The sequence below is a fragment of the Streptomyces sp. iso_384 genome (assembly GCF_056172905.1).
In genome coordinates this window covers 5498524-5555306 of sequence record NZ_JBWBTT010000001.1, presented here as the reverse complement: position 1 = coordinate 5555306, position 56783 = coordinate 5498524, and the positions used below count along the sequence as shown (strand labels likewise).

The following is a 56783-nucleotide window of genomic DNA, read 5'->3' as shown; positions in this document are numbered from 1 at the left end:
CGTAATGCTAGGTGGGGGTGTCCGGTGTGTGTTGTGTCAGGGCCGTACGGGCGCCAGTGCCCGAGAAAGGGCCTGGGGTCGTCGGCTTGTGGTGCGGGGACGCCGGGCAGCCGGGGCGATGTGTTCAGCGGGGCGGGGCGCTCCGCGCGTACTGACCCCCAGCGATCCACGCTTCGGCTTCGGTCCGGGCCGGGGAGGATCTCGCCCCGGATGCGTAAGGGGCTCACGACTCCGTCAGCCGGATGGCGTGGAGACGGATGGCGCGTTGTCGCCGAGTGCGCCGAGGGTCCCCCCGGATCAGGGCGTGCGTGGAAGTGCTGTTCCGGGGTTCCTGGGCTCGCGCGGAACGTGGTCCTGGCCATGTGATCCTGGTGCCATGACTGATCACCGCGAGGTTGCCATCGTCCGCTGGCCAGGCCGGACCCCTCCGATCGAGGACGGCCTGGCCGGCTTGCTGGCGGCCTACCATCTGCGGACTGAGGCCGAGAAGGGGAAATCGGTTGCCTCGGTGGACGGGTTGCCGGATCGCTACCGGGCAGAGATCACAGACCCTCGGACCGCGTTCGCTGGTGATGTGGTGCTGGTGGCTCTCCTGGGGGACGCCGCCGCAGGTTGTCTGGTGCTGACCTCCCCGGCCAACGAGCCGTCGGAGATCAAGAGGCTCTGGACCAACCCTGAATTCCGTGGCCGGGGCATTGCGTCCGCATTGCTCGGAACTGCGCTCGTCCACGCCAAGGAGAACGGCGTGGACACCGTCCGGCTCTCGGTGTGGGAATGGCGGGCCGGGGCCATCGCGCTGTACGAACGACTCGGCTTCACCGTGGCCGAGTCATGGGACGAGCGGGATCAACTGGTCTGCATGCAGCGCGCTGCATGAGTGGTCACAGCCACTCGTTGATGGCCGCGAGAAGGACGGTCGCCTCGTATCGGACCGCAACGTAGCTGAGGTCCTACGTGATCGCACCCTTTGCATCGGCCAGGGACTGGAGCTGGGCGAGGACCCTGTTGCAGGTGCCGTTCCGCTGCCATGGGCGGAAAAGGTCGTAGATCCGGCCCCGCGGCCCGTACTCCACGGGCACATCTCGCCACGGCACACCGGTACGGACCCGGAATCCGATGCCGTCGATCAACTGCCGCCGAGGCCAGACGGGCGGCCGCCCCGTCCTGGTGCCCTTCGGCAACAACGGCTCCAGCATCGCGCACTGCTCGTCCGTGCGATCTCCCCGCCCCATGAACCGAGATCATGCTCGCTCAAGATCCGCTTTCGATACACGGCCTGGCGCCGGACGGCCCGCCGGTCATCCGCACCGCTCAGACGATCACGTCGGCGAGCATGAAGACCGCCACCGCCAGCAGGACGTAGGCGAAGATCCGTTGCAGCGTCTCGCCGGTGATCTTGGCCGCGAGGCGTTTGCCGTCCCAGGCGCCGAGGATCGCCGCACCCGTGAAGGGGGCGATCACCTCCCAGCGCAGGTCTCCGCCCGTCCCCGTCCGTGCGGTGAGCGCGGCCAGCGAGTTCACGGTGATGACCAGCAGGCTGGTGCCCACCGCCTGCTTCATCCGCAGGCCCAGAACGCCCACCAGGGCGGGAACCGCGAGGAACCCTCCGCCGACGCCGAGAAGTCCCGTCACGGCTCCGAGTCCGGCCCCGGCGCCGGCCGCCTTCGCGGGCCGTATCCGCTCCGGCGGCTCGGACCCGGTCGGCCGGAGCATCCGCACCGCGGCCAGCGCGGCGACGACCGCGAAAGCCCCGGTGAGCAGCGCCGCCGGGACGCGCTCTGCAACTGATCCGACGAGGAACGCCGGTACGACGCCCGCGAGCGCGAACAGCGCACCGGTCTTCCAGGCGACGTTGCCGTCCCGGGCGTGGGCGTAGAGGGCGGTGGCCGAGGTGGCGGTGACGATGATCAGGCTGGCGGTGGTCGCTGCCGCCGGGGAGAACCCGAGCAGGTAGATCAGCGCCGGGACCGCGAGCACGCTGCCACCGCCACCGAGAGCACCGAGGGCCAGGCCGATGACGGCCCCGGCGACCAGGGCGAGGATCAGGACACTCACGTTATCGAGCCGCCGTTGCCGCGTTCGTCCACGATCGGGTACCCGGCAGCGGCCCAGGCGTTCATGCCGCCCCTGACGTCCACCGCGTCCGCACCCCGTTCCGCCAGGAGCTTCGCGGCCTGCTGCGAGCGGCGACCGCTGCGGCAGATCACCACGAGCGGACGGCCCTGCGCGGATGCGGGCAGCGCAGCCCCCGCAGCCAGACCGGTCAGTGGGGCGTGGACCGCGTCCGGGGCGTGCCCGGACTTCCATTCGGGCTTTTCCCGTACATCCAGCAGCACGGCTTCGGGCCGCTCCCCGCCGGTGCGTGTGCGTGCCTCGTCCACGGACAGGCGCTGTCGGCTTCTGCGGAAGAGGAACATCGTCGATGTCACCTTTCTCGTCTCTCGTCTCTCGTTCGGAGCTGTCACCTTGCCTGGACGGCCAGGCGTTGCCGGCTCAGCCGGTGATGACGGTCAGTCCGGCCTCGGCGGCGGCGTCGAAACCGTCGTCCACGGCGACGACCCGTCGTCCGGCGGCGTCCAGCAGAGATGCCGCGATGCCCGCGCGCATGCCGCCCGCGCAGTGCACCCACACCGTCGCGTCCGGGACTTCGCCGAGACGGCGGTGCACCTCATGGATCGGGATGTGGAGCGATCCCGCTATCCGGCCCTCGGCACGCTCGGAATCGCGGCGCACGTCCAGAACGACGACTCCGGCCGTGTCCTCGGCCGCCAGTTCCGCGAAGGTGGCGCGCGGGAAGGAAGCGGCGCTCTCGCCGTCGCGGAGCCAGGTCGCGGGACCGCCGGTCGCGGCGGCTGCCGGTCGGTCGATGCCGACCCGGACCAGCTCCCGCTGAGCCGCCGCCAACTGCCCGGACGACTCGGCGAGCAGGGTGACGGGCTTGCCCCACGGGATCATCCAGGCCAGGTAGGTCGCGAGCTTGCCGTCCGCCTCGAAGTTGAACGAACCCGCGACATGTCCGTCGGCGAACGCGATCCGGTTGCGCAGGTCCACGACCCACTCACCGGCCGCGAGCCGCGCGGAGATCTCCTCCGGATCGGCGACGGCGGGCGCGGTGAGGTCCACCGGCGCGGGGCCGGCCGCGTTGGCCGGACCCATGTGCGCGTAGTAGGCGGGTATGTCCTCCAAACCCGTGAGCAGGTCGGCGACGAAGGTGTCCACGTCCACGGTCAGAGCTGTGTTGGCCGCCTTCTCCCTGCCGATCGTCGTCGCGTCGCCGTCGGCCTGCGCGGAGGAGCAGAAGCTGCCGAACCCGTGCGTGGGCAGGACCGCCGTGCTGTCGGGCAGGGCATCGGCCAGACGGTGGGCCGAGGCGTGCTGCGCGCGGGCCAGTTCCTCGGTCAGCCGCGGCTCGACCAGGTCCGGCCGGCCCACCGTGCCGATGAGGAGGGAACCACCGGTGAACGCGGCCACAGGCCGGGCCGCCTCGCCGAGGACGTAGGCGGTGTGGTGCGGAGTGTGCCCGGGGGTCGCCACGGCGGTCAGAGTCAGCTCGGCGTCGACGTCCACGGTGTCGCCGTCGGCGACCGGGGTCCGGGCGAACGAGACGCGCGCAGCGGCCGGCACCAGATGGACGGCGCCCGTGATGCGGGCCAGTTCCAGGCCGCCGGTCACGTAGTCGTTGTGGATGTGCGTCTCGGCGACGTGAGTGATCCGCACGCCTCGTCGTGCGGCGGCCGCGAGTACCTGGTCGATGTCGCGAGGCGGATCGACCGCGACCGCCGCCTGCTCGCCACCGGCGAGGTAGCTGCGGTTGCCCAGACCCTCGAGCTCGATGGTGTCGACGAAGAACACGGTGACACTCCCTTCACGCTAAATTACCCCCGGGGGTATACCGCTCACCCTAACACTTTTACCCCGGGGGGTAATTTCGAAGGGTGGCGCCCGTCATGTGCGCACCGCGCGTCGGCAGGCCCCCTGGCTCACGGTCCACAAGCGCTGGGCGGGGTCGGGGGAGTGGTGCCGGATGAGGCTGCGCCGTCCTGCACCACCTGGCCGGAGGGGCCGACGGTGCCCGGCTTTGGCGAGTGGGCAGGGTCGGCCGCTAGTCTGGTGGGAGCGGTGATCTCGTGGTGTTGCCGCGCGGTGGTGGGGCCCGCCGTACCCGAACCGCGGCATCCGCGCCGCCAACGGTCCCTACTTGCGATGGCGCGCGCCCGAGTACGGGTGCCCTGCAGGTAGGAGACGTGTGTCCATGGGAACCCCGTCGTCTCGGCCGGCCGGCGAGCCCGCCGACCCTGATGTCGATCCTTCCATCCGCGAGCGGCGACGTGACGCCGCCCGGGAGCTGTCGCCGGTCATCGCGGTGGTGGCACTCGGGGGTGCGGTCGGGGCCTCCGCCCGGTACGGGGCGTCGCTGATATGGCCGACTGCTGCGAGTTCGATCCCGTGGACGACTCTGGCCGTGAATGCCGTCGGATGTGCGGTGATCGGCGTATTCATGGTCGTGATCTCGGATGTGTGGGCGCCGCACCGGCTGGTGCGGCCGTTCTTCGGCACCGGAGTGCTGGGCGGGTTCACGACGTTCTCGACGTACGCGGTAGGCATCCAGAAGCTGGTGGCCGGCGGCCAGCCCCGTGCGGGGCTGGCGTATCTGGCGCTGACGGTCGTAGCGGCGCTGGTGGCGGTGTGGACCGCCGTGTGGGTGACCCGCCGTGTACTGGAGAGGAGGCAGCGATGACCAGGCTGACGGGCAGAGCCCTGCGGGTGACGATCTTCATCGGGGAGACCGATCTGTGGCACCACAAACCGGTCTACACGGAGATCGTGCACAGGGCCCGCAAGGCCGGGCTGGCGGGCGCGAGCGTGTTCCGGGGGATCGAGGGGTTCGGCGCATCGTCCCTGATCCACACGCAGCGGCTCCTGTCGCTGAGCGAGGACTTGCCGGTGGCGGTGGTCATCGTGGATGCCGAGGAAAAGATCCGCACGTTCCTGCCGGAGCTCGATGAGCTGGTGGAAGAGGGGCTGGTGATCCTCGACGACTGCGAGATCATCCGGTACGTGGGGCGGGAGAAGGACAAGTGAACTGGCTGCTGGTGGTCCTCGGCGGCGCGGTCGGCGCCCCGCTGCGGTTCCTGACCGACCGGGCGGTACAGAAACGGCACGACACCGTCTTCCCCTGGGGCACCTTCACCGTGAACGTGGTCGGCTGTCTGCTGCTGGGTCTGGTCACCGGGGCGGTCACCGCCGGGGCAGCGTCCTCACAGGTGCAGCTGCTGGTCGGCACCGGGCTGTGCGGGGCGCTGACCACGTACTCGACCTTCTCCTACGAGACACTGCGACTGGCCGAGGACGGCGCGAAGTTCTACGCAGGCGTCAACGTGATCGCCGGCGTGGTCGCGGGCCTCGGCGCGGTCTTCCTGGGAGTGGCCCTCGCCGAGGCCCTCTGGGCGTGACGTCTGGCCGCGCTCACCGCAGGTGCCGGGCCGAGACGGCGAGGGTGGCGGTGGAGGACGTGTCGCGACACTGGTTCCTGGCCCGGGCGAGCCGGGAGAATCGCGATTCTCCCTTCCGCCGGTACGCCGGGACTCCATGCCGCCGGCGCGACAGCTCTGGCCTATCCGCAACTACCTGAGTGAGCGGTCCGAGTCGCCCCGACCACCCGGTCACCCGTGGTGCGCCCGGCGGCGGGTCCTGTCTGGCCGACGGAAAGCCGGAGCCGACCCCTTTGCGGGCGGCCCCTCCGCTCGTATCCTGCTGAGCCGTGGCCGTCGAGGTGAGGCGCCGCACGGGGAGGACCGGCGACTGCGGTGGGTGGCCGGCTGCGCTGTGCGCGTGCCGTCGGCGAGCGTCCGATCAAAGGAATGCGCATGAGTCAGATGCCCGGCACGGCCAGATCCGCTCGTGTCGTGCTCTTCGCCGTGGGCGCGTTGAGCGTCGTCGCCGTCGTGTGGCTGGGGGTGGTCGCCGCGATGTTCGAGACCGGCGCCCTGGGCGGGCTGATCTTGGGCATGCTCCTCCTCGCGGCGACCCTGTTCGCGCTGCTCGCCGTGGCCTCGTTCGTTCTCGCGACAAAGTTCACGGGCGGCGGCAGGAAGGTCCGTCTCGGCGCCGTCGTCGTCGGCTGGGTGACCTTCGTCGGCAGCGCGATCGCCGCACTGGCGAGCCACGCGGCGTGGGGTGCCGCCACCCTGGCGGGTGCTCTCTTGCTCGTCCTCTCGGTCGCGACGGCCACCAAAGACTGGTTCGACGTTCCGCACCACGTCAGGATGCCGGCGAGGTGGCCTGAGTGATCCGAGGATCGGGAGGGGGCCGCAACACCTCAACGGCCGGCCCGTAGCAGCCCGGCCCGCCTTGCCGTCCCAGGGCGGGGTGTCCGGCGAGTTCAGGCACGCACCAGGCGTGGCGTGTCCCGAGAGGGCGGGAGCGCGCACAAGCCCCAGGTCGCTGACCCGGGGCTTCGTTCATGAGCGGATTGACGGAATCGACCCCGGACGGCCATCGGGTGGGCATGGACGATCCGGAAGGCGCCGACGAGTTCCGGCTGCGCCTCGGTGTCGACCTTGCCGAAGACGATGTTCTGGTGACGCTCGGCCGCCCGCTCGTGGACGGGGCCGAACATGCGGCAGGGGCCGCACCGTCCTGCCCGGAAGCCGATCAGCACGGTCCCGGAGTCCGTGACGGTCTCCTCGAAGTTCTCCTTGGTCAGCTCGACGGTCGGCATGGGCTCCGCTCTCCCCCTGTACCCGGTGGGGTATATGGAGATTCAGCGGGCGTAAGGGCGGGATTGTTCCGAGCTCCCGCGATCCATTGGCTGTCAGATACCTAGGGGGGTATTTGACAGCCCTGGCGGGAGGCGTTTACCGTCGAAGGCGTAATACCCAGGGGGGTATCTGGAGGTGCATCTCGCTCATGGCTCGTGAAGTGGACCTGGAGACCTTCGCCGCGGCCTGGGTTGCCGGCGCCGTGGTTCTCGACGTGCGGGAGCCGGAGGAGTACCGGGCGGCGCACGTGCCTGGTGCGCACCTCGCCCCGCTGTCCACGCCGGACGCCGCGCTGCCCCGTGTGCCCAAGGAGCGAACGGTGTATGTGATCTGTGCGAGCGGTAACCGCAGTCGGTGGGCCGCAGACCGCCTTGTCGCCGTTGGGGTGGATGCCGTTTCCGTCGCCGGCGGGACCCGGGGCTGGGCCGGCACGGGCCGCCCGGTCGTGACGGGGTCCGCCCCCGGGGTCGCCTGACCCTGCCCCGTTCACGCGGGCCCGCCCCTTCGGGAGCGGGCCGCCTTTTGACCTCTCGGATACCCCCCAGGGTATCCGAGTCATCGCCTACGGAGGTTTCCGTGTTCTTCGCCCAGTACTACCTCGACTGCCTCTCCCAGGCGTCGTACATGATCGCCGACGAGACCACCGGCAAGGCGGTGGTCGTCGACCCCCGCCGGGACGTCTCGGAGTACCTGGCGGACGCCGAGGCTCGCGGCTTCACCGTGGTCGGCGTCATCAACACGCACTTCCACGCGGACTTCGTCGCCGGACACCTCGAGATGGCGGCCGAGACCGGCGCTTGGATCGGCTACGGACGCCGGGCCGAGACCGAGTACCCGATCCGCAAGCTCGCCGCCGGCGAGCCGATCAGCCTCGGCGACGTCACCCTGGAGATCATGGAGACCCCCGGGCACACCCCGGAATCGATCAGCGTGCTGGTCTACGAGCACGGCCAGGACACCGTCCCGTACGGCGTGCTCACCGGTGACGCGCTCTTCATCGGCGACGTGGGCCGCCCCGACCTGCTCGCCTCCATCGGTGTCACCGCCGACGAACTCGGCGCCATGCTCTACGACAGCGTCCAGAACAAGCTGATGGGCCTGCCGGACGAGGTGCGGGTCTTCCCCGCGCACGGTGCCGGATCCGCCTGCGGCAAGAACCTTTCGACCGAGAAGCAGTCCACCATCGGCGAGCAGCGGGCCACCAACTACGCCTGCGCTCCCATGTCGCAGGAGGACTTCGTGGCGATCGTGACCGCCGGTCAGTCCGCCGCTCCCGGCTACTTCGCGTTCGACGCCGAGCTCAACCGCAAGGAGCGCGACCTGTTCGATCCGGCCGTCGCACCGAGGCCGCTGGGTGTCGAGGACTTCACCGGCCTGCGCGCTTCCGGCGCCGTGGTCGTTGACGCCCGTGACCCGCAGGAGTTCGCTGCCGGACACCTGCGCGGCTCGGTGAACGTGCCGGCCGACGGCCGCTTCGCCGAGCAGGCCGGCACGGTCCTGCCCGCCGACGTCGACCTGCTGGTGCTCGCCCCGCAGAACCGCGAGGAGGAGATCGTCACGCGCCTCGCCCGGATCGGCTTCGACCGCGTGGTCGGCTACCTGCGCTCCCCGGACGACGCCCTGACCGCCTTGGCCGACGAGGTCACCCCGGCCAGCCGCCTCACCGCCGCCCAGGTTCGTGCCGCCCTGGCGGGCGACAACCCGCCGGTCGTCATCGACGTCCGCAACTGCGGCGAGCGCGGAGACAACGGATTCATCGACGGCGCCCTGCACATCGCGCTCGGCGAGCTGCCCCGCCGCCTGGACGAGGTTCCCCGCGACCGGCCCCTGGTCCTGCACTGCGCGGGCGGCCACCGCTCGTCGATCGCCGCGAGCGTGCTGCGCCACCACGGCTTCGCCGACGTCTCGGACATCCTCGGCGGCTACGCCGCCTGGGCCTCACCGAACACCCCCGCGACCGTCTGACCGGCCGGCACGCCCGCAGAACGGCCCTTCCCGGCCGCGACGAACCGCCGGCGCCCGCGCGGGGGAGAGCATCTGCCCCGCGCGGGCCCTCCTCGCGCGGGCCCTCCTCGCGCGGGCGCCGGCCCCGACCCTGACCTCAGATATACCCCGCCCCGTATTCGCGTACAGATTCATCTCACCACGACGGAGTTCTCATGACGACCGACGCCTCCCGAACCGCCGGACTCACCCCCGCCGCCCTCCGGCAGCTGATCAAGGACCCTGGTGGACCGCGTCTGCTCGACGTGCGGACCCCGGGCGAGTTCCGGACCGCGCACATCCCCGGCTCCTACAACGTCCCGCTGGACACCCTGCGCGAGCACCGCGCCGAACTCCTGACCCACCTCGACGAGGACGTCGTCCTCGTCTGCCGTTCCGGTGCCCGCGCCGCCCAGGCCGAGCAGGCCCTCGCCGAGGCCGGCCTGCCGAACCTGCGGGTGCTGGACGGCGGCATGATGGCCTGGGAGGCCGCCGGTGCTCCCGTGAACCGCGGTGAGGTGCGCTGGGACCTGGAGCGCCAGGTCCGCCTGATCGCCGGATCGATCGTGCTCGTCACCGGCGTCGTGGGCGTGTTCGTGCCCGGAGCGCACCTGATCGGCACCGCGATCGGCGCCGGGCTGACGTTCGCCGCGCTCAGCAACACCTGCGCGATGGGCATGATGCTGGCCAAGCTGCCCTACAACCGCGGCCCGCGCACCGACATCCGCACCGTCATCGCCTCGCTGCGGGACCGCTCGTGATCACGCTCGTCCTCGTAGCCTCCGTCCTGATCGGCGTCAGCCTGGGCATCCTCGGTGGCGGCGGTTCCATCCTGACCGTGCCGATCCTGGTCTACCTGGCCGGGATGGACACCAAGGAGGCCATCGCCACCTCGCTGTTCGTCGTCGGCGCCACCAGCCTGGTCGGGGTCGTCCCGCACGCTCGCGCGGGTCGGGTGCGCTGGCGCACGGGTCTGATCTTCGGCGCGGTCGGCATGGCCGGCGCCTATGGCGGCGGACGCCTCGCCGAGTACGTCCCCGGAACCGTCCTGCTCGTCGCGTTCGCGCTGATGATGCTCGCCACCGCCGTCGCCATGCTCCGCAAGTCCCGCAAGCCGAAGCAGGCCAAGCCCGCACATGCGGAACTGCCCGTCAGGCACGTGATCGTGGAGGGCCTCGTCGTCGGCGCGGTCACCGGCCTGGTCGGCTCCGGCGGCGGATTCCTCGTCGTTCCCGCCCTCGCCCTGCTCGGCGGACTGCCCATGAGCGTCGCCGTCGGCACCTCGCTCCTGGTCATCGCGATGAAGTCCTTCTCCGGACTCGCCGGCCATCTCAACGGAGTGCAGATCGACTGGAGCCTGGCGCTGATGGTGACCGCCGCGGCCGTCGTCGGCAGCCTGATCGGCAGCCGCTTCGCGGGACGCATCCCCCAGGACACCCTCCGCAAGGCGTTCGGCTGGTTCGTCGTCGTCATGGGTGTCTTCGTCCTCGGCCAGCAACTGCCCCGCGCGATCTGGGCCGGCCCGCTCACCTGGACCGCCATCGGCCTCGCGGCAGCGACAGCGGTGGCCTGGGGTGCAGTGCGGGTACGCCGCCCACGGCCCGCCATGGACGCGCCCCAGGTAGGCTCCCGGGAATCGGCCGCACACCCCTAGCGTTATACCCGCAGGGGTATTGTTGAGTCGATGGTCGGTGAGAAGGAGGAACTCGGTGAAGGTGGAAGAAGAGGCGGCGACCGCGGTCCTCAACCGGCTGAGGCGCGCTCAAGGGCAGCTCGCGGGCGTCATCGCCATGATTGAGGCCGGCCGCGACTGCAAGGACGTCGTCACACAGCTCGCCGCCGTCTCCCGCGCCCTCGACCGGGCCGGATTCAAGATCGTCGCGAGCGGGATGCGCCAGTGCCTCGCCGAGAGCGAGGAGGGCGCGCCCCCGATGAGCGAGCAGGAACTGGAGAAGCTCTTCCTCGCGCTCGCGTGAGACACGGCGGCGGCCGGCGGACATCCGCCGGCCGCCGCCGCTTCGTGCTGAGGGCGCAGACGCGCGCGCCCGGTCCCCGTGGATGGCCGCGAGCTCACCGGATCGGCCTCCGGCGGCCCGGCGTCAGCCGAGGACCGTGCCCGTGGTTGCGGTCCCCCGGCGTCGGCGTGAGAACGCACCGAGGTCGATGGTCCGGCCGGTGTGTTCGCAGGTGTGCGTGAGCGCACTGCGGTCGTGGTCGTGCCCGCTTTCGACACCGTGGATCAGGGTGGTCATGAGGCGGCCCACCAGCGGTGCGTTCTTGAACTGATTGCCGCTGGTGCCGATGGCCACGTAGAAGCCGGCAAGTTCGGTTCGGTCGTACACCGGGGTCCAGTCGTCGGTCACGTCGTATACGCCCGCCACACCCCTGGGTCGGTTGGGAACGCCCAGGCCAGGCAGTCGGCGAGCCGCCCGCGTCACCTGCGTCCTGAACTGCGAGACGGTCGGGAAGGGGCTTCCGTCGTCCGGATCGTCGAGCCATTCCAGCGGGTCGCACTCGGGTTCCGTGCCGCCGACGAGCAGGAACTCCCCGCCCTCGGGCCGTATATACGTGCCGAGGTCCATATCGGCCAGCACCGGTGCCTGACGGCCGACATCGTGGTAGCCGGCGGGGGCCGCTACGTGGTGCACCTCCTGGCGGAGCGGCCGCAGACCGACGCTGAAGTCGCTGCCCACCTCGGCGAGCCGGTTCAGCTGCCTGGACCATGGGCCGGCCGCGTTGACGACCACCCCGGCGGACAGTTCGGTTCCCTCATCGAGGCGCACCCCGCGCACGCGGCCCCCGTACCGCATGACGGCGGTGACCTCGGTTCTCCAGCGGAAGGCGGCTCCGTGCCGCTGGGCGGCCGCAGCAAGGTTGCGGGCGGCGAGCTGCGGGTCGTCGACGAAACCCCCGTCGGGTGTGTGGAGAGCACCGAGCCGGGCGGACGCGTCGGCGAAGAACTCGTCGTCGTCCACGGGGCGGGGCGGGAAGTACCGGCCCACGTCCACGGCGGGCAGCCGCTCGGACAGCTCTTGCGCATCCCATTTCTCGTACGGGACACCGATCTTGTCGAAGTGGCGCGTGAACATGCCGCAGGGTGCGAAGTCCACGTCCAGCAGGGTGACGCCGCAGCGGTGGAACGCTGCGAGCGGTTCACCGGCGGGTGCTTGGAGATGGTCGCGCCACGCTTCCCAGCAGTGACGGGACTCCCACGCGGCAGTGACGCCCGCGATCGTGGGATAGGTGAAGCGGACCACGGCGCTCGAGGCGCTGGTGGAGCCGTTGCCTGCACCACCGAACTTGTCGACCACGACCACCCGCAGGCCGCTCCGCGCCAGTTCGAGAGCGATGGAGGATCCGATGACCCCGGCCCCGACCACGACTGCATCTGTGCTCTCACCCATGTCCCGACTCACTTTCTTCTCGACGGACCAGACGGTTCCTGGGGTGGCTCGGCGCGTCGCCGGGCCGCCGTTGTTCGAGACCGTGGAGCGGGTCGGTCCTCGCTCATGCGCAGGATCAAGGTGATCGCGTCCTGCGAGAGGGTTCCGGGAGTGAGGAGTTCCTGCAGGAGGAGGCCGCGGATCGCGGCAATGGTGGCGGTGGCCAGCTCCCGCGCCTGTACTGCTTCGTGCCCCTCGCGTGCCGCGAGTGAGGACAGCATCCCGGTCAGGTCGTCGATCGACTCCACGAAATCACGGAAGTCCTCGGGGGCGTGCGCGGCCAGTCCGACGACGTAGAAGAAGCCGCGGGTACGCGACAGCTGTTCCGGCCGGGTGTAAGTACGCCAGATCGCCACGACGAAATCGTCGAAGGTGCCCTCCTTGGCGGTCTCCAGAAGTGCCTCGTTGTCACGGGATCGCTGGGCCGTGAGCAGGGCGGCCAGGACGCCCGGGAGCGACCCGAAGTGGTAGCGCAACAGGGCGTGGCTGGTCTCGATTCGGGCGGCGACCTCACGGAGCGACGTCTCCGGCGAGGGAAGGGCTTCACCGAAGGCGTCGAGAAGCCGTGCCAGAAGTCGTTCGCGCGCGCTGCCGTGGCGTTGCGAGGTTGACAGGATCACTCCCACAGTTTATCCATTGGAAAAGAAAGTTCGCAACGGCGGAGGACAGCCGATGGGGTCTGCTCATGTGGTCGGTGCGACAGTCATCGACGGTTCGGGGCGTGATCCCAGCAAGCTCGGCGTCACGGTCGAGAACGGCCGCATCACTCGACTCAGCGCCTCCGACGTGCGCGGCGAGCGCATCGATGCCGAGGGATTGACGATGACGCCCGGCCTGATCGACGCCCACGTCCACCTGGGTCTGTCGAGCCCGATCCAGCCGCACTTCTCGTTTCAGATCAGTGCCGCCGAGATCGCGGCGGACATCTTCGCCACCGCCGGTGCGACCCTCGACGCCGGTTTCACCACGGTTCGCGACACCGGCGGGATCGACGGCGGTGTCGTCACCGCGATCGCGAAGGGCAAGGTCAGAGGGCCGCGTGTCCTGTCGTGCGGACCTGTTCAGTGCCAGATCGGCGGGCACGGCTACTACGGAGCCGCATGGGAACCCACCGAGCTGTGGAGTAGCCATCACATCCCCGGCCTGTGCGCCTTGTCCATGATGGCGGGCAACGCGGACGAGCTGCGGCACAACGTCCGCGAAGCCTTCCGCCGCGGAGCCTCCTTCCTGAAGCTCTGCGTCACCGGCGGAGTGGTGAGCGGACATGATCGACTGACCGACACCCAGTTCACGGTCGAAGAGATCGCTGTCGCCGTTCAGGAAGCTGAGGCGCGGAACACTTATGTGACCGTTCACGCCCACAACAACGAGGGCATACGCAACGCGGTCCAGGCCGGGGTGCGCTGTGTCGAGCACGGCACCAGCCTCGACGAATCCACAGCGGCCCTGATGGCCGCTCGCGGGGTTGCCCTCGTGCCCACGTTCGCCGTCGTCGAGCAGCTGCTGAACGACACCGCCGGAGCCGGTCTCGCCGAGTCGACCCGTGACCGGGCCAGGGGCGCACGCGAGCAGATGACGCAGGCGCTCGATGTCGCCAAGCACGTGGGAGTACGGATCGGGCTGGGTTCCGATCTCATCGGTCCGGCCCAGGGTCGTCGCGGAAAAGAGCTCAGCCTGCGCGCAGCCCTGGAGACGCCGATGGAAGCGCTCCTGGCGGCGACCCGGACCAACGCCGAGATCCTCGGCCTGTCCGGCCAGGCCGGTGTCATCACTCCCGGCGCGCAGGCAGACCTCGTGCTGTGGAACGGCAATCCGCTCGAAGACCCGGAACTGTTCTCCGACCCCACCAACGCCGTCCTCGTCATCCAGGCCGGCCAGATCGTGAAGGACCTCAGATGAGCACCATGTGGCAGGGCTGTCTCCCCCACACCGACTACTTCGAGATGCGCTCCAGCGGCGGGCACGACTACGGCGTCTGGGTCACCACGCCACCGAACTACGACCCCGCCGCGGCACAAGCACCCGTCGTGTACGTGCTCGACGGCAACTGGGCCGTGGGCATGACCGCCCCGCTCATCGTCACGCAACTGGACCCCATGCAGTCCATTCAGCCCTACGTCCAGGTCAGCGTGGGCTACGCGGGCGAGGAAGCGGAGCACTGGGAGCGGCTGCGCAACCGCGACCTCGTGCCCCCCGGTGAGCCCATCGCGAAGGAGTTCACCGATGCGGTGGACATGGGGGTCGAGGCGGGCACGATGACGCGCGAGCAGGCCGACGCCTACGTTGCTGAACTGAGCGACAGCCGCGCGGACATGTTCCTGAACTTCCTCACCGACGACCTGCACCCGCGAATCGAACGCGACTACGGCACAGCCCCGAGCGGTCACGGCCTCTTCGGCTACTCCTACGGCGGACTCTTCAGCCTCTACGCCTGGCTCACCAACAGCACCTTCTTCGAGAGCATCGGCGCGGGCAGCCCCGGCATCGTCAATGCGGACAGTCAGGTCTTCGCTCGCCTTGACGCCATGGGTGACACCCTGCCTGCCACCAAGCTGCACGTGACCCTCAACGAGCAAGAGATGCTCGGAGACCTGGCGGTCTACCAGAACCTGACACAGAACACAGCCGCGTTCCTCCACCGCCTCACCGCACGCGGCGGATCCGTCACCAGCGCACTCATGCACGAGACACATGTGACCGGGCTGCAGGCATCGTTCCTCAGCTACCTCAGGACCTGCCGCCCCCAGTGAGCCTGGACGCCGCGGCGGGCCCTCCGTCCCCGGTGAGTCGACGTCTCTGGAGGGTCACGGGTGGCCGAACGTGACGTCGTCGGCACGACGCCTCCTGCCGCGGAGTCCGTGGCGATCCTGAAGCCCGCGACGAAGGCTGCCTGATCCGCGGTTCTTCCGGTCGGCGGGAAGCCACCGGCAGCACGGTGTGGCACCACGGCCCTTCACCGGCACGGGCCGTGCCCCCCCACCCCCTACCTCCCTTCCGGCGCCGCCGCCGTGCTCTTGCGTACGACCAGGCTCGTCGCCAGCTCCAGCCGGGTGGACACCGGTTCCTCGGCCCGTAGCCGCATCAGCATCTGGGTGGCCTCCTCCGCCATCCGGCGCAGTGGCTGGTGGACCGTGGTCAGTGCCGGGCTTGCCCAGCGGGCGATCGACACGTCGTCGTAGCCGACCACCGAGAGGTCGTCGGGGACGCGCAGGCCGTGGGTCCGGGCGGCTTCCAGGACGCCGAGGGCCTGGAGGTCGCTGCCCGCGAAGATCGCGGTGGGCGGGTGGGGGCGGGACAGCATCTCGGTGGCGCGGTCGTAGCCGCCCTCCACGTGGAAGTCGCCGAACAGGATGAGGTCGGGGTCCACTTCGAGTCCTGCCATGGTCATCGCCGACCGGTAGCCGTCTAGCCGGGCGCGGGAGCAGAGCATGTCCTTCGGGCCGGTGACGATGCCGATGCGCCGGTGTCCGTGTTCGATGAGATGGCGGGTGGCGGCCAGTCCGCCGTTCCAGTTGGCGGAGCCGACCGAGGGGACGTCGGGGTCGGGGTCGCCCGCCGGGTCGATGATGACGAAGGGGATCGAGCGGGACCTGAGCTGCTGTTTCACTTCGGTGGGCAGCGTGGAGAAGACCAGGACGACGCCGAGCGGCCTGCGCTGGAGCATCGCCTCCATCCACTCCGGGCCGGGCGCGTGGCGGGTTCCGCTTTCGGTGAGGACGACCCCGGCGTTGTGGGCCTTGGCGACGTTTTCCACCCCCCGGATCAGCTCCATCGCCCAGATGCTCTCCAGCTCGTGGAACACGATCTCGATGAGCGGCGCCTCGCGGGCCGACCGCGTGGTGCGACGGTAGGCGTGGGCCTCCAGCAGGCGCTCCACCTTGACCCTCGTGGGGGCCGCCACGTCCTGCCGTCCGTTGAGGACCTTCGAAACTGTCGAAATGGAGACGCCGGCCCGCTCGGCCACCTGGGCCAGGGTGATGCGGCCCATTTCCTCGTCATCGCGCATGCCGAGGAGCATAAAGCACGCCTCGACCCCCCACCGTCCGTAACTTTTCAGTAACGCTGCGACTGAGGGTTGACCCCTTGGAGGGGGAGTCCTAGCGTCCCGACTCACAAGTTTCGGAAATGACGCCGAAACAGTTTCGAGAGGCGAGTCGATGAAACAACGCGCACGGTTCTCGCGGACCGCTGTCGTCGGTGGTGCCGCCCTGGCCCTGGTGCTGTCCCTGTCCCTGACCGGGTGCGGGGGAGACTCCGATGCGGCCGGTGACGGCGCCATCCATGTCCTGGTCTACGGGGACGCGGCGAACAAGGTGGAGAAGGAGCTCGTCGCCACCTTCAACGAGACGTCGGAGGTGAAGGTCGTCCTGGACACGATCCCGGGCGCCGACTACCAGGCCAAACTGCAGACGATCATCAGGAGCAAGCAGGCGCCGGACGTCTTCTTCAACTGGGGTGGCGGCAGCATCAAGCCGTTCGTCGACGCCGGTCTGCTGCTCCCGCTGGATCCCTTCATCGCCGACGACCCCGGCCTCAAGGCGAACTTCCTGCCGTCCGTGTTCAACAGCGCGGTGGTCGACGGCGTCTCCTACGGGATCCCCATGCGCGGCACGCAGCCCGTCCTGCTGTTCAACAACGGCAAGGTCCTCAAGAAGGCGGGTGTCGAACCTCCGGAGACCTGGGACGACCTGCTGGCGGCCGTCAAGGCGCTGAAGGCCGACGGCGTCACCCCGATCGCGCTGGGCGGCGGCGACCGGTGGCCGACGCTGATGTGGTTCGAGTACCTCTACGACCGCATCGCCGGGCCCGAGCTCTTCCAGAAGGCGCTGGACGGCGACAAGGACGCCTGGGCGAGCCCGGACAGCCGGAAGGCGCTGAGCATGATCAGGGAGCTGGTGGACGCCGGGGCCTTCGGCACCAACTACGACTCGGTGAAGTTCACCGACCAGGGTTCCCCCACGCTCCTGGCGACCGGCAAGGCAGGCTTCGAACTGATGGGCTCGTGGGAGTACTCCACGCAGCAGGACGCCCACCCGGAGTTCGCGAAGAGCGACCTCGGATACAGCGCCTTCCCCTCCGTCGAGGGCGGCAAGGGAGACCGGGCGAACCTCGTCGGCAACACCAACAACTTCTACTCCGTGGTGAAGAAGACGAAGCACCCGCAGGCCGTCGCCGAGTTCCTGAAGCTCATGTACTCGGACCGGTTCGTCAAGGCGCAGCTCTCCATCGGCAACCTGCCGACCACCACCAACACCGAAGGCCTCCTGGACACCGCCGCCAGCCCCGAGTTCGCGAAGTTCCAGTACGGCATGGTCAAGGAGGCCCCGGCGTTCCAGCTCTCCTGGGACCAGGCGTACCCCCAGTCGGCGGCCACCGCCATGTACCAGGCCCTCCAGCAGTTCTTCAACGGCTCGATGGACGAGGACGCCTTCATCGAGGCCATGCAGGCGCTGCCGACCTCGTGACCTCACTCGAATCCGGACGCGGAACCCATGACATGAATCCCACCGCCGTCGTATCCGAAAGTCCCGGGGACAAGGGGACGGCCGGGAGAGCCTTCACGAAGGACGGACCTGTCGGTATCGGAGCGAGCCGGCCGGGGTTCCTCTGGGCGGCCCCCGCCGCCGTCTTCTTCGGCCTCTTCGCCATCGTCCCGCTGATCATGGTCGCCGTACTCTCCTTCGCCAGCTGGGACGGTCTGAGCGACCCGGAGTTCGCCGGCCTCGCCAACTGGAAGAAGCTCCTCGACGACCCCGTCATGATCAAGAGCCTCTGGCTGAGCGTCCTGCTCACCGTGCTCGGGGTCGCCGTGCAGACCCCGCTGAGCATTCTGCTCGGGGTCTGGGCGGCGGGACACCAGCGCAACCGGGCCGTCCTGTCCGCCATCTACTTCGTCCCGATGCTGCTGTCCATCGCGGCCGTGTCCGTGCTGTGGCGCGCTCTCCTCGACCCCAACCTCGGGGTCCCCGCGCACGCCACCTGGCTGTTCGGCGACGGCAACCTCTTCGGGGTGCAGGCCGGCGCGATCGGCGTTCTGGTCTTCGTCAGCACCTGGCAGTTCACCCCGCTGCACACGCTGATCTACCAGGGCGCGGCGCGCGCGGTGCCGCAGGTCCTCTACCAGGCGGCGCAGATCGACGGCGCGGGCCGGGTGCGGCAGTTCTTCCACATCACGCTGCCGCAGCTGCGCAACGCGATCATCACCTCGATGATCCTGATGGTGGTCGGCGGGCTCACGACCTTCGACACCGTGCTCATCCTGACCCAGGGCGGACCGGGGAGCGACACCACCATCAGCGCGTACTACATGTACCAGAAGGCGTTCAAGAGCTTCGACTACGGATCGGCGTCCGCCATCGCCCTTCTCCTGGTCCTCGTCTCCACGCTCATCTCGCTGATCGTGGTGCGGATCTCGGGCTACGACAGGATGCGCAGCACCATGGAGGGACTGTGAGCAAGAGCCGTCCCAACCACCTCGCCGGCTTCGGCTCGGTGGTCTGGCTCCTCGTCGTGGGGCTGCCGCTGTACGTGATGCTCATCGCCACGTTCCAGTCGCGCCCCGACTACGCGGCGAACGGCCCGCTGGCCTTCCCCGAGCACTTCACGCTCGACAACTACATCAAGGACCTCAACAGCGGCTTCGCGCAGTACTTCCTCAACACGGTCGTCGTCACCGTGTGCGTGGTGGGCATCGTCGTCCTTCTCGTACCGCCGCTGGCGTACACCATCGTCAGAAGCCGGGGCCGTGCGACCACCACGGTCTTCCGGCTGTTCCTCCTGGGGCTGGCGATCCCCTCGCAGGCGGTCATCGTGCCGATGTTCTTCGTCATCAGCGAGGCCGGTCTCTACGACAACCTCATCGGCGTCATCCTGCCGACGGCGGCCTTCGCCATGCCGGTGTGCGCCCTGATCCTCACGGGCGTCATGCGTGACATCACCCCCGATCTGTACGAGGCGATGACGATGGACGGCGCCTCGTCCCGGCGCGTCTTCTTCCAGCTGGTGCTGCCGCTGTCCAGGAGCGGGCTCGCGACGATCGTCGTCTTCTCCGCCCTCCAGGCGTGGAACGGCTTCCTCTTCCCCCTCGTACTGACGCAGTCCGCGGAGACCAAGGTCATCACCATGGGGCTCTACGAATTCCAGACGGAGCACGGCGTCGACACCCCCGGCCTGCTCGCCGCGGTCGTCCTGTCCATGCTCCCCATCCTGATCGTCTACCTGTTCGCTCGTCGTGCCCTGGTACAGGGGCTGATGGGGGTCGGAGGAAAGTGACCGCCAACATCGACAACGCCGGTGTGCGGAAAGCCGCCGGGACCACCGACTCCGTGGCGCCGGGAGCCGGCGCCACGGACCACCGCACCGGGCCCTGGCACGATCCCGCCCTCACTCCCGAGGCCAGGGCCGACGCCCTGATCGACGCCATGACCCTCCAGGAGAAGATCTCCCAGCTCGTCGGCGTCTGGGTGGGCGCATCCGACGAGGGCGGCGAAGTCGCGCCGTTCCAGCACGACATGGAGGAGGCCGTCGACCTAGACGAGCTTCTTCCGCACGGCCTCGGCCAGCTGACCCGGCCGTTCGGAACGGCTCCGGTCGACCCGGCCGTGGGCGCCCTCTCGCTGTCACGCACCCAGGAGCGGATCGCCGGAGCCAATCGATTCGGCATCCCGGCGCTCGCCCATGAGGAGTGCCTCGCGGGCTTCGCCACCTGGGGCGCGACGGCCTACCCGGTGCCGCTGTCCTGGGGCGCCACCTTCCATCCGGAACTGATCGGTGAGATGGCCGCCGCGATCGGCCGTGACATGCGCTCCGTCGGCGTGCACCAAGGGCTCGCCCCGGTCCTCGACGTCGTACGCGACACACGCTGGGGGCGCGTCGAGGAGACGATCGGAGAGGACCCGTATCTGGTGGGAACCGTCGCCACCGCGTATGTACGGGGACTGGAGTCGGCCGGAGTCGTCGCCACGCTCAAGCACTTCGCCGGGTACTCCGCCTCCCGGGCGGGCCGCAACCTCGCCCCCGTCGGCATGGGGGCGCGGGAGCGGGCCGACGTCATCCTGACCCCGTTCGAGATGGCCGTACGCGAGAGCGGCGTACGGTCGGTGATGCACGCGTACACCGACACCGACGGCATCCCCTCCGCGGCCGACGGACAGCTGCTGACCGGTCTGCTCCGGGACACCTGGGGTTTCGACGGGACCGTTGTCGCGGACTACTTCGGCATCGCCTTCCTGAAGACGTTGCACGGGGTGGCGGGAACCTTCGGGGAGGCGGCCGGCGCCGCACTCGGCGCGGGTGTGGACGTGGAACTGCCGACCGTGAAGGCCTTCGGCGGCCCGCTGGCCGAGGCGCTCGCCCAGGGCCTGGTGTCCGAGGCCCTGGTGGACCGTGCCGTACGCCGGGTCCTGGTCCAGAAGGCCCAGTTGGGGCTGCTGGACGCGGACTGGAGGCCGGAGCCGCCGGTGCTCGCCGCAGCCACGGGCGGAAGCGGCTCCGTGGGCGGGAACTCGGAGGCGCTGCGCGGGACCGTCCGTCTCGACACCGACGAGAACCGCGCGCTCGCCCGCCGCGTCGCCGAACAGGCCGTCGTCCTCCTGCGCAACGACGGCACCCTGCCCCTGACGGCGGACGCGGCCGCCGGAGCCCCGGCCCGTATCGCCCTCATCGGGCCCAACGCCGACACCCCCACGGCCGTCCTGGGCTGCTACGCCTTTCCCGTCCACGTCGGCGGTCAGCACCCCGGGACACCACTCGGCATCGAACTGCCCACCCTGCGCGAGGCATGCGCGGCGGAGTTCCCCCACAGCGAGCTCGTCACCGCGCGGGGCGCGGACATCGACGGCACGGCCACCGACGGGTTCGGCGAGGCCGTCGAACTGGCCAGGGGCGCCGACCTCGTGATCGTCGCGCTCGGCGACCGGGCCGGGCTCTTCGGGCGGGGTACGAGCGGGGAGGGCTGTGACGCGGAGGACCTGGCCCTCCCCGGTGTCCAGCAGCAGCTGCTCGACGCCCTCCTCGACACGGGCACGCCCGTCGTCGTCACCCTGCTCGCCGGACGCCCGTACGCCCTCGGGCGGGCGGTGGACGAGGCGGCCGCGATCGTGCAGTCGTTCTTTCCCGGCGAGGAGGGGACGACGGCCATCGCCTCGGTGCTCAGCGGCCGCACCGCGCCGTCCGGCCGGCTGCCCGTCGGTGTGCCGCGCCACCCGGGCTCCCAGCCGTCCACCTACCTGGCGGCGCGGCTCGGCCACGCCAGCGATGTGTCCAGCGTCGACCCGGCCCCGGCGTTCGCGTTCGGGCACGGTCTCACGTACACCGCCTTCGCGTGGGGCGACCTCGTCGTGGAGCGCGGACGGGCCACGACGGAAGGGGAGTTCACGTTCTCCTGCACGGTCCGCAACACGGGTGCGCGGGAGGGGACCGAAGTGGTGCAGGTCTATCTCCACGACCCGGTCGCCTCCGTGGTCCAGCCGGTGCAGCGGCTCATCGGGTACGTACGTATCGACCTGGGGCCGGGGCAGGCGGCCGGGGTGCGGGCGACGGTGCCGGCGGACCTCGCGTCCTTCACCGGCCGAGAGGGCCACCGGATCGTCGAACCGGGCGATCTGGAACTGCGGTTGAGCGCGTCGAGCGACGACCCGCGGCTCACCGCCCGGGTCACGCTGACCGGGCCGGTACGGACGGTCGATCACACCCGTCGGCTGCACATGAGCATCACGACGGAGCTCCTCACGGCCACGCCGTAGGCAGGACCGCACCGACGGGGAGAGCACGCGGTGGCACACGCTCCCCGTCGGGGCGGGTCAGCCGAGGACGAGGGGCAGGGCGGCCAGGCCCCGGGTGAGGCGGGTCCGGCGCCAGGTCAGGGAGGGAGCCGGGACGGCCAGGCGCATGTCCGGGAAGCGGGTCAGCAGGGTGCGCAGGGCGATCTCCGCCTCGGCCCGGGCCAGCGGGGCGCCCGGGCAGCGGTGGATGCCGTGGCCGAAGGAGAGGTGGCCGGTGGCGTCGCGGTCGAGGTCCAGGCGGTCCGGGCGGGGGAACTGCGCCGGGTCGCGGTTGGCCGCCCCGGGGGCGATGAGCACCGGGCAGCCCGCCGGGATGTCGGCCCCGCCGACCCGCAGCTCCTCCGTGCTGTGGCGGAAGGTGGCCACGCTCACCGGCGAGTCGTAGCGGAGCAGTTCGTCGAGGGCGCCGGGGATCAGGGCCGGGTCACGGCGCAGCCGGTCGAACGCCTCCGGGTGCCGGAGCAGGGCCAGGAGGGCGTTGCCGATGAACTGGGTGGTGGTCTCGTGCCCGGCGACCAGGAGGAGGACGGCCAGGGAGACGGCCTCGTCCCGGTCGAGGCCGCCCTCGTCGCAGTCGCGCAGGAAGGAGTGGAGCCGGCTGTCGCCGGGGGTGTCACGGGCCGTGCCGACGAGGTGCGTCAGGTAGTCGCCGATCCGGTGCGACGCGGCGTCGACGCGGTCGGTGTCGGTCGCGTCGAAGAGTTCGTGGGACCAGCCGGCGAGCGGAGCGCGGTCGGATTCCGGCACCCCCAGCAGCTCGCAGATGACGGTGACCGGCAGCGGGACCGCCAGCTCCGCCACCAGGTCGACCTCCGCTCCCGGCCGCCACGCGGCCGTGAGGCCGTCGACGACGCGGGCGATGTGGGGGCGCAGTTCCCGGACGCGGCCGGTGGTGAACAGTGGTGCCGCCACCCGCCGGTGACGGGTGTGCGCGGGCGGGTCGCTCGCCAGCATGTTGCGGGAGACCGCCGGATGCAGGTCGCGGTCGGAGGGCCGGTCGGCGAAGAAGCTGGCCGTGTCCTTGGACAGCCGGGGATCGGTGAACGCCGTACGGGCCTCGGCGTGGCCGGTGATCAGATACCCCTGGTGTCCGCCGGAGCCGGTGGGGACGCGCTGGACCGGGCAGCCTTCGCGCAGCCGGTCGTAGGTGGCGTACGGGTCGGCGAAGAAGCGCGGGTCGCGCAGGGGGTCCTGCCGAGGGGTGCTCACGAGGCCGCTCCTACGTGCTCGGTTGCCGGGCGCCGCGCGTAGGCCTCCGCCACGAGCAGCAGCCACGCGGTCTCCGCCGGGAGGTCGCCCTTGCGGGAGCGGGTGCCGGCGGCGGGCGGCGCCTCGTCGCCGTCGAGGGGGAGCCCGGCGCGCTTGGCGTCGACGGCCGCGGCGATGACCGCCGCCTCCACCTCGGCCTCGCCCTCGGGGGTTTCGGCGGTGCCCCGGCGGGCTGCCCCGGCCGCCGCGGCGTCCCGTACCGACGCCCGGCGGTACGGGCGCAGGGCCAGCACGCAGTCGTTGATCTCGATGACCCGGCGGTGGAGGTGGAAGTCGAGGTCGTGGGCGTCCACTTCGGTGTCGCCCGGGTCGAGCACGACCTCGGGGACCGCCGAGGTGACCTCCCGCCACAGCGGTTCCAGTGCGGTGAACGACGCCCGTTCCCAGCGGCGGCGGCGCAGTTGGCTGAGCGGCCACAGCAGTGCGGGAAGGGTGAGCCCGACGGTGATCAGGAGGACGGCGACGGCGGGCGCGGTCACGCTGAACGCGCAGCGGAAGGGGGTCAGCGGGGTGGAGCACCGGGCGTGGTCGGGAACGAGCCCCAGACCGAGGCCGATGGAGACCAGGGCGAACAGCTTGTACGCGGCGTAGACGAGGGCGAAGCCACATCCGACGGAGGTCGTGCGCAGGCCCCAGCGCTGGCTGCGCCGGGTCGACCGCTTGGAGTGGGCCCAGGTCTGCAGCAGGAAGTCCTTGGCCGTGTACGCCAGGTAGGAGATGTAGATCAGCACGTAGCACGCGTACAACACCGGGTTCCGGCCCGTGAGTTGCTCGGCGGCGAAGAAGACGGTCATGCCGGCGACGGAGACCGCGAGGGCGATGACGCGCAGCCGGATCTGCCGATGGGCCCGCTCGCGGTCCAGATTGAGCTGGAAGAGGAAGGCGAGGACCGAGGTGGCCGCCGTCAGGGTGAAGGTGTTGCTGAGCAGCCGGGCGACGTGCGGGACCACCGATTCGACCGCACGCTCCACGGCGGGTGTGTAGGAGGCGAAGGCGAGCGCGAACGAGGTCAGCAGCGCCGCCATCGCCCAGGTGCCCGTGGGGCGGTGCCCGCCGCGGCCTCGTACCCAGTAGACGGCGAAGCACAGCAGGACGACGGCCGTCCCCGTGAACAGCGTGTTGATCATTTCCGGTGGCGCTTCTTCCTGTGTGGCTCGGCGAACAGGGCGTCCCAGCTCTCGGCGCCGCTGGCGGGCCGGCTCGACGGGGCTTCGCGTCCCCGGTACATGAGCTGGCGGATCACGCTGGCCATCACCTCGGCCTCGCGCTCGTCCTCGCTCGTATAGCTGGTCCGGCCGGACATGCGCCGCACGAGGGCGGGGTCGAACCCGATCGCGCGCAGCGTGTCCCGGTCCAGTTCCAGGCTGCCGGCGTGGTCGCAGATGATGTGGCTGATCTCGTGGGCGAGGATGTGGTTCTGATGGAGGGGAGAGGTGGCCTCCTCGTAGAACAACAGGTCCGCGTCCGGGGTCTCCAGGCGGATGCCGCACGGGGCGTCCGGAGCGCCCAGGGTGCTCAGGGGCCGCAGGACGATGGGGCGTCCGCGTTGTTCGGCCACGGCGTCACGGAGGTCGCGGGTGCTGAAGCGGTGCGGGAGCCGAAGCGCCTCGACGCGCGCCTCGCACGCGGCGCGGAGCTGCTCGAAGTCCATGTCCTCACTCCGGTGGCGCCGGTCGGGTGGTCGGCCCGGGGCGGATCACCCCCTGAAGACCGTGCGAGCGCACCAATGTTGACATGTTCGAGACGCCACCCGGCGGGCGGGGTGCGCGGTCAGTCGTCCAGGTTCAGGTCGTGCGCGCCGTCGTCGGTGGTGAGTCCTTCGAGCTTCCGGGCCTGTTCGATCACGGTGGACAGCATCTTCAGGCTGTCGACGCTCAGGCCGTTGGCGCGCAGGGCCACCTTGCGGACGTCCTGGTCGCGCATGGCGGCGAGGAGACCGATCTCCGCCTTCGTGCGTTCGGCCGCCGCACTGTCGACGAAGTAGCCCGCCGGTACGCCGAAGAAGTCGGCCAGGGCCTTGATGGTGTGCCGCGTCGGGTTCCGCTTGGCGCCGGTGCGCAGTTGCTGGATGGCGCTCGCCGTCACCCCGCGCCCCTCCGATGTGGCCGCCCTGCGGATTCCCTCGGCGACCTCCGCGTAGGTGTACGGCCCCCGGGACGGAGGGTGCACCTCGCGGAAGAGGTGGTCCAGGAGCTGGGCGAAGGTGGGTGACCGGTCATCCTCCACGTACACGACCTCCTTGGCGTGATGCCGAGCTTACGCCCACCACAGTGTTTCTCGAAGCCCCTTGGGCCGGTCCCGGCGACACTTTGGTTGACGCCGGGCAGTCACTCTGGTGTACGTTACCAATGCTTCGTCACCACTGAAGTGTCGAGGGGGTGGGTGGCGGCACCGGTCGGGCCGGGGTCGAGCTTCACGGGGGTGAGCTCAGCCGACAGTCCGGACCGCCGCGCCCCGCCGCCGTGGCGGCGGGGCCCACGGCCTCACAGCCGCTTCGCGCTGCGCAGGGTCTTCGCGTAGTAGCCGTTGCCGTCCAGCCGGGAGACCCCGCCGACGTCGCCGATGGTCGGGCCGTTGATCTCCTCGCGGCTGGAGACGAAGATCAGGTGGCCCTCGGTGTCGTAGCCGAGGACGATGCCGACGTGGTCCAGTCGGTCCTTGGTACGGGCGTCCAGCTTGAAGAAGACGAGGTCGCCGGGCTGGAGCTGGTCGATGGCGGACGGGCGGTCGTCAGCCGTCACCCCGGTCAGCGGAAGCACGTCGGCGCCCTCGTCGGAGCGGGCCATGCCGTTGGCGGTGCGCGGGAGGCCGTCGCCGGAGGTGTCCGACGACATCAGCGGGTAGCGGGTGCGGTAGCCGAGCACCATCCGTACGAAGCCCGAGCAGTCCAGGGACTTGGCGCGCATGGACTCCGGAGTGCCGGTCTGTCCGTCGCGGAAGGGGTAGGGCAGGCCGAGGTAGTCGTAGAAGTCGGACTGCTCCAGGCGCAGGTCGCCGCCCTCCGCGCCGGTGGTGTTCAGCGGCCCGAAGTTGGCGTCACCGGCGTAGGCGACGCCCTGCTCGTCCTTCTTCTGCGGGGCGCCGGCCACGTACTGGAAGGAGACGGCGAAGAGGTCGTCCTCCTTGCTGTCCTCGTACTCCGCGTACCAGTCCTTGAACCACTTCTGCTTCTCGGCGCCCTTCTTCCAGGGCTCCGGCATCAGGCGCACCCAGTCCGTGGTGGAGACCTTGGAGGAGGTGGAGGCCGGTTCGGTGAAGGTGCGGGCCGGGCCGGTGAGGGTGGCCAGGCGCGCTCCGTCGGTCAACACCGCCTTGATCTGGCCGTCGGAGCCGCGCAGCACCGAGCGCGCCGGGTTCTCCAGCCGGGACCAGGCGGCCTCACCCTTGTCGTCGGAGGCGCCGGAGGCCTTGCCGCCGTCCAGGACGCCGACGTTGCGGACCTCGGTCACCCCGGGTATCTCCTGCTTGCGCAGTTCCAGGGTGAGGTAGCCGGAGGTCGCGACGAGCGCCAGCACCACCAGACCCGAGACGACGGGCCGCGACTTCTTCTTCCCTGCCATCGGTTACTCCTCGGTTGTTCGTGGGCGGGCTGTCAGACAGCGGGCATGATGCCGAGCAGCAGCCCGGCGGCGACGACGATGTAGGCCATGAGCGAGACCGTGCCGGTGGCCAGCAGGGTGGGGCCCTTGGGCTGGCGCACCAGCTGATAGGCGATCAGGCCGGGCACGATGAAGCCGAGCGTCTGGTTGCCGTAGAGCAGCGGGAACTCCAGCGAGAGCAGGATCATCACCGTGCTCTGGAGCAGCACGCCGAGCAGCACCACCGACGCGAACAGCCGCTTGCCGTAGAGGATCACCAGTCGTTGCATGACCTTGGTGCCGGCGTAGGTGAGGGCGGTGACGCCCAGCACCATGGCCGCGCGCTGGACGTCCTCGATCAGCGTCAGGGCGAGCCAGCCCGGAGTGATCATGCCGCCGGGCGAGAGGTTGGTCGTGAGGTAGCACAGCAGCGAGAAGAACAGCCCTATGGCGATACCCAGGGCGGCCATCTCGGGGGTCAGTGCGGCGGTGGTCAACGGGATCTCCGGGCTTCGTCGTGCGGCTCGTCGTGGGGCGGCCAGGTCTGCTGTGCGGGTTCGTACGGCTGCTGCTGCCGCGCGCCGCCGAAGAACTCGAAGGGTCGGTCCTGGCTCCGGTCCTGCTCTTGGCTCCGGTTCTGCTCCTGGCCCTGCCGGGTGTACGGCTCCTGCTGCGCATGCCGTTCCTGCTGGGCGTACGGCTCCCGCTGTGCGTACTGCTCGTGGTGCTCGGGCTGCCGCCGGTAGGAATCCGAGGGCTGGACCGGGATGCGGACCACCGGGATCTCCTGGGTCTGCGAGGCCTGGTAGCGCTCCTCGTACGCCGGGTGGTACGAGGCGAACGGGTCCAGCCGGGGCGCCTGCGCCGGGGTGGCGGCGACGGGGCCCGGGGTCTCCTCGTCCATCTCGCTCTCGTCGGCGGGCAGTTCGGCGAGGCACTCCAACAGCTCCTCGCCCTGGCCGTGGATGTTGCCGATGGCCACCAGCGACGCGCCGTCGGACATCCGGCCGAGCATCGCCGGCATGAACTCCTCGGCGGCCCGCTTCTCACCGCCCAGGTCGACCGCCCGGTCCTGCCAGTCGGCGGGGATGGCGTCGATGGCGCTCTTGGCGGGGTGCCCGATGACGAAGACGTTGTCGGGCTGGAGGTCGGGGATGATCTCGCCCATCTGCCCGTTGCGCTCCACGCGGTCGGGGCGGCAGTTGATCACCACGTTCAGCGGGCGGCGGATGGCGCCGAGGTCGAGGAGCTGGTTGATGTTCATCAGCGTCGACTCGGGGTCGTTGGCCGCGAAGACGTTGGCGAAGGCGAGCCGGTTGCCGTCGGGGGCCACGTACCGCTCCACCGAGAGCACGCCCGGGTCCGGCGGGGCGTCGTACATGCCCTGAAGGGCGACTTCGCGCTCCACGCCGAGGAGATCGGCGACGACCAGGGCGATCGCCACGTTCTCCTTGAAGGTGAACCAGCTGAAGCCGCGCAGCTCCTCGTCGCTGACGGTCTCCGGATCGGCGTACACCAGTTGGCAGTTCCGGGCGTCCGCCTCCTCCTGGAGGATGTGGAAACGTTCCTTCTCGGCGGTGACGCAGATCCCGTCCTCGGGCATCGAGCGGCACAGCGAGCGGGCCACGTCGTCGAGGGTGGGGCCCATCTCGGCGAGGTGGTCCTCGCGCACGTTGCAGAGCACGCCGATCGTCGAGCGGATCAGCTTGCTCTGGTTGACCTCCTGGAGCGCCGGCATCACGGCCATGCACTCGATGACGAGCGCGTCGGGCCGGTAGGTGGCGGCCCGGCGGACGATGCCGATCTGCTCCACCACGTTGGCGATGCCGAACTTGCGGTAGACCGGCTCCTCGGTGGCGTCCGGGTGGATGAAGCGGGCGGCGGTGCCGGTCGTCTTGGCGACGGTGATCAGGTCACCGCCCCGCAGGGCGCCCGCGCAGAGCCGGGTGATGGAGGACTTGCCGCGGATGCCGTTGACGAGCACCCGCGAGGGGATCGTGTGCAGCGCGGCGTAGTGCCGGCGCTGCTCCACGATGCCCGCGACGAGCAGGAACAGACTGCCGGTCAACAGGACGAAGTACAGATAGAGCACGCTTGGTCACCTTCCTCCGGCGCCGGGCCGGGACTCGGCGGGCCGGCGCGCCTGGGTCTGCCGGCGGGCCTGCAACTGCTGGCGGATCAGTTCGACGCTCCGGACGACAGCACCGACCTCGTCCTGGTAGCGGGGGTAGTGCACGGTCTTGAGGTCTCCGTCGGCGAGCTTCTCGGCACCGGCCGCGAGGGCCCGCAGGGGCCGTACGACGACGAGGTGGATCCAGCCCAGGCAGACCACGATCAGGGCGAGGCCCAGCAGACTGGCGAGCACGCTGCGGTCCTCGCGCTCGTAGGCGGTGATCTCGAACCGGGCGGCGTTCTGCCAGCTGACGACGGTCCAGCCGACGTCGGAGGCGACACCTCCGCCGGTGAACGGCGCGGCGGCGGCCACGGTGACCGCGCCACCGTCCCGGATGAGCAGACCGTTCTCCAACGGCCCGGCGCCCACCTGCACGTTGGCGGCGCGCACCAGGTCGGGCAGCACGTCGTTCGGCAGCCCCTCGAAGGCGCGGAAGCCGTCGCTGGCGGCGACCGTCCGCGCTTCGGTGTTCACGATCCGGACCTCGCCGAGACCGGGCCGCTTCAGCAGCGAGTTGAGGAACTCCACCCGCACCTCGCCGACCAGGGTCATGCCCTCGTGCTCCGGCACGGGCGCCCCGGCCTGCACGACGGGCTTCTTCTCGCCCTGGCCGGAGACACGGACCAGCGAGGAGTCCTTCTCCGTGGTCCACGGATGGGGGTCGCCGCCGGCCCGGGCGACGACGACGCCGTCCTTGCCGACGACGTACAGCGCCTGATAGCGGGAGTGCTCCCGCAGGGCGCCCTTCAGCAGGTTCTCGGTGGCGGCGACGTCCTCGGTGTCGAGCAGACGCGAGGTGGACACGAGGTCGGCCTGGGCCTCGTTGAGCGCCCGGCGGGCCCGGTCGGCGACCAGATCGGTGCGGTCGCGCTGGTCGTTGACCATGACCGCGGGGATGCTCACGGTCCCGTCCGTGCGGTTGAGCAGAAGCCCGACGGGGACGCACCACAGCAGCAGGAGCACCGCCGTCAGCACCAGCGGTCCGCGCGCACCGCCCCGGAACCTGCCGGGCGGACGGGCACCGGCGGCCCCGTCCTGGGCGCTCGCGCCGCCGAGCTGCCCGCGGATGCGCTCCAGCGCGGCGCCGATCCGGGCGGCCTCGCCCCAGCGGGGCACCGTGACCGGCCGGATCAGATCGCCCCGGGCGAGGCGTCGGGACTCCAGGAACAGGCCGAGCAGCGGACGCTGCACGGTCATCCACAGCACGGCGACCGAGAGCAGTCCGAGCAGGACCAGCGCGCCCGCCGCGAGCAGACCGAAGAGCTGCCGGTTGTCCTCGGCGAGGGTCTGCTGCTGGACCACGGGAAGCATGGCGACGACCGTGAGGCCGAGGCCGGCGGCGACGCTCTCCCCGTCCTCCGGGTCGGAGGCGGCGAGGGAGGCGTACCCCATGGTGGCGACCCGGCCGTTGTACGCCCCGCCCAGCAGGGTGCCGCTCACCCCGGGGTAGCCGCGGGAGCCGGGCTCCCGGGCGCTGACCGGGTTCTCCTCGGTCTCCTCGGCCGCCTGGTCGGACAGCCGGGTCATCTGCTTCTGCAGGAAGGTGAGTTCCTTGCGCTCCGCGTCCGAGTTGAGCGCCTCGGACTGCTCGAAGCCGGCGGTGGCGAGGATCTCGCCGCCCCGCGCGACGACGGCCATGCTGCGGAACGGGCCCAGGTTGATGGGCGGCACGGAGAGGCTGTTGGAGGCGACCAGCAGCTGCTGCGCCCCCTCCTTCCCCTCCAGCACGGCCATCGTCATCAGCCGTACGTCACCGGTCTCCAGCCGCACCATGCGCGGGGTGAGGGCCTTGTCGCCGGTGAGGACGTCCTTGTCCACCCAGGCCAGCGGGATGCGCTCGCCGCGGGCGGCGAGCACCTTGCCGGTGCCCAGGTCCAGCACCGTGGTGCCGGTCCATTTCTGGTACGCCTTGCTCAGGTCCGACAGAACGCGCTCGGGGTCCGTCGTGCTGCCCGCGTTCAGCGCGGTGGCGGTGCGTTCGAGGTCGGTGACCCGCTCGTCGATCGAGGCGCGCAGGGCGATGGCGCCGTCCTGGGCGAAGTACTGCTGCGAGGAGAGCACCGCCTTGGGCACGACCGGTTCCGCGCCGGGTCCCAGCACCTTGGCCGTGAGACCCGCGAGGGCGAGGATCAGGACGCAGAGCAACGCGATCGGCGGCCGGATGCCGCCCAGCAGCGGCATGTCCGCACGTCTGCGGATGCGCCGCCGGCCTTTCGGCACGAGGGGCGCGGCAGGAGTCGATGTCACCGGTTTTCTTCCTTGGTCGCTGCGGGTGCTCAGTGCCCGGAGGAAGCACCGCTGTCGCATGGCTGCGAGACGCTGTCACATAAAAGACGGATAAGCGCCTAATAGGTTGTTTCTGTCAGCGTGCAGAAAAATGTGGGCCTGATCACTTGTCCAGCGACAGCCGCTTCAGGCCGTCACCGCCCGGCGCGCCCCGGTTGTAGAGGAAGCCGCGCGTACGGTCCTCGGCCAGCCGGTAGCGGGCGATCCGGTCCTCGGACAGCCCTTCGGGGTTGCCCAGGGCCTGCTGGACATCGACGAGGCGGAGGTTCTCGACCGCACCCTCGGGAGCCTTCTCCCCGGGCTCGACCTCGGGCGGGATGTCCATCTGCGTCGTGCGGTAGCGGGCGGAGACGTCCCAGCCGTCGGCGGTCTCGCGGAACTCGAACCAGCCGATGGCCCCCTCCTCGGTGAGGCCGGTCGGCGAGGAGTGCCGGGCCACCTGGTTGCCGAGGCCGTACGCGACCCAGGTGCCGTTGACCTTCTGGATCGGCTGCACCACATGGGCGTGATGACCGATCACCAGGTCGACGCCGGTCTCCTCGGTGAGCCGCTGGGCCATGTCCAACTGCGGGACGCTCGGCTCGTTGTAGTGCTCCAGACCCCAGTGCACGGAGAGCAGCACCACCTCGGCGCCCTGGGAGCGGGCCCGCTTCTCGGCCTTCTTGATCTCGTTCGTGCTGGAACGGTTGAAGGCCCAGCTCTGCTTCTTGGGTGTGGGGTTGAGGAAGGACTCCCAGGAGTACGAGAGGTGAGCGACCTTGACGCCGTTGACGTCCAGGATGTTGATCTGCTCCGCTTCCTTCGGCGTCCGCGCCGACCCGCTGTGCCCGAGGCCCACCTTGTCCATGGTGTCCAGCGTGCGCCGCACGGCCTTCAGTCCATGGTCGAAGGTGTGGTTGGAGGCCGTTGAGCAGGTGTCGTACCCCACGTCCTTCAGGCTGGTCAGGATCTGCGGCGGAACCAGGAACTCCGGGTATCCCTGGAACGGCCCCTCGGGCTTCCCGACGGGCGTCTCCATGTGACAGATGGCGAGGTCGGCCTTGCTGATCACGGGCTTCACCCCGGCGAGCAGCGGTCCGAAGTCCAGTCCGGCCTCTCCGTGCCCGCTCTCCTTCGCGTCCTTCGCGGCCTGTTCGACCAGCTCGGGATGGATGAGGACATCACCGGCCGCGGCTACGGTGAAGCTGCGCCCACCGGCCTTGGCCTGGGGCTGCGCCGGCTCGGTGCCGCACGACACGGTCAGGCCGACGGCCATCGCCAGGAGGGCCAGTGAACGACTCATGCCGAGAGAATTACGGATTGTCACTAAGTCATACTTACATGGCCCTCATGGCCGACCTTCGGATTGTCATCACGGGATGGTCACATTTGCTGCGCACTTTCATCGCACTAGGTTTGCTCCTGGCTTTGGTCGGCTGCCAGACCGATGCGTCCCCGACCTCGGAGGATTCCGTTCCGCGCGCCCGGGAACTGGTCGACCTGCGCAGCCGCGTGCTCGGGTACACGGCGAAGCTCCGTGCCGATGCTCCCTACGGTCCGCCGGGCAAGTCGCAGCGCGTACGGCTGGCGAAGGCCGTCGGGAGCCTGCTGTCGGGTGACGCCCGGGAGGCGGAGCGGCAGCTCGCCCCGCTCGGCCTCGGCCTCACCCGCCTCACCGACACCGACTCGGGCCGCCGTTACGACGAGATCGCCGCCACCGGACCGGGCCGGAGTGCCCGTTGGGGCCGGCTGTATCTGAACGCCGACTCCACCGTCCGCTGGAACGCCCAGGTCCCGCACCCCGTCTCCGACCGCGACACCGAGGTCCTCGGCGTCCGGCTTCTCGAGGAGAACCCCGGCGGCGCTCTCGTTCTGGCGGGCGCCCACCGCCGGGCCGGCGAGAACGGCGCGGCCGATGTCGCCCACCGCGAGGACAGTGCTTTCCACGCGATCGTCGTGGAGCTGCAGAAGCGCGGGGTGCCCGGCGTCCAGCTGCACGGATTCGCCGACTCCGCCGACCGCCCCTACGACGCCGTCGTCTCCACCGGGGCCGTCGAGGCGGCGCCCGCCGAGGTGGTGGCGATGGCCGACCGCATGGACGACAAGGGCTTGCGGGTCTGCCGGGCCTGGGCGGCGCGCTGCCCGCTGGAGGGCCGGGCCAACGTCCAGGGCCGCTCGGCGGACCGCGAACACGCCCGCTTCGTCCACGTCGAGTTGGCCCGGCACGCCCGGGCGGACGACGGACGCGACACCGAAGAGGCCATCGACGCCCTGGGCGGGCTGGTCGCGGGGTGGACGGCCGGCGGGTAGCCCGGCACGGCATTTCGGAGCAGTTCCCTTCCCGGTGCTTGCTCCGGAGGCGGCGGGCCCGGCGCCGGCGGGCGCCTCTTCCGGGGCCCGTCCGGCGTCGGGCGTTGCCGCTTGCGCCCCGGCCGCCCCGGTGGGCCTGGCCGCCCCGGTTGGGCCCGGTGGGCCCGGTGGGCCGCAGGAAGGTCCGTACTCCTTCGGCGGCGAGCGGCCGTACGCGGGTGCCCTGCGCGGCGCTCGGGGGCCGAGCCGAGCATGTGTCGCGGGGCCCGCCCTCGCGTTCGTGACGCTCCATCAGGACCAGGTCGGCGAGGGGGCGCCGTACGCGCCTCGAACTCTTCCGCGCGGGCGGCGGGTGCCCGGGTGAAAGTCACCGGGGCGGCGGCGTTGTCCTCGGGTCGTCCGGATGTATAGCCTAAGCAATGGCATGTGACATTGCACTAGCGGGCGGCCGTGATGGCGCGCTAAGGGGTGGCCATGAAAGTCGTAGTCGTCGGCGCGGGCATCGTGGGCGCCGCCTGCGCGTTCCACGCCGTCGAGGCCGGCCTCGACGTCACGGTGCTCGACCGGGGCCCCGTCGGCGCGGGCACGACCAGCCGGGGCGAGGGCAACATCCTCCTCTCCGACAAGGAGCCGGGACCCGAACTGGAACTGGCCCGGCTCAGCCGCGATCTGTGGGACGAGGCCGCGGAGGAACTCGGCCCGGAGAGCGTCGAGTTCGAGACCAAGGGCGGCCTGGTCGTCGCGAGCACGCCCGAAGCCCTCACCGTCCTGCACGCGTTCGCCGCGCGGCAGGCGGAATCCGGCGTCCGTACCGAACCCGTCGAGCGCCCGGGCGACCTCGAACCGCATATCGCGCCCGGTCTGCCCGGCGGCGTCCACTACCCGCAGGACGCCCAGGTGCAGCCCGTTCTCGCGGCGGCCGGCCTTCTGCGCGCCGCCGTGCGCCGCGGAGCCCGTACGCACACCGGCGAGGCCGTCGCCGCGGTCACCGCCGCCGACGGCCGGATCACCGGAGTGCGTACCGCCGACGGCACGGTGCTGCCCGCCGACGCCGTGGTCAACGCCGCCGGCACCTGGGGCGGCGAGGTCGGCCGCCGGCTCGGCGCACCCGTCGAGATCCTGCCGCGCCGGGGCTTCGTCCTCGTCACCGAACCGCTGCCGCCGATGATCCGGCGCAAGGTCTACTCCGCCGACTACGTCGCCAACGTCGCCTCCAGCGACGCGGGTCTGGAGACCTCGTGCGTCGTCGAGGGCACCCGCGCGGGCACCATCCTGATCGGCGCCAGCCGTGAACGCGTCGGCTTCGACACCGCGATGAACCCGGCCGTGGTGACGGCGCTCGCCGCCCAGGCATGCCGCCTCTTCCCGTTCCTGCGCGGCGTCCACCTGATCCGCGCCTACCGGGGCTTCCGGCCGTACTGCCCGGACCATCTGCCGGTCGTCGGCCCGGACCCCCGCGTCCCCGGCGTCGTCCACGCGTGCGGCCACGAGGGCGCCGGCATCGGCCTGGCCCCCGCGACCGGCGCCCTGGTCACCGCTCATCTGCTCGGCAAGCCCTGGCGCGGCGCCGATCCGGCCGCCCACACCGGCCTGCTGCCCCACCGATTCCTCACCACCGGAGGTGTGCCGAAGTGACCGCAACGACCGCGTTCACCGTGGACGGCGAGCCGTTGCCGTTCGTCCCCGGACAGACCCTGGCCGCCGCGCTCGTCGCCTCGGGCCGGGTCGCCTGGCGGACCACCCGGGGCGGGCAGCGGCCCCGGGGGATCTTCTGCGGGATCGGCGTCTGCTTCGACTGCCTGGTGACCGTCGACGGTACGGGCGGACAGCGCGCCTGTCTGGTCCAGGCCCGTCCGGGCATGGCCGTCACGACCGGGGAGGACGGCGATGAGTGAGTCCGGCGACCTCGTGGTGGTGGGCGCGGGCCCGGCCGGTCTGGCCGCCGCCGCCACCGCCCTGGACGGCGGACTGCGGGTCGTCCTCGTCGACTCGGGGGCCGCTCTCGGCGGCCAGTTCTGGCGCCACCCACCGCTGCCGGCGCAGGAGGCCGTGCCGACCGCGGACCTCCACCACGGTCTGGGCGCCTACCGGGAGTTGTGCGCCACGCTGGCCGCCCACGAGCGCACCGGCCGGCTCACGCTGCTGCTGAACCACCATGTGTGGACCACGGCCCGCGTGGACGACGGATTCGCCGTCCACGCGGTGGACCGGAGCCGGGCGCCCGAGGAGCGGACCGTCGTGCTGCGCGCCCCGGCCCTGCTGCTGGCGACCGGCGCCTACGACCGCCAACTCCCTTTCCCCGGCTGGGACCTGCCCGGTGTGCTCACCGTCGGAGGGCTTCAGGCGCTGCTCAAGGGCGGGGGAGTGGTGGCCGGCCGCCGGGTGGTCCTCGGCGGTACGGGCCCCTTCCTGCTGCCCGTCGCCGCGGCCCTCGCCGCGCGCGGGGCCGAGGTCGTCGCGGTGTGCGAGGCGGCGGCGCCCTCGGCCTGGCTGCGGCACCCCGCGGCCCTGCTCCGTAACCCCGCCAAGTGGGCCGAGGCCGCCCGGTACGCGGGCACCCTCGCCCGGCACCGGATCCCGGTCCGCACCCGTACCGCGATCATCGGCGCCGAAGGAGGAGCAGAAGGACAGGCCGAAGGACAGGCCGGAGTCGGGGCAGGAGCAGAGGGCCGGGTCGCCTTCGTCCGCACCGCCTCCCTGGACGCGGACGGCAACCCACTGCCGGGTACGGAGCGCCGGATCGCGGCCGACACCGTGGGCGTCGGCTGGGGCTTCGTACCCCAGCTGGACCTTCTGCTCCCGCTCGGCTGCGGCCTCGCCGACGCGGGCGACGGCACCATGGCCGCCGCCGTCGACGACGGACAGCGCACCACGGTGCCCGGGCTCTACACGGCGGGGGAGACCTGCGGTGTGGGCGGGGCCGCGCTCGCGGTGAGCGAGGGCCGCGTCGCCGCCGTCTCGGTCCTCACCGACCTCTCCGCGCCGGGCCTGCCGAACGCCCGGCGGCTCGCCGCGGAGCGCCGGGCGGTGATCCGGCACCGCGCCTTCGCCCGGGCGATGGCACAGGCACATCCCCTGCCACCGGCCTGGCCCGCCTGGCTCACCGACGACACCCCGGTCTGCCGGTGCGAAGAGGTCACCGCGGGTGCGGTCCGGTCCGCCCGCGCCGACGACGCGGCGGCCGACCACCGGCAGGTCAAACAGCTGACCCGGGCCGGCATGGGCTGGTGCCAGGGCCGGATGTGCGGGCCCGCCGTGCACTGCCTCGTGGCCCGCGACCAGCCCTACGCCCCCGCCGAGCGGCTGATCGCGACCCCCGTCTCCCTCGGTGCGCTCGCCGACGCCGGCGAGTCCACCCCCGATCCCGCCTCCGATCCCACCTGAGGAGTTCCCATGGACCGCACCTCCCCCCGTACCCGGATGCCCTGGCACGGCGTCATCGTCGCGACCAGCCTCCCCTTCGGCCAGGACCTCGCCGTCGACCACGGCGCCTACGGCGACAACGTCGCCTGGCTCGCCGATCAGGGCCTGCACGGCGTCGCCCCGAACGGCTCGCTGGGCGAGTACCAGACCCTGACGTACGAGGAACGCGACCGCGTCGTGGAGACCGCCGTGGCCCACGCCCCCGAGGGCTTCACCGTGATGCCGGGAGTCGGGGCGTACGGCGCGATCGAGGCGCGGCGGCACGCCCTGTTCGCCAAGGACGCCGGCTGCCAGGCCGTCATGTGCCTGCCGCCCAACGCCTACCGGGCCGACGACCGCGCCGTCCTGGAGCACTACGCGATGGTGGCCTCCGCCGGACTTCCCGTCACCGCCTACAACAACCCCATCGACACCAAGGTCGACCTGCGCCCGGAGCTGCTGGCCAAACTGCACGCCGAGGGCTTCATCGTGGGCGTGAAGGAGTTCTCCGGAGACGTCCGCCGGTGCTACGCGATCAACGAACTCGCCCCCGATCTCGACCTGATCATCGGCACCGACGACACCCTCCTGGAGGTCGCCGTCGCCGGTGCCAAGGGCTGGGTCGCCGGCTACCCCCAGGTCTTCCCGCGCGCCTGCCTCGACCTCTACAACGCCTCACTGGCGGGCGATCTCGACACCGCGCTGCCGCTCTACCGCAGGCTCCACTCCGTACTGCGCTGGGACAGCAGGACCGAGTTCGTCCAGGCGATCAAGCTCGGCCAGGACATGATCGGCCGGACCGGCGGAGTCTGCCGCCCGCCCCGGCAGGCCCTGGACCCGGAGACCGAGGCCGTCGTCCGCTCCGCCACCCAGGCCCTCATCGACGCGGGGGTGAACTGACGTGCGCTCGAAGGTCTGTTACCACGCGGTCGACTCGCACACCGAGGGCATGCCGACCCGGGTGATCACCGGCGGGGTGGGCGTGCTGCCGGGCGCGACCATGGCGGAGCGGCGGCAGCGGTTCATGGCCGAACGGGACGGGCTGCGCACCCTGTTGATGTGCGAGCCGCGCGGACACGCGTCCATGTCCGGCGCGATCCTCCAGCCTCCGACCCGGCCGGACGCCGACTTCGGGGTGCTGTTCATCGAGGTCTCCGGCTGCCTGCCCATGTGCGGCCACGGCACCATCGGCGTGGCGACGGTCCTGGTGGAGACGGGCATGGTCGAGGCGGTCGAACCGGAGACCCTCATCCGCCTCGACACCCCCGCCGGTCTCGTCACCGCGCGGGTCGCCGTGCGCGACGGCCGCGCCGAGTCCGTCACCCTGGAGAACGTCGCCTCCTACAGCCACGCGCTGGACCAGGTGGTCGAGGTGGCGGGCTTCGGCCCGGTCCGTTACGACATGGCGTACGGCGGCAACTTCTACGCCGTCGTGCGCACCGAGGACCTCGGCATCCCCTTCGACCGGTCGGAGAAGGGGCGGCTGCTCGACGCGGGCCTGGCCGTCATGAAGGCGATCAACGAACAGAACCCGGTGGTCCATCCGGAGAACCCGGCCATCGACGTCTGTCACCACGTCTATCTGGAGGCCCCCGGATCGACCGCCGAGCACTCGCGGCACGCCATGGCGATCCACCCCGGCTGGTTCGACCGCTCGCCCTGCGGTACGGGAACCAGCGCCCGGATGGCCCAACTGCACGCGCGGGGGCTGCTGAAGGCCGGGCAGGACTTCGTCAACGAGTCCTTCATCGGCTCCCGCTTCACCGGCCGCATCCTGGGCGAAAGCACGGTCGGCGGGCGGCCCGCCGTCCTGCCCTCCGTCACCGGCCGCGCCTGGATCACCGGAACCGCGCAGTATCTGCTCGACCCCACGGACCCCTACCCGACGGGTTTCACCGTATGACGGCCGACCCTGCCGCCGCCCGTTCCACCGGCCCTTCCGCCGACCCTGCCTCCGGTCCGACCGGGACGGCACGTCCGTACACCACGCCGATCCGAACCGCCGACTGGCACACCGGGGGCGAACCCTTCCGGATCGTGCCCGAGGCTCCGCCGGTCCTGACCGGGCCCGGGCTCACCGTCTCCGAGCGGCGTACGGTCGCCATCGCCGACGCGGGCGCGCGGTGGACCCGGGCCCTGCTGTGCGGCGAACCGCGCGGCCACGCCGACATGTACGGGGCCTTCCTCGTCCCGCCGGACGACGCCGGGGCCCACCTCGGCGCGCTCTTCTGGCACAAGGACGGCTTCTCCACGGCATGCGGCCACGGCACGATCGCCCTCGGCTCCTGGGCCGTCGCCACCGGACTGGTCGCCGCGCCGCCGGACGGCACGACGGACGTCGTCATCGACGTCCCGTCCGGCCGTGTGACGGCGGCCGTGCGCACGGCCGGCGGCCGGGTCGCGGACGTGACCTTCGTCAACGTCCCCGGCCATGTCCACGCGCGCGGCGTCGAGGCGGCGACCTCGTACGGGAGCCTCACCGTGGACATCGCCTTCGGCGGCGCGATGTACGCCGTGCTTCCGGTGGACCGGCTCGGCCTCGGCCTGCGGGTCCGGCCGGGGGACGTCACCGCGCTCATCGCGGCCGGCCGCGAGATCCGCGACGCGCTGAACGCCGTCCGGGCCGCCGAACACCCGGACGACGACCGGCTGTCCGGCGTCTACGGAACGGTCTTCACCGAAGAGGCCGCCGCCCCGGTCGAACTCCCGGACGGCACAAGGCGGTTGCACCACCGCAACGTCACGGTGTTCTCGGACGGCCAGGTCGACCGCTCGCCGTGCGGCTCGGGCACCGCGGCCCGGGTGGCGCTCCTCGCCGACGCCGGGGAACTGCGCCCCGGCGACGAACTGCGGCGCGAGTCGGTGGTGGGCTCCGCCTTCCGCGCCCGGATCGAGCGGACGGTCACGGTCCACGGCCGGCCCGCGGTCGTCCCGGCCGTGACGGGCACCGCGTACGCCACCGGAACCGGCCGCTTCACCGTCGATCCCGACGACACCCTCGTACCCGGGTTCGTGCTGCGATGACGGTGACGCTCGACGCGGCGGACGTGTCCGCGCTCGGTCCGGTGGCCGCCGTCGCCGCGGTCCGGGAGGCGCTGGCCGCAGGGCTCGACCCGGACGGTGACGTACCGCGGGCGGTGGTGCCGCTGGCGCACGGTCAGGGGCTGCTCATGCCCTCCGAGCACGGCGGCTGGTACGGAGTGAAGGTCGCCACCGTCGCGCCGGGCAACGCCGCGCGCGGCCTGCGTCGGATCAACGCCACGTATCTGCTGCACGACAGCGCGACCCTGACGCCGGTGGCCCTGCTGGACGGGGTGGCGCTGACGACCCTGCGCACCCCCGCCGTCTCGGTCGCGGCCGGCCTGGAGCGGCTGCGCGCGCTCGCGGCCGGGTGCGAGGACGGGGACGAGGACCGGGGGCTGCGACTGGTGGTGTTCGGCGCCGGCCCCCAGGGGGAGGGGCACGTCGCCACCGTACGGGCCCATGTGCCGGTGGCCGAGGTCGCGGTCGTCACCCGGCGCGGAGGACCCGTTCCCGGCTGGGCGGACCGGCGCCTGGCGGCGGACGACGGGGGAGTGGCGGCCCTGGTGCGGCGGGCGGAGGCCGTCGTCACCGCGACGTCCGCGCGTCGGCCGGTGGTCGACGGGCGGCTGGTGCGCGACGACGCGGTGGTCCTGGCGGTCGGCTCGCACGAACCGGACGTACGGGAGCTCGACAGCGTGCTGATGGGGCGCGCCACCGTCGTGGTGGAGAGCCGTGAGATCGCCCTCCGGGAGGCGGGCGACGTCGTCCTGGCGATCCGCGAGGACATGCTCGCCCCGGACGACCTGCTCACCCTGGCGGATCTGCCCGGCGCCCGGGCCGCCGCCGTCCCGGCCGACCGCCCGCTGGTCGTGAAGACCTGCGGGGCTGGCTGGCAGGACCTGGTGATCGCGGTCGCCGCCTACCGGCGGAAGGTGGGCGTGGTGGTCAAGCGCGGCTGAGGTGGGCGCCCGGGCATCGGCCTCGACGCGCGCCGCGTTCGGCGGACTACGGCATCAGCGAACGCCACCGCGTCGGGCCTCGGCCTGAACGCCCGCCGACTGCACAGGGGTTACGCGTCAGCCCGCGCCGCCCCGTCAGGCCTCCGCCTCGACGCACCCCGCCCCCACCGGACGTCCGCGTCAGCGCGCGCCGAGCTTGCGGGTCGGTGCGGCGCGTTCGGCCTCCCGCTTCCGGGCCGCCCACAGCGTCCGCACATGCGCGAGATGGCCGCGCATGTGCGCCTCGGCCGCCTCCGCGTCTCCCGCGATCATGATGTCCAGGAGCGCGGTGTGCTCCCGCGCCGAACTCACCAGCGACCCTTCCTCGGACAGATCGGTGAGCCCGTAGAGCCGGGAGCGCTTGCGCAGGTCGGCCACGGTCTCGACGAGGCGGGTGTTCCCGGCGAGGGCGAGCAGTTCGAGATGGAAGCGCCGGTCGGACTCCAGATAGGCGATCAGGTCGCCGCCCTGCGCGGCCGTCACGATCTCCTCGGCCACCGGGCGCAGCGCCTCCAACTGCTCGCGGGAGGCGGTGCGGGTCACGCGGCCGATGGTGGGGATCTCGATGAGCGCGCGGATCTCGGTGTACTCGTCCAGGTCGCGCTCGGAGAGTTCGGTGACCCGGAAGCCCTTGTTGCGCACCGCCTCGACCAGACCCTCGCGGGCCAGGTCGAGCATGGCCTCACGCACGGGCGTCGCCGAGACGCCGTACTCGGCGGCGAGGGTGGGCGCGGAGTAGATCACGCCGGGCTGAAGTTCACCCGCTATCAGCGCGGCCCGCAGTGCGTTGGCCACCTGGTCGCGCAGATGTTCCTGCACCGAGATGAGTTTGCGGGACTTCAGCTCACTCATGCGTTCCCCTTCACGATTTGTCACCGCACTATACAATGTCACGTTGCGCGGCGACGCGGCGCCCTCCGGAGGGCGGTCGAGGAGCGCGGAGACCGGCGAACGGCCCGGGCCCGAGGGGACACGTTTCGGTAACGGGGCGACGTACGTCTTGGCTGTGCAATTTCACATTACTATGTTACGGGTCACACGTTATGGTCGCGGGCGGCCGCCCGGATCGCCGCCGGGCGCTCCGGCCCGGCTCACTTCACCCCTTCTCCGGCACGTTCCGGCCTGGTCAGGCCCGTTCCGCTCCGCCGCGTCCCCTTCCCGTACGAGGAGTGCACCCATGTCCCGTGGCACCCGCACGCTGTCCGCGACCCTGAGCGCCTCGCTCGCCCTGGCCCTGCTGGGAGCCTGCTCCGCACAGGGAGGTGACGACCGCGGCCCGGACGAGCGGCAGCCCGGGGTGGCGACCGGCACCGTCATCGGCGGCACCCCCGAGCGCGGCGGCACCCTGACCGTGCTGTCCAACCAGGACTTCGCCCATCTCGACCCGGCCCGCAACTGGGTCATGCCGACCATGGACTTCGGCACCCGGCTGATCTACCGCACCCTCACCACCTTCCGGGCCGCACCCGGGAAGCAGGGCAGCGAGATCGTCCCCGACCTCGCGACCGACCTCGGCAGGTCCTCCGACGGCGGCCGCACCTGGACCTTCACCCTGAAACCGGGACTCGCCTACGAGGACGGCACCCCGATCCGCGCCCGCGACATCAAGTACAACGTCGAGCGCTCCTTCGCCCCGGACCTCGCGGGCGGCCCCGACTACGCCCAGCGCTATCTGGCCGGCACCGACGGGTACGCCGGTCCGCTGGACGGCAAGCACCTCGACTCGGTCCGGACCCCCGACGACCGGACCATCGTCTTCTCGCTGCGCAGGCCCGTCGCCGAGTTCTCCTACACGGTCACGCTGCCCACCTTCTCCCCTGTGCCCGCGTCCCGGGAGAAGGGCGTCCAGTACGACCTGCGGCCCTTCTCCTCCGGTCCGTACCGCATCGAGAGCTACGCACGCGGCAAGAAGCTGGTGCTGGTCCGCAACCCCCACTGGGACGCGGCGACCGACCCGGTGCGCAAGGCGTACCCCGACCGCATCGTGGTGATCCAGGGCCTCAAGGGCGGCCAGATCGACGACCGGATCATCGAGAGCGCGGGCGCCGACGCCTCCGCGGTCGAGTGGTCCGACCTCCAGCCCTCCAGCGTCGCCAAGGTGCTGCCGAAGCCCGCGATCCGGCAGCGGCTCTCCGCCGAGCGCACCGGCTGCACCGACATGCTCGCGCTGAACACCTCCCGGGCGCCCTTCGACGACCCGAAGCTCCGTCAGGCGATGCAGTACGCCGTCGACAAGGAGGCCCAGGTGACCGCCAACGGCGGACCGGCCCTCAACGACGTCGCCACCGGCTATCTGCCCCCGTCGCTGACGGGCGGCCGGCCCGCCGACCCGGTCCACGACGGACCGGCCACCGGCGATGCGAAGAAGGCCCAGAAGCTGCTCGCCGAGGCGGGCAGGGCCGACGGGTTCGACACGACGATCACCGTGTCCACCGGCGACAAGACCCGCGCCGAGGCGCTCCAGCAGAGCCTGGCCCGGGTCGGCATACGGCTGCGCATCGAGACCGTCGACCCCTCGGTCTACTACGACACCATCGGCGATACCGCGGGCGCCCCCGACATGGCCATCAGCGGCTGGTGCCCGGACTACCCGTCCGCCGCCACCTTCCTGCCGTTCGTCTTCGACGGCCGCACCATCAGGCCCAAGGGCAACCAGGGCAATGTCTCCCAGTTCCGCGACAAGGCCGTGGAGAAGCGCATGGACGAGATCGCCGCGATGCCCGACGCGGCCGCCGCCAACACGGCGTGGACCGCGCTCGACCAGGAGATCCAGCGCTCGTCCCCGGCCGTCCCGCTGCTCTGGGAGCGCAAGCCGCTGCTGGTGGGCGACAACATCGCCGGGGCCTTCGGACACCCGTCCTGGACCGGCCAGTTCGACTTCGCGGTGATCGGGCTGAAGGACCCGTCCCGGAGCAAGGGCTGAAGAGGCCGGAGGGGCCGAAAGGGCTGAGGGACCGAAGGAACGAGGACGCATCGCCATGACTCCCGTCACCAAGCAGACCGCCGGACCGCCCACGGGACCGGGCGCCGGGCCGCCCGCCGGACCGGCTGCCGCCCCGACTGCCGGCGGACCCCGCTCCCCGGCCCTGCCCGCCGCCCCCTGGCGGGCCACCTGGCGCCGCCTGTGGGGCGACCGGGGCAGCCGGACCGCCCTGATCGCCGCCGCCCTGCTCGTCCTGGTCGCCCTCACCGCGCCTCTGCTCAGCCGGCTGGGCGGCTGGTCGCCCACCGCCTTCGACGCCGGCGCCATCGACCCCTACCTCGGCGGCCTGCCCCACGGAACCCTCGGCGGCATCAGCGCCGAACACTGGCTCGGCGTCGAACCGGTCACCGGCCGCGACCTGTTCGCCCGCGTCGTCCACGGCGCCCAGGTCTCCCTGCTGATCGCCTTCGCCGCCACCGCGATCGTCGTCGTCACCGGCACCGCCGCCGGTATCGCGGCCGGCTACTTCGGCGGCCGCGTCGACACCGTGCTGAGCCGGCTGATGGACCTCACCATGTCCTTCCCCTCGCTCATCTTCATGATCGCGATGATGTCGGTGGCCCAGGACGTCGACCGGGTCCTGCTGATGACCGTCGTCATCGGCGTCTTCGGCTGGCCCGGCATCGCCCGCGTGGTGCGCGCCGAGGCCCTCTCGCTGCGCCACCGCGAGTACGTCGAGGCCGCGCGCGCCTGCGGCAGCGGGCCCTGGCGCATCCTCACCCGGCAGGTGCTGCCCAACATCTCCGGGCCCGTCATCGCGTACACCACCCTGCTGATCCCCGGAATGATCAGCACCGAGGCGGCGCTCAGCTTCCTCGGCGTGGGCGTGCGCCCGCCCACCCCCTCCTGGGGCCAGATGATCGCCGAGGCCGTCGCGTACTACGAGACGGACCCCATGTACTTCGTCGTCCCCAGCGTCTTCCTCTTCGTCGCCGTCCTCGCCTTCACCGTCCTCGGCGACGCGCTGCGCGACATCCTCGACCCCCAGGGAGGACGCCCGTGATCGCCTACCTGGTCCGCAGGATCCTCGGCGTGACCGGCGTCCTGCTCGCCATCTGCGCCGTCACCTTCGTCATCTTCTACCTGCTGCCCGCCGACCCGGCCGCGGCGGCCTGCGGCAAGACGTGCAGCCCCGAACGCCTCGCGGAGGTACGTCACTTCATGGGCCTCGACCAGCCCGTGTGGCGCCAGTTCGGCGACTACCTCGTCGGGATCTTCGCCGGCCGCGAACTGGGCAGCGGCCCGCACGCGTTGCCGTGCGGCTTCCCCTGCCTCGGCTACTCCTACGAGAACGCCCTGCCGGTGTGGGACCTGCTGATGGACCGGCTGCCCGTCTCCGTGTCGCTGGCCTTCGGCGCGGCCTGCCTGTGGCTGGTGCTCGGGCTGACCGCCGGGGTGACCGCCGCCCTGCGCAAGGGCGGCCTCCTCGACCGCACCCTGATGGTCGGCGCAGTGGCCACCGCATCGCTGCCCGTCTACTTCACCGCGATGATGCTGCTCTACGGCCTGGTCCGGCTGACCGGGCTGCTGCCCTACCCCGCCTACGTCCCGCTCACCGACGACGCTCTTGCCTGGGCGGCCAATCTGCTGCTGCCGTGGATCGCGCTCGCCCTGCTCTACGCCGCGATGTACGCCCGCCAGAGCCGCAGTTCGATGATCGAGACGATGGCGCAGCCCTACATCCGGACCGCCCGCGCCAAGGGCCTGCCGGCCCGGACCGTCGTGGTCAAGCACGGACTGCGCTCCGCGATGATGCCGGTGCTCACGCTCTTCGGCATGGACCTCGGCGCCCTGCTCGCCGGAGCGGTCATCACCGAGTCCATCTTCGGCATCCCCGGCGTCGGCCGGCTCTTCTACGACGCCCTGCAACGCTCCGACCAGCCCGTCGTGCTCGGCGTGACCCTGCTCGCGGCCTTCTTCATCGTGGCGGCCAACGTCGTCATCGACCTCCTGTACGCCGTCGTCGACCCGAGGGTGAGGAACTGACGTGCCGCCCACCACCGAACCGGACCCGCCCCTGCTGCGCGTCCAGGACCTGCGGGTCGCCTTCGACACCCCCGTCGGCACCGTCCAGGCGGTCGACGGGGTCTCCTTCACCGTGGCGGCCGGCCGCACCCTGGGGCTGGTCGGCGAGTCCGGCTCCGGCAAGTCGGTCACCTCCCTCGCCGTGATGGGCCTGCACCGCCGGGCACGGGTCAGCGGATCGGTCGCCCTCGCCGGACAGGAGCTCCTCGGCCTGACCGACCGCCGGTTCGGCCGGCTGCGCGGACGCCGGATGGCCATGGTCTTCCAGGACCCGCTGTCCGCACTGCACCCCGCGTACACGGTCGGCGAACAGATCGCGGAGGCCCACCGCCACCACTTCGGCAGCGGCCGGCGCGTCGCCCGCAGACGCGCCGTGGACATGCTCGGCGAGGTCGGCATCCCCGAACCGGCCCGCCGGGCGGGGCAGTACGCGCACCAGTTCTCCGGCGGCATGCGCCAGCGCGCCATGATCGCCATGGCCCTGTCCTGCGAACCCGAACTGCTCGTCGCCGACGAACCGACCACCGCGCTCGACGTCACCGTCCAGGCGCAGATCCTCGAACTCGTCGCCCGGCTCCAGCAGGAACGCGGACTCGGCGTGCTGATGATCACCCACGACCTGGGCGTGGTGGCCCGCGTCGCCCACGAGGTGCTCGTGATGTACGGCGGGCGCGGCGCCGAACAGGCCCCGGTGGACGACCTGTTCCACAGCCCCGCGCACCCCTACACCCGGGGCCTCCTGGACTCGCTGCCCCGCCTGGACGACCCGGACGACGCCCCGTTGCGCGCCATCCCCGGCTCCCCGCCGTCCCCGGCCGGGCCACGGGCCGGCTGCCCCTTCGCGCCGCGCTGCCCCCGGGCGGCCGCCGCCACCGCCCCGGAGCGGGCCCGCTGTACCGAGGAGAGCCCCCGCCCTCGGGACGTACCCGGCGGCGGCCGGCTGGTCGCCTGCCATCTGCCCCTGCCGCCCACCCCGGCCGCCCCGTACCCCGGTCCGGCCGGCGGGGTGCCCGTACCGGCCGAGGAGGCCCGATGAAACCCACGTACACCAACTCCGCGCACTCGCAGGTTCGTTCGGCCGAGGGTGACGGGGCGGCGCCCCTGCTGTCCGTACGCGGTCTGGTGAAGGCGTTCCCTGGCCGCCGCGTCCTGGGGCGCGCCGCCGCGCCGGTCCGCGCGGTGGACGGTGTCGATCTGGAGCTCGCGGCGGGGGAGACCCTCGGGCTGGTCGGGGAGTCCGGCTGCGGCAAGTCCACGACCGGCCGGATGCTGGTCCGGCTGCTCGAACCCACCGCGGGGACAGTCGAGTTCGAGGGCCGCGACATCACCCGTCTCTCCCCGCGCGAGCTGCGGCCCGTCCGGCGGCGCCTCCAGATCATCTTCCAGGATCCGCACGCCTCCCTGAACCCGCGGCAGACCGTCGCCCGCATCATCGCCGAACCCCTGCTGGTGCAGGGCGCCACGGCCTCGGCGGCCCGGGACCGGGCCGCCGAACTGCTCGATCTGGTGGGTCTGGGCGCCGAGCACCTGGACCGGCACCCGTACCAGTTCTCCGGCGGTCAGGCCCAGCGCATCGGCATCGCCCGGGCCCTGGCGACCGGCCCCTGTCTGATCGTCGCCGACGAGCCGGTCTCCGCGCTCGATGTGTCCGTCCAGGCCCAGGTCGTCAATCTGATGGAGCGTCTGGGCGAGCAGCTGGGGCTGTCGTTCCTCTTCATCGCCCACGACCTGTCCGTCGTGAAGCGGGTGTGTGACCGGGTGGCGGTGATGTATCTGGGCCGCATCGTCGAGATCGGCGACAAACACGAGCTGTACGACAGCCCCGCGCACCCCTACACCCGCGCGCTGCTCTCGGCGGTCCCGCTGCCCGACCCGGCGGCGGAGCGCCGCCGCGAGCGGATCCTGCTGCTCGGCGACCCGCCGAGCCCGGCCGCGCTGCCCAGCGGCTGCGGCTTCCATCCGCGCTGCCCCAAGGCGCAGGCCGTCTGCCGTACCGAGCGGCCGCTGCTCCAGGTCGTCGGCTCCGGCGCGCGCACGGCCGCCTGCCACTTCCCCGAGACGGGCTGAGCGGCACCCGGCGGGCCGGGGCGGGCCGGCCCGCCGGGCTGCGTTCACCGGGAAGCCGCATCGGATTCGGTCCCACGCCTTCCCCATGAAGTGTGACCTGTGCAATGGTACATGGCACAGGTCGTGGGCATGTCAACTCCGGACATCGGCCCCATCCCGTCCGGCCGACAGCACGGCGCGACAACACCCCCGGCCCACGCCCCGGACATCCCATCGGTCACGCAGGTGCGTGCCTCCGATCCCTCATGGGAGGAAACAACGTGAGAACCACACTCGTCCGCCGAGGTGTGGGTGCCGTTCTGCCCCTGGCTCTGGCCGGGGCGATGAGCGTCGCGCTGCTCGCGCAGCCGGCCCAGGCGCAGCCGAACTCCCCTTCGGCCGCCACGGCATCGAACACGTCGCAACCGTCCCGCCCCGCCGGGTCGGCCGACCCCGCGCCGCTGGCGCAGCAGTCCCCCACCGCGGACACCGGTCACCAGCTCAAGGACCGGCTGAAGGCTTCCCAGCTCCCCCCGCTGAGCGCCGACAAGTCCGCCCTCAAGGAGGCCTACGGCCACCACGACGCCCAGCGGAAGCAGGACGCGGGCAAGAAGCCCTCGGCGAAGGCGGCCGCCGCGTGCGACCCGGCCGACTTCACCGGCCGCACCGGAAGCGAACTGGTCCGGCAGATCAGGGGTTCCACCATCGACTGCGTCAACACCCTGTTCGGCCTGACCGGGAGCAACGCCCAACTGGCCTTCCGTGAGGCCCAGATGGTCACCGTGGCCTACGCGCTGCGCGACAACGCCGCCTACTACCCGGGCGACGCGAGCACCGGCACCCCGCAGCTCGTCCTCTACCTCCGCGCCGGGTACTACGTGCAGTGGTACAACCCGGACGTCGTCGGACCGTACGGCAGCGCCCTGACGACCGCCATCCGCTCGGGTCTCGACACCTTCTTCGCGAGCCCCCGCTCGCACGATGTCACCGACGAGAACGGCGAGACGCTCTCCGAGGCGGTCATCCTGATCGACAGCGCCCAGGAGAACGCCCGCTACCTCCACGTCGTCAAGCGGATGCTGGCCGACTACGACTCCTCCTGGAACGCCTACTCGCGGATGCTCGCCGCGGCCAACAACGTGTACACGGTGACCTTCCGGGGTCACCAGGTGCCCGCGTTCGTCAGCGCCGTCGAGGCGGACCCCAGCCTCATCGACTCCCTGTACCGCTTCGCCGCCGACCACATCGACCTGCTGGGCGGCGACCAGGCGTATCTGACCTCCAACGCCGGACGGGAACTGGCCCGCTTCCTCCAGCACCCGAGCCTGCGCGGCAAGGCCCGCCCGCCGGCCACCGCGCTGCTCCGGCAGACCTCCGTCACCGGCCCCACCGCCCCGCTCTGGGTGGGCATAGCGGAGATGGCCGACCACTACGACAAGGCGAACTGCTCCGACTACGGAGTCTGCGACCTCCAGGAACGCCTCAAGCGCGAGGTCCTGCCGGTCCGTCACACCTGTAGCCCCGGCATCCGCATCCTCGCCCAGCAGATGACGCCCGCCGAGCTGAACGCCGGCTGCACCAGCCTCATCGAGCAGGACGCCTATTTCCACCGGATCGCCAAGGACGACGGCCCGGTCGCCGACGACAACAACACCTCCATCGAGGTGATCGCCTACGACTCCAGCGCCGACTACCAGACGTACGCCGGCGCGATGTACGGCATCGACACCAACAACGGCGGCATGTACCTGGAGGGCGACCCCTCCGTCGTCGGCAACCAGCCCCGCTTCATCGCCTACGAGGCCGAATGGCTGCGGCCGGACTTCCACATCTGGAACCTCAACCACGAGTACACCCACTACCTCGACGGCCGGTTCACCATGTACGGCGACTTCGCCGAGGGCATGAGCACCCCGACCGTCTGGTGGGTGGAGGGCTTCGCGGAGTACATCTCCTACCACTACCGGGGTGAGCCCTACGCCGCGGCGATGACCGAGGCGGGCAAGGGCACCTACGCCCTGAGCACCCTGTTCGGCACCGACTACAGCCACGACACCACCCGGGTGTACCGCTGGGGCTACCTCGCCGTGCGCTACATGCTGGAGCAGCACCCCGCCGACATGGAAACGGTGCTCGGCCACTACCGCACCGGAGAGTGGGCCGCCGCCCGGACCTACCTCACCAGCACCGTCGGCACCCGCTACGACCGTGACTTCCGCACCTGGCTGGCAAGCTGCGCGGCCGGTGACTGCGGCGACGGCACCACCACCCCCGTCTCCGAGTGCACCGACCCCGACACCCGTGTCCTGGGCGAGAACTGCCGCCGCAGCGACCTCTCCGCCACCACCGGCAACTACGCCTACCACTACCTGTACATACCGGCCGGCACCGACCGGCTGAAGATCACCGTCAGCGGCGGCACCGGCGACGCCGACCTCTACTACAGCGGCACCGGCTGGGCCACCACTTCCGCGCACACCAGCCGCGACACCGGCCCCGGCAGCGCCCACACCCTGACCGTCACCAACCCGCCCGCGGGCGCGCACTACATCAGCCTGCACGCCGCGAGCACCTTCGGCGGGGCCACCCTGACCACCGCCTACTGATCCGCCCGCCGCACCCTCCGGCCGGGGCCGGGCGCCACTCGCGCCCGGCCCCACTGTCAGTGCCTCCCCCTACAGTCGAAGACATCGCTCGGGGAACGCACCGGGGGAGTCGGGGAACACCGGAGAAGGGGCAACAGCCATGTCCGCCAACAGGATCCAGCACAAGGTGAATCACGTCGCTCTGGTCGTGGACGCCTCCGGTTCGATGTACCAGCACCAGGGTCAGCTGATCCGTGTCGTGGACGAGTTCGTGGCGGGGCTGAAGGCCGAGTCGGACAGCCTCGGCCACGAGACCCGGATCAGCCTCTACTCCTTCGACCACCGGGTGGAGAACCTGGTCTGGGACATGGACGTGAAGCATCTTCCGTCCATGCGCGGGCTGTACAAGGTCAACAACGGCGCCACCGCCCTCATCGAGGCCTCGCTGAAGTCCCTGGACGACCTGGGGCACATCTGGGAGGAGTACGGCGAGCACAGCTTCCTCCAGATCGTCGTGACGGACGGCGAGGAGAACGCCTCCGGCGGCGACCGGCGGCACGACGGCGACATGAGCATCCTCGGCCCCTGGCTCGACCGGATCACCGCGAAGATGAACGGACTCCCGGGGCACTGGACCTCCGCGATCCTCGTCCCCAACTCCCTGGCGAAGCGCACCGCCCAGAACTACGGCTTCCCGGCCGGCAACATCGCCATCTGGGACGCGGACTCCCAGAAGGGCGTCGAGGACGCGATCGGCACCGTGCGCGCCGCCGCCACCAGCTTCCTCCGGGGCCGCGAGCAGGGCGTGCGCGGTACGAAGAATCTGTTCGCCGTCGGCCAGGACATATCCGTGGACGATGTGCGGGCCACTCTCGAACCGGTCGCAGCCGACAAGTACCGCCTCCTGAAGGTCGACAAGGAGATGGAGATCCGCGCCTTCGTCGACTCGCACCCGGGCGTCAGCTACGAACGCGGCTCCTGCTACTACCAGTTGGGCACGCGCGTCCAGGTGCAGCCCGACAAGGAGGTCATCGTGGTCGAGAAGGACACCGACCGCGCCTACACGGGCGAGGCCGCGCGCAACCTCCTGTTCGGCACCGGTGTCCGCGGGACCGTCTCGGTGAAGGCCGGCAACAACCCCAAGCTGGAGGTCTATGTGCAGAGCCGCTCGGTGAACAGGAAGCTGAAAGCCGATACCCGTCTGCTCATCATGCTCTGACCCCGGTCATGCCCAGGCCCCGGACGACCGTTCAGCCCGAGGTCGCCGGAGCCGAGGAGTCGATGGCCACCGACACGGCCAGCAGGCCCAGGGCGGTGCCCATCAGATAGCGCTGGGCGCGGAGCCAGGAGGGGCGGCGGGCGAGAAAGACGGCGACGGCTCCGGCCGCCAGGACGATGCACAGGTTGACGGTGAGAGCCACCGCGATCTGGACGGAGCCCAGCAGAAAGCCCTGGAGAAGGACGTTTCCCGCCTCCAGGCTGATGAACTGCGGGATGAGGGACAGATACATGATGGCGATCTTGGGGTTGAGCAGATTCGTCATCAGGCCCATCGTGAACAGCCTGCGCGAGGAGTCGTGCGGCAGGTCCTTGGGCGCGAAGACGGAGATACCGCCGGGCCGCAGGGCGGACCAGGCCAGGTAGGCCAGATAGCCGGCGCCTGCCAGCTTCACGGCCACGTACAGCTCGGGCACCGCGAGGAAGACCACCGACAGACCGAGGTTCGTGGCCAGCAGATAGACCAGGAAGCCCACGGCCACCCCGCCGAGCGACACCACTCCCGCACGACGTCCCTGGGTGATGCTCCGGGAGACGAGATAGATCATGTTCGGGCCCGGGGTGAGCACCATGCCCAGTGCTACGAGCGCGACCCCCAGCACCCCGCTCAGCTCAACCATGCGTGTCCGCCGCTCCGTTCATGCCAGCTCATGCCAGCTCATGCCAGCTCATGCCTGTTCGAGCCCCCGGTCCCGGCCGCGCGGCTCGGTGCAATGGGAGTCTAGGTAGGTGATCTGACTCGGTTCAATAGGGGACATTGCACTCGGTGCAATGATGTGTTTCGATGCCGCTCACCACGTTCGATGCCGTTCACCGAGGAGGCGAACCCGTGAAGGACTTCCGGTCCGTCGCCGACCTCGTGGCGGCGGAGATCGCGGCCGGCCGGCTCAAGGCGGGGGAACGCCTGCCTTCGCAGCGGGAGTTCGCCCGGCGGTACGCCATCGCCAACTCCACCGCCGTCCGCGTCTACCAGGAGCTCGCCCGCCGCGGTCTCACCGTCGGCCAGGTCGGGCGCGGCACCTTCGTCACGGACGCGCCCGGTGCGCCCGCTCCCGCGCCCGCCCTGTCCGAGCCCGCCGACAGCCGGGTCGACCTGGAGCTCAACCACCCCGTCGTGCCCGAACAGGCCGGGCTGCTCGCCGCCGGCCTGGCGAAGCTGGTGCGCTCCGACCACCTGGAGTCGGTGCTCCGCCCGGTCGGGCCGGACGGCACGGCCGCCGCCCGCGAGGCCGCCGCCGAGGTCCTCGCACGGGGCGGCGGGCGGCCCGATCCGGAACGGATCCTGTTCGCCGGGAACGGCCGCCAGGCCATCTCCGCCGCCGTCGCCGCACTGACCCGGCCCGGCGCCCGGCTGGGCGTCGAGGAGTTCACCTACCCGGTGCTGAAGGCCATCGCCGCCCGGCTCGGCGTCACCCTCGTGCCCCTCGCGATGGACGAGGACGGGCTGATCCCGGAAGCGGTGGAGGACGCGCACCGCGCGGATCCGCTGCACGCCGTCTACGTACAGCCGGTCCTGCACAACCCGCTCTCGATCACCATGCCCGAGCGGCGGCTCGACCTGCTGGCCGATGTGCTGCTGACCTCGGGGATCCATGCGATCGAGGACGCCGTCTGGGCCTTCCTCCGGGACGACCTGCCGCCCCTCGCCGCGCGGACCCCCGAGCACACCGTCCTCGTCGACAGCCTCTCCAAACGCCTGTCGCCGGGTCTGTCCCTCGGCTTCACCGTGGCCCCCGCCGCGCTGGCGGGCCGGCTCGCGGGGGCCCTGCGCTCCGGCGGGTGGACGCCGATGCGCTTCCCCCTGGAGGCGATGGTGCGGTGGCAGGCGGACGGCACCGTCGACGCGCTCGTACGGGCCAAACAGCGCGAAGTCCGGGCGCGGCAGGAGATCGCCCACCGCCACCTCGGCGACTTCCGCACCCGCAGCGCCCCGGTCTCCTGCTACCGCTGGTGGGAGCTGCCCGGCCCCTGGCGCGCCGACACCTTCGTCGCCGCCGCCGCGCGGCACGGCATCGCGGTGACCCCGGCCGCCGCGTTCTCCGCCGGCCGCCACCGGGGCCCGCACGCGATCCGCCTCGGCCTGGCCTCGCCCACCCGGGAGGTCCTCTCCCGGGCCCTCACGACCCTCGCCGACGTCGCCCGGTCCGCACCGGACGAGCTGGCGGGGGACTGAGAGCTCATGAAGTGAAGCCGTGGTGGAACTGCACGGCTTCACCGAGAGCTGCGCGGGCTCCCTCGAAGTCGGCGAGACGGGCAGCGACCGTGGCCACCGCGAGCCGTTCTGGCAGGGCCGCAGAGAATTTGAGACCGTGTACGGCGCGGCGATCGACATCCTGAAGAACGAGGGCAGGGCTGTCGCACGCGACTTGGTGACCCTCCCGCCACCTGCCGGGCGTCAGGTCCTCACGCAGGCGCACGTAGCAGTCCGTGGGACGTTGCACCGGATCGGCGATGGACGGCAGCGTCGCGGCCAATGTCGCGTTCGCACGGTAACCGGCCCAGGTCCACCAACGGACATCCGAACCATGACGGCTGACCAGAGATCGTGTCGGGTGCACGAGTTCAGGTGCCTCGTCCTCCCGCCACCCCGCCAGACAGACCTCGGCTCGACGGGTGAGGGAGACCGGAGGATCCTCGCCGAGGAGCACCGTACGCATCGCACGGGTGAGGTGGTAGGAGAGGCCGAGAACCGAGCCACTGCTCCACTTGGCGACCCCGCCGCCGTCTGCCGGTTCGACGAAGGCCCGTTTGCGGGTCCGGTCGATGAACGTCACCTGCCGGCTACGGGCCCAGCTCACCGATCAGCGCAAGGCACGTGAGCGCGAGGCCGAACGGGCGGCATGGTTCCCGGAGTGCCCTGACGGCCTGAGACCACGGCCCCTGGGAGTCGGCGCTGTCAAGGCTCCCGGTCGCCGCGCTCCGCGATCTCCTCCAGAAGCCCGTCGAGGTCCTTCAGCCGGTCCAGGCCCGTGACCGCCCTGGCCATCCGGTGGTTGGAGCTCAGGGACTCGCGGTGGCGGTGCAGGAAGGCCCAGTAGCCCGCTGTGTACGGGCAGGCGTGCTCGCCGGTGCGGTCGGTGGGGCGGTAGGCGCAGGGCTTGCACAGGTCGCTCATCTTGTTGATGTAGGCGCCGCCGGAGGTGTACGGCTTGGTCGTCATCCGGCCGCCGTCCGCGTACTGCGACATGCCGACGACATTGGGCAGCATCACCCAGTCGTAGCCGTCGACGAAGCACCGGTGGAACCAGTCGGTCACGGCGGCCGGGTCCCAGCCGTCCTGGAGAGCCCGGCTGCCCAGCACCATCAGCCGTGGGATGTGGTGCGTCCAGCCGGTGTCGCGGACCTGGGCCAGCACGGTGGACAGGCAGTTCGCGGTGACGGCGTCGGCGTCCAGATCGAGGAACCAGTCGGGCAGCGGAGCCCGGTGGCGCAGCGCGTTGCGGTGCCGGTACTCCTCGCCGAAGTGCCAGTACAGCTGCCACACGTACTCCCGCCAGCCCGCGATCTGCCGGACGAAGCCCTCGACGCTGTTGAGCGGCGCCTCGCCCGCGCGCCACGCCTGCTCGGCCCGGTCGACGCACTCGGCGGGGTCGAGGAGGCCCAGGTTGAGGGGGACGGACAGCAGACTGTGGCTCATCACGGGGTCGGCAGCGAGCATCGCGTCTTCGTACCGGCCGAAGCCGGCAAGGCGGTGGGCGACGAAGCGCCGGAGCGCGGCCAGCGCCTCCCGCCGGGTGACGGGGAAGCGGCGGGGGCCGTCGCGGCCGACGAACGTGACCTCGCCGTCACGCTCCCAGCGGTCGAGGTCGTGGCGCACCTCGTCGTCGATCTCGTCCTCGCGCGGGCGGTAGGGCGCGGGTACGTCCAGGGTCTGCACGCCCCGGGGCGGCGGCTCGCGGTTGTCGTGGTCGAGGTTCCACGTGCCGCCGGCCGGCGCGTCGCCGTCCATGAGCAGGTCGTGCTCCCGGCGCACCCACCGGTAGAAGCCCTCCATCCGCAGCCGGTCGCCCCCGTGCTCCTTCGCCCACGCGCCGAACTCCTTCTGCGCCAGCAGGAACCCCCGGGCCGGAAGCACGTCGATGCCGTCCCGCGCTGTCACGAAGTCCAGCGCGGCCCGGGAGGTCGGGTGGCAGACCGTCATGCGGTCCCGCCGCCCCCCGAAACCCGCCTCCGCCAGCCCTTCCGCGTACGTCCGGGCGTGTACGTAGCGAACGCGGTCGCCCAGTTCGGCCGCCCGGTGGCGCATCGCGGAGAGGACGAGATGGGCCTTGGCCCGGTGGAAGCGGCGGCGGCGCAGGGCGGACCGGGCCTCGATCATCAGGAGGGGCGCGTGTTCGTCCGGACCGCCGTGTCGAGGGTCCAGGAAATGCGGGCCGAGCTGGTCTCCGAAGAGCCAGTGGGTGCGTGGTGCCATCGCGGGCGTCCGTCCTGCCGTCGGAGATTGCCCCGCCACGTTAGGAACGGCCGGGGAGGCCGCGGTGACGCCACGCCGGGCTACCGGGGCGAGGACGCGGCGGTCATCCGCCGCAGTCCTGTGTACTGGAGCGTGGTGTAGACCGTCACGATCAGCGCGCCGATCAGCAGGAACACCGTCCCGAACCCGTTGAGCGGCACGAAGTCCGCGAAGGCCGTCACCACGCACCCGACCGCGCACAGGGCGTTCACCGCAACGACGGTTCTGGCCAGGGCGGGCGGGATCACCGGACAGCCCGCGATCAGGGCGAGGCAGGCCGCCCCGCCGATCTGGAAGATGCCGAACGCCACGGCGAAGGCCACCGGCATCCCGGTCGCGGAGCCGAGCGGCGCGGCGGCCGCGATCAGTACGACGCCCATCACGGCGGTGCTCACGCCGTCGACGCGCAGCACCAGACGGAGAAA

Annotated in this window: 53 protein-coding genes and 1 pseudogene (1 of these 54 running past the window's edge); 32 read left to right on the top strand and 22 right to left on the bottom strand. The window is 71.3% G+C overall.

From position 1 onward, the window contains the following. The first annotated feature begins 376 nt into the window (after positions 1 to 376). Positions 377 to 877 (top strand): GNAT family N-acetyltransferase, encoded by a 501-nt coding sequence (locus AC0VY3_RS24940; RefSeq protein ID WP_103512493.1) that lies wholly within the window; start codon positions 377 to 379, stop codon positions 875 to 877. Positions 878 to 950: 73 nt separating this feature from the next. Here AC0VY3_RS24940 and AC0VY3_RS24935 read toward each other — a convergent pair whose 3' ends face one another. From AC0VY3_RS24935 to AC0VY3_RS24920, 4 genes are all read right to left on the bottom strand, one after another. Then, positions 951 to 1232 (bottom strand): transposase, encoded by a 282-nt coding sequence (locus tag AC0VY3_RS24935; RefSeq protein ID WP_475550646.1) that lies wholly within the window; start codon positions 1230 to 1232, stop codon positions 951 to 953. Between the two features lie 79 nt (positions 1233 to 1311). Continuing rightward, positions 1312 to 2055, bottom strand: coding sequence for a sulfite exporter TauE/SafE family protein (locus tag AC0VY3_RS24930; RefSeq protein ID WP_103512494.1), 744 nt, complete (start codon positions 2053 to 2055; stop codon positions 1312 to 1314). Next, entirely contained in the window at positions 2052 to 2417 is a 366-nt protein-coding gene (locus tag AC0VY3_RS24925; protein WP_475551732.1) for a rhodanese-like domain-containing protein, read from the bottom strand. Before AC0VY3_RS24925 ends, AC0VY3_RS24930 begins: the two co-directional genes overlap by 4 nt. A gap of 76 nt (positions 2418 to 2493) precedes the next feature. After that, the gene (locus AC0VY3_RS24920) at positions 2494 to 3852 is read right to left on the bottom strand and encodes an MBL fold metallo-hydrolase (RefSeq protein WP_475550645.1); all 1359 of its coding nucleotides are present in this window, start codon (positions 3850 to 3852) and stop codon (positions 2494 to 2496) included. 400 nt (positions 3853 to 4252) lie between these two features. On the opposite strand from AC0VY3_RS24920, the gene crcB (AC0VY3_RS24915) reads away from it, so the two are divergent. From crcB (AC0VY3_RS24915) to AC0VY3_RS24900, 4 genes are all read left to right on the top strand, one after another. After that, positions 4253 to 4738, top strand: coding sequence for a fluoride efflux transporter CrcB (crcB, locus tag AC0VY3_RS24915; protein ID WP_475550644.1), 486 nt, complete (start codon positions 4253 to 4255; stop codon positions 4736 to 4738). Next, positions 4735 to 5082: a DUF190 domain-containing protein gene (locus AC0VY3_RS24910; RefSeq protein WP_103512497.1), complete on the top strand. Its 348-nt coding sequence runs from the start codon at positions 4735 to 4737 to the stop codon at positions 5080 to 5082. The genes crcB (AC0VY3_RS24915) and AC0VY3_RS24910 overlap by 4 nt, the downstream gene beginning before the upstream one ends. Continuing rightward, positions 5079 to 5453: a fluoride efflux transporter CrcB gene (gene crcB / locus AC0VY3_RS24905; RefSeq protein ID WP_242742752.1), complete on the top strand. Its 375-nt coding sequence runs from the start codon at positions 5079 to 5081 to the stop codon at positions 5451 to 5453. The genes AC0VY3_RS24910 and crcB (AC0VY3_RS24905) overlap by 4 nt, the downstream gene beginning before the upstream one ends. Positions 5454 to 5867: 414 nt before the next feature. Then, positions 5868 to 6290, top strand: coding sequence for a hypothetical protein (locus tag AC0VY3_RS24900; protein ID WP_475550643.1), 423 nt, complete (start codon positions 5868 to 5870; stop codon positions 6288 to 6290). A gap of 92 nt (positions 6291 to 6382) precedes the next feature. Here AC0VY3_RS24900 and AC0VY3_RS24895 read toward each other — a convergent pair whose 3' ends face one another. Continuing rightward, positions 6383 to 6721: a thioredoxin family protein gene (locus AC0VY3_RS24895; RefSeq protein WP_475550642.1), complete on the bottom strand. Its 339-nt coding sequence runs from the start codon at positions 6719 to 6721 to the stop codon at positions 6383 to 6385. Between the two features lie 188 nt (positions 6722 to 6909). Here AC0VY3_RS24895 and AC0VY3_RS24890 point away from each other — a divergent pair, with 188 nt between their 5' ends. The 5 genes from AC0VY3_RS24890 to AC0VY3_RS24870 all read left to right on the top strand — a co-directional run bounded on the left by AC0VY3_RS24890 (position 6910) and on the right by AC0VY3_RS24870 (position 10720). Beyond that, positions 6910 to 7236: a rhodanese-like domain-containing protein gene (locus AC0VY3_RS24890; protein WP_103512502.1), complete on the top strand. Its 327-nt coding sequence runs from the start codon at positions 6910 to 6912 to the stop codon at positions 7234 to 7236. 101 nt (positions 7237 to 7337) lie between these two features. Next, positions 7338 to 8726: an MBL fold metallo-hydrolase gene (locus tag AC0VY3_RS24885; RefSeq protein ID WP_103512503.1), complete on the top strand. Its 1389-nt coding sequence runs from the start codon at positions 7338 to 7340 to the stop codon at positions 8724 to 8726. Between the two features lie 194 nt (positions 8727 to 8920). Then, positions 8921 to 9505 (top strand): rhodanese-like domain-containing protein, encoded by a 585-nt coding sequence (locus AC0VY3_RS24880; protein WP_103512504.1) that lies wholly within the window; start codon positions 8921 to 8923, stop codon positions 9503 to 9505. Then, positions 9502 to 10398: a sulfite exporter TauE/SafE family protein gene (locus AC0VY3_RS24875; protein WP_103512505.1), complete on the top strand. Its 897-nt coding sequence runs from the start codon at positions 9502 to 9504 to the stop codon at positions 10396 to 10398. Before AC0VY3_RS24880 ends, AC0VY3_RS24875 begins: the two co-directional genes overlap by 4 nt. A 55-nt stretch (positions 10399 to 10453) precedes the next feature. Continuing rightward, a complete protein-coding gene (locus tag AC0VY3_RS24870; protein WP_103512506.1) occupies positions 10454 to 10720 on the top strand; it encodes a metal-sensitive transcriptional regulator in 267 nt (88 codons plus the stop codon). A 123-nt stretch (positions 10721 to 10843) separates the two neighbouring features. Here AC0VY3_RS24870 and AC0VY3_RS24865 read toward each other — a convergent pair whose 3' ends face one another. Further along, positions 10844 to 12148 (bottom strand): NAD(P)/FAD-dependent oxidoreductase, encoded by a 1305-nt coding sequence (locus AC0VY3_RS24865; protein WP_103512507.1) that lies wholly within the window; start codon positions 12146 to 12148, stop codon positions 10844 to 10846. Positions 12149 to 12156: 8 nt separating this feature from the next. Then, entirely contained in the window at positions 12157 to 12807 is a 651-nt protein-coding gene (locus AC0VY3_RS24860; protein WP_258047413.1) for a TetR/AcrR family transcriptional regulator, read from the bottom strand. Positions 12808 to 12859: 52 nt separating this feature from the next. Here AC0VY3_RS24860 and AC0VY3_RS24855 point away from each other — a divergent pair, with 52 nt between their 5' ends. Next, a complete protein-coding gene (locus AC0VY3_RS24855) occupies positions 12860 to 14086 on the top strand; it encodes a metal-dependent hydrolase family protein (protein WP_475550641.1) in 1227 nt (408 codons plus the stop codon). After that, positions 14083 to 14937: an alpha/beta hydrolase gene (locus tag AC0VY3_RS24850; protein ID WP_475550640.1), complete on the top strand. Its 855-nt coding sequence runs from the start codon at positions 14083 to 14085 to the stop codon at positions 14935 to 14937. Before AC0VY3_RS24855 ends, AC0VY3_RS24850 begins: the two co-directional genes overlap by 4 nt. Positions 14938 to 15170: 233 nt before the next feature. Here the strand turns inward: AC0VY3_RS24850 and AC0VY3_RS24845 are convergent, their stop codons facing one another. Beyond that, positions 15171 to 16205, bottom strand: a complete 1035-nt coding sequence (locus AC0VY3_RS24845; protein WP_103512510.1) for a LacI family DNA-binding transcriptional regulator — start codon at positions 16203 to 16205, stop codon at positions 15171 to 15173. A 139-nt stretch (positions 16206 to 16344) separates the two neighbouring features. Here AC0VY3_RS24845 and AC0VY3_RS24840 point away from each other — a divergent pair, with 139 nt between their 5' ends. From AC0VY3_RS24840 to AC0VY3_RS24825, 4 genes are read left to right on the top strand one after another with little or no spacing between them, the layout of a single operon-like run. Further along, on the top strand, positions 16345 to 17652 hold the full coding sequence (locus AC0VY3_RS24840; protein WP_103512511.1) for an ABC transporter substrate-binding protein: 1308 nt from the start codon (positions 16345 to 16347) through the stop codon (positions 17650 to 17652). Between the two features lie 32 nt (positions 17653 to 17684). Continuing rightward, positions 17685 to 18641 carry a carbohydrate ABC transporter permease gene (locus tag AC0VY3_RS24835; RefSeq protein ID WP_475550639.1) on the top strand — a complete coding sequence of 319 codons (957 nt, stop codon included), beginning with the start codon at positions 17685 to 17687 and terminating at the stop codon, positions 18639 to 18641. Then, entirely contained in the window at positions 18638 to 19459 is an 822-nt protein-coding gene (locus AC0VY3_RS24830) for a carbohydrate ABC transporter permease (RefSeq protein ID WP_030079970.1), read from the top strand. Before AC0VY3_RS24835 ends, AC0VY3_RS24830 begins: the two co-directional genes overlap by 4 nt. After that, complete coding sequence (locus tag AC0VY3_RS24825; RefSeq protein ID WP_475550638.1) at positions 19456 to 21930, top strand: beta-xylosidase/alpha-l-arabinosidase; 2475 nt, start codon at positions 19456 to 19458, stop codon at positions 21928 to 21930. The genes AC0VY3_RS24830 and AC0VY3_RS24825 overlap by 4 nt, the downstream gene beginning before the upstream one ends. 57 nt (positions 21931 to 21987) lie before the next feature. Here the strand turns inward: AC0VY3_RS24825 and AC0VY3_RS24820 are convergent, their stop codons facing one another. The 9 genes from AC0VY3_RS24820 to AC0VY3_RS24780 form a co-directional block, all read right to left on the bottom strand. After that, positions 21988 to 23178 carry a cytochrome P450 family protein gene (locus AC0VY3_RS24820; RefSeq protein ID WP_475550637.1) on the bottom strand — a complete coding sequence of 397 codons (1191 nt, stop codon included), beginning with the start codon at positions 23176 to 23178 and terminating at the stop codon, positions 21988 to 21990. Then, positions 23175 to 24365 (bottom strand): MAB_1171c family putative transporter, encoded by a 1191-nt coding sequence (locus tag AC0VY3_RS24815; RefSeq protein ID WP_242742767.1) that lies wholly within the window; start codon positions 24363 to 24365, stop codon positions 23175 to 23177. The genes AC0VY3_RS24820 and AC0VY3_RS24815 overlap by 4 nt, the downstream gene beginning before the upstream one ends. Further along, positions 24362 to 24889 carry a M48 family metalloprotease gene (locus AC0VY3_RS24810; protein WP_103512516.1) on the bottom strand — a complete coding sequence of 176 codons (528 nt, stop codon included), beginning with the start codon at positions 24887 to 24889 and terminating at the stop codon, positions 24362 to 24364. Before AC0VY3_RS24810 ends, AC0VY3_RS24815 begins: the two co-directional genes overlap by 4 nt. Before the next feature lie 119 nt (positions 24890 to 25008). Continuing rightward, complete coding sequence (locus AC0VY3_RS24805; protein ID WP_242742768.1) at positions 25009 to 25464, bottom strand: helix-turn-helix domain-containing protein; 456 nt, start codon at positions 25462 to 25464, stop codon at positions 25009 to 25011. 257 nt (positions 25465 to 25721) lie between these two features. Then, positions 25722 to 26798 carry a C40 family peptidase gene (locus tag AC0VY3_RS24800; RefSeq protein WP_242742769.1) on the bottom strand — a complete coding sequence of 359 codons (1077 nt, stop codon included), beginning with the start codon at positions 26796 to 26798 and terminating at the stop codon, positions 25722 to 25724. Positions 26799 to 26830: 32 nt separating this feature from the next. After that, positions 26831 to 27313: a poly-gamma-glutamate biosynthesis protein PgsC/CapC gene (locus AC0VY3_RS24795; protein WP_006128197.1), complete on the bottom strand. Its 483-nt coding sequence runs from the start codon at positions 27311 to 27313 to the stop codon at positions 26831 to 26833. Next, positions 27310 to 28908 carry a poly-gamma-glutamate synthase PgsB gene (gene pgsB, locus AC0VY3_RS24790; RefSeq protein ID WP_475550636.1) on the bottom strand — a complete coding sequence of 533 codons (1599 nt, stop codon included), beginning with the start codon at positions 28906 to 28908 and terminating at the stop codon, positions 27310 to 27312. The genes AC0VY3_RS24795 and pgsB overlap by 4 nt, the downstream gene beginning before the upstream one ends. A gap of 6 nt (positions 28909 to 28914) precedes the next feature. Next, positions 28915 to 31170 (bottom strand): cache domain-containing protein, encoded by a 2256-nt coding sequence (locus AC0VY3_RS24785; protein WP_475551731.1) that lies wholly within the window; start codon positions 31168 to 31170, stop codon positions 28915 to 28917. Between the two features lie 208 nt (positions 31171 to 31378). Further along, the gene (locus AC0VY3_RS24780) at positions 31379 to 32557 is read right to left on the bottom strand and encodes a CapA family protein (RefSeq protein ID WP_242742771.1); all 1179 of its coding nucleotides are present in this window, start codon (positions 32555 to 32557) and stop codon (positions 31379 to 31381) included. A gap of 17 nt (positions 32558 to 32574) precedes the next feature. Between AC0VY3_RS24780 and AC0VY3_RS24775 the strand changes: the two genes are divergently transcribed. The 8 genes from AC0VY3_RS24775 to AC0VY3_RS24740 all read left to right on the top strand — a co-directional run bounded on the left by AC0VY3_RS24775 (position 32575) and on the right by AC0VY3_RS24740 (position 40949). Beyond that, positions 32575 to 33564, top strand: coding sequence for a hypothetical protein (locus AC0VY3_RS24775; RefSeq protein ID WP_475550635.1), 990 nt, complete (start codon positions 32575 to 32577; stop codon positions 33562 to 33564). Between the two features lie 474 nt (positions 33565 to 34038). Then, complete coding sequence (locus tag AC0VY3_RS24770) at positions 34039 to 35199, top strand: NAD(P)/FAD-dependent oxidoreductase (protein ID WP_475550634.1); 1161 nt, start codon at positions 34039 to 34041, stop codon at positions 35197 to 35199. Beyond that, positions 35196 to 35459 (top strand): (2Fe-2S)-binding protein, encoded by a 264-nt coding sequence (locus tag AC0VY3_RS24765; RefSeq protein ID WP_103512523.1) that lies wholly within the window; start codon positions 35196 to 35198, stop codon positions 35457 to 35459. The genes AC0VY3_RS24770 and AC0VY3_RS24765 overlap by 4 nt, the downstream gene beginning before the upstream one ends. Beyond that, entirely contained in the window at positions 35452 to 36948 is a 1497-nt protein-coding gene (locus AC0VY3_RS24760; protein WP_103512524.1) for an FAD/NAD(P)-dependent oxidoreductase, read from the top strand. The genes AC0VY3_RS24765 and AC0VY3_RS24760 overlap by 8 nt, the downstream gene beginning before the upstream one ends. A 9-nt stretch (positions 36949 to 36957) precedes the next feature. Then, entirely contained in the window at positions 36958 to 37866 is a 909-nt protein-coding gene (locus AC0VY3_RS24755) for a dihydrodipicolinate synthase family protein (protein WP_475550633.1), read from the top strand. 1 nt (position 37867) lies between these two features. Next, the gene (locus tag AC0VY3_RS24750; RefSeq protein WP_242742774.1) at positions 37868 to 38869 is read left to right on the top strand and encodes a proline racemase family protein; all 1002 of its coding nucleotides are present in this window, start codon (positions 37868 to 37870) and stop codon (positions 38867 to 38869) included. After that, complete coding sequence (locus AC0VY3_RS24745) at positions 38866 to 39990, top strand: proline racemase family protein (RefSeq protein WP_475550632.1); 1125 nt, start codon at positions 38866 to 38868, stop codon at positions 39988 to 39990. Before AC0VY3_RS24750 ends, AC0VY3_RS24745 begins: the two co-directional genes overlap by 4 nt. Next, entirely contained in the window at positions 39987 to 40949 is a 963-nt protein-coding gene (locus AC0VY3_RS24740) for an ornithine cyclodeaminase family protein (protein ID WP_103512528.1), read from the top strand. The genes AC0VY3_RS24745 and AC0VY3_RS24740 overlap by 4 nt, the downstream gene beginning before the upstream one ends. Positions 40950 to 41129: 180 nt before the next feature. Here AC0VY3_RS24740 and AC0VY3_RS24735 read toward each other — a convergent pair whose 3' ends face one another. After that, the gene (locus tag AC0VY3_RS24735; protein WP_103512529.1) at positions 41130 to 41840 is read right to left on the bottom strand and encodes a GntR family transcriptional regulator; all 711 of its coding nucleotides are present in this window, start codon (positions 41838 to 41840) and stop codon (positions 41130 to 41132) included. A gap of 325 nt (positions 41841 to 42165) precedes the next feature. Between AC0VY3_RS24735 and AC0VY3_RS24730 the strand changes: the two genes are divergently transcribed. The 7 genes from AC0VY3_RS24730 (at position 42166) to AC0VY3_RS24700 (ending at position 51846) form a co-directional block, all read left to right on the top strand. After that, on the top strand, positions 42166 to 43911 hold the full coding sequence (locus AC0VY3_RS24730) for an ABC transporter substrate-binding protein (protein ID WP_475550631.1): 1746 nt from the start codon (positions 42166 to 42168) through the stop codon (positions 43909 to 43911). Positions 43912 to 43966: 55 nt separating this feature from the next. Next, positions 43967 to 44974, top strand: coding sequence for an ABC transporter permease (locus AC0VY3_RS24725; RefSeq protein ID WP_242742778.1), 1008 nt, complete (start codon positions 43967 to 43969; stop codon positions 44972 to 44974). Continuing rightward, entirely contained in the window at positions 44971 to 45957 is a 987-nt protein-coding gene (locus tag AC0VY3_RS24720) for an ABC transporter permease (RefSeq protein ID WP_475550630.1), read from the top strand. Before AC0VY3_RS24725 ends, AC0VY3_RS24720 begins: the two co-directional genes overlap by 4 nt. A 1-nt stretch (position 45958) precedes the next feature. Beyond that, the gene (locus AC0VY3_RS24715; RefSeq protein ID WP_475550629.1) at positions 45959 to 47032 is read left to right on the top strand and encodes an ABC transporter ATP-binding protein; all 1074 of its coding nucleotides are present in this window, start codon (positions 45959 to 45961) and stop codon (positions 47030 to 47032) included. Next, positions 47029 to 48063 carry an ABC transporter ATP-binding protein gene (locus AC0VY3_RS24710; protein ID WP_475550628.1) on the top strand — a complete coding sequence of 345 codons (1035 nt, stop codon included), beginning with the start codon at positions 47029 to 47031 and terminating at the stop codon, positions 48061 to 48063. Before AC0VY3_RS24715 ends, AC0VY3_RS24710 begins: the two co-directional genes overlap by 4 nt. Positions 48064 to 48323: 260 nt before the next feature. After that, the gene (locus AC0VY3_RS24705) at positions 48324 to 50648 is read left to right on the top strand and encodes a M9 family metallopeptidase (protein ID WP_475550627.1); all 2325 of its coding nucleotides are present in this window, start codon (positions 48324 to 48326) and stop codon (positions 50646 to 50648) included. A 139-nt stretch (positions 50649 to 50787) separates the two neighbouring features. Then, a complete protein-coding gene (locus AC0VY3_RS24700; RefSeq protein WP_242742781.1) occupies positions 50788 to 51846 on the top strand; it encodes a vWA domain-containing protein in 1059 nt (352 codons plus the stop codon). A 31-nt stretch (positions 51847 to 51877) separates the two neighbouring features. Here AC0VY3_RS24700 and AC0VY3_RS24695 read toward each other — a convergent pair whose 3' ends face one another. After that, positions 51878 to 52525: a LysE family translocator gene (locus tag AC0VY3_RS24695; protein WP_475550626.1), complete on the bottom strand. Its 648-nt coding sequence runs from the start codon at positions 52523 to 52525 to the stop codon at positions 51878 to 51880. A gap of 209 nt (positions 52526 to 52734) precedes the next feature. Here AC0VY3_RS24695 and AC0VY3_RS24690 point away from each other — a divergent pair, with 209 nt between their 5' ends. Continuing rightward, complete coding sequence (locus tag AC0VY3_RS24690; protein ID WP_475550625.1) at positions 52735 to 54078, top strand: aminotransferase-like domain-containing protein; 1344 nt, start codon at positions 52735 to 52737, stop codon at positions 54076 to 54078. Positions 54079 to 54082: 4 nt separating this feature from the next. Here the strand turns inward: AC0VY3_RS24690 and AC0VY3_RS24685 are convergent. The 3 genes and pseudogenes from AC0VY3_RS24685 to AC0VY3_RS24675 form a co-directional block, all read right to left on the bottom strand. Beyond that, positions 54083 to 54691: pseudogene (locus AC0VY3_RS24685) on the bottom strand (DEAD/DEAH box helicase); the annotation flags it as partial. Between the two features lie 110 nt (positions 54692 to 54801). After that, positions 54802 to 56319, bottom strand: coding sequence for a cryptochrome/photolyase family protein (locus AC0VY3_RS24680; protein WP_475550624.1), 1518 nt, complete (start codon positions 56317 to 56319; stop codon positions 54802 to 54804). Positions 56320 to 56399: 80 nt separating this feature from the next. Further along, positions 56400 to 56783, bottom strand: partial view of a hypothetical protein gene (locus AC0VY3_RS24675; RefSeq protein ID WP_475550623.1) — the 3' portion only. 57 nt of this gene lie beyond the right edge of the window; only the last 384 of its 441 coding nucleotides appear in the window; its start codon lies off the right edge, out of view; its stop codon occupies positions 56400 to 56402.

Coding starts and splice junctions, on each gene's coding strand:
- AC0VY3_RS24785 (WP_475551731.1), bottom strand. CDS start 31,170: ATGCCGCTGCTGGGCGGCATCCGGCCGCCGATCGCGTTGCTCTGCGTC.
- AC0VY3_RS24730 (WP_475550631.1), top strand. CDS start 42,166: ATGTCCCGTGGCACCCGCACGCTGTCCGCGACCCTGAGCGCCTCGCTC.
- AC0VY3_RS24850 (WP_475550640.1), top strand. CDS start 14,083: ATGAGCACCATGTGGCAGGGCTGTCTCCCCCACACCGACTACTTCGAG.
- AC0VY3_RS24835 (WP_475550639.1), top strand. CDS start 17,685: ATGAATCCCACCGCCGTCGTATCCGAAAGTCCCGGGGACAAGGGGACG.
- AC0VY3_RS24680 (WP_475550624.1), bottom strand. CDS start 56,319: ATGGCACCACGCACCCACTGGCTCTTCGGAGACCAGCTCGGCCCGCAT.
- AC0VY3_RS24695 (WP_475550626.1), bottom strand. CDS start 52,525: ATGGTTGAGCTGAGCGGGGTGCTGGGGGTCGCGCTCGTAGCACTGGGC.
- crcB (WP_475550644.1), top strand. CDS start 4,253: ATGGGAACCCCGTCGTCTCGGCCGGCCGGCGAGCCCGCCGACCCTGAT.
- AC0VY3_RS24725 (WP_242742778.1), top strand. CDS start 43,967: ATGACTCCCGTCACCAAGCAGACCGCCGGACCGCCCACGGGACCGGGC.
- AC0VY3_RS24770 (WP_475550634.1), top strand. CDS start 34,039: ATGAAAGTCGTAGTCGTCGGCGCGGGCATCGTGGGCGCCGCCTGCGCG.
- AC0VY3_RS24810 (WP_103512516.1), bottom strand. CDS start 24,889: ATGGACTTCGAGCAGCTCCGCGCCGCGTGCGAGGCGCGCGTCGAGGCG.
- AC0VY3_RS24735 (WP_103512529.1), bottom strand. CDS start 41,840: ATGAGTGAGCTGAAGTCCCGCAAACTCATCTCGGTGCAGGAACATCTG.
- AC0VY3_RS24780 (WP_242742771.1), bottom strand. CDS start 32,557: ATGAGTCGTTCACTGGCCCTCCTGGCGATGGCCGTCGGCCTGACCGTG.
- AC0VY3_RS24880 (WP_103512504.1), top strand. CDS start 8,921: ATGACGACCGACGCCTCCCGAACCGCCGGACTCACCCCCGCCGCCCTC.
- AC0VY3_RS24890 (WP_103512502.1), top strand. CDS start 6,910: ATGGCTCGTGAAGTGGACCTGGAGACCTTCGCCGCGGCCTGGGTTGCC.
- AC0VY3_RS24800 (WP_242742769.1), bottom strand. CDS start 26,798: ATGGCAGGGAAGAAGAAGTCGCGGCCCGTCGTCTCGGGTCTGGTGGTG.
- AC0VY3_RS24900 (WP_475550643.1), top strand. CDS start 5,868: ATGAGTCAGATGCCCGGCACGGCCAGATCCGCTCGTGTCGTGCTCTTC.
- AC0VY3_RS24840 (WP_103512511.1), top strand. CDS start 16,345: ATGAAACAACGCGCACGGTTCTCGCGGACCGCTGTCGTCGGTGGTGCC.
- AC0VY3_RS24910 (WP_103512497.1), top strand. CDS start 4,735: ATGACCAGGCTGACGGGCAGAGCCCTGCGGGTGACGATCTTCATCGGG.
- AC0VY3_RS24815 (WP_242742767.1), bottom strand. CDS start 24,365: ATGATCAACACGCTGTTCACGGGGACGGCCGTCGTCCTGCTGTGCTTC.
- AC0VY3_RS24700 (WP_242742781.1), top strand. CDS start 50,788: ATGTCCGCCAACAGGATCCAGCACAAGGTGAATCACGTCGCTCTGGTC.
- AC0VY3_RS24940 (WP_103512493.1), top strand. CDS start 377: ATGACTGATCACCGCGAGGTTGCCATCGTCCGCTGGCCAGGCCGGACC.
- AC0VY3_RS24935 (WP_475550646.1), bottom strand. CDS start 1,232: ATGGGGCGGGGAGATCGCACGGACGAGCAGTGCGCGATGCTGGAGCCG.
- AC0VY3_RS24740 (WP_103512528.1), top strand. CDS start 39,987: ATGACGGTGACGCTCGACGCGGCGGACGTGTCCGCGCTCGGTCCGGTG.
- AC0VY3_RS24755 (WP_475550633.1), top strand. CDS start 36,958: ATGGACCGCACCTCCCCCCGTACCCGGATGCCCTGGCACGGCGTCATC.
- AC0VY3_RS24855 (WP_475550641.1), top strand. CDS start 12,860: ATGGGGTCTGCTCATGTGGTCGGTGCGACAGTCATCGACGGTTCGGGG.
- AC0VY3_RS24845 (WP_103512510.1), bottom strand. CDS start 16,205: ATGCTCCTCGGCATGCGCGATGACGAGGAAATGGGCCGCATCACCCTG.
- AC0VY3_RS24925 (WP_475551732.1), bottom strand. CDS start 2,417: ATGTTCCTCTTCCGCAGAAGCCGACAGCGCCTGTCCGTGGACGAGGCA.
- AC0VY3_RS24760 (WP_103512524.1), top strand. CDS start 35,452: ATGAGTGAGTCCGGCGACCTCGTGGTGGTGGGCGCGGGCCCGGCCGGT.
- AC0VY3_RS24895 (WP_475550642.1), bottom strand. CDS start 6,721: ATGCCGACCGTCGAGCTGACCAAGGAGAACTTCGAGGAGACCGTCACG.
- AC0VY3_RS24865 (WP_103512507.1), bottom strand. CDS start 12,148: ATGGGTGAGAGCACAGATGCAGTCGTGGTCGGGGCCGGGGTCATCGGA.
- AC0VY3_RS24710 (WP_475550628.1), top strand. CDS start 47,029: ATGAAACCCACGTACACCAACTCCGCGCACTCGCAGGTTCGTTCGGCC.
- AC0VY3_RS24745 (WP_475550632.1), top strand. CDS start 38,866: ATGACGGCCGACCCTGCCGCCGCCCGTTCCACCGGCCCTTCCGCCGAC.